Origin of the sequence: Micromonospora violae (assembly GCF_004217135.1) — a bacterium.
GTDB classification, from domain to species: Bacteria; Actinomycetota; Actinomycetes; order Mycobacteriales; family Micromonosporaceae; genus Micromonospora; species Micromonospora violae.
In genome coordinates this window covers 6,633,914-6,691,584 of the sequence record NZ_SHKK01000001.1, presented here as the reverse complement: position 1 = coordinate 6,691,584, position 57,671 = coordinate 6,633,914, and the positions used below count along the sequence as shown (strand labels likewise).

Genomic DNA, 57,671 nt, shown 5'->3' with positions numbered 1-57,671 from the left:
CCTGGAAGTGATCAACGGTTACCGCTCACCAACCCAGGTACGAGCGCTGCTCGACCCGGCCCGAGCGGGCGACCTGCTTTCCGAACTCGCCCGCGCATCCGGCCGGGCCGGGACATCTCGCCGCCGCAGCGGCCGGCCACAGGTCCGGTTGCTACGCCTGCGAGTCTGCGAACCCCGGGAGACCGCGGTGGAGGCGGCAGCCGTCCTCACCGGCGCGGGCGGCCGAAGCTGGGCAATGGCGTTACGCATTGAGCATCGCCGGGGCCGTTGGCTCTGCACCGCCCTACACGTGCTCTGACCACCCCGGTCGATCCCCAACCCCGCCCACACCGGCCGGCCCCGAGGCGAGCACCCGGGCCAGGCCAGGTTAGGGCGAGCACCCCCCGAACAAGGCCAGGGCACGCACCCCGACCCGAGCCAGACCAGGCAAACGCGAGCACCCGCCGGGCCGGGCCAGCCCGGCCGACGCCGAACCACCCAGAGCACGCCGAGCCAGGGGCGGCCCACGCCGGGCCACACCGGCCCGGCCACGCCGGGGCAACCACGCCGGGGCCAGGACCAAACCGGACCGGACCAAGGCCGGGCCGGACCGGCCGACGCCGAACTGAGCCAGACAACGACCGGGCAGGGCCACACCGGGCTGGATAGGGTGATCCACTCGGGTTTCAGGAAACCGGGTTGTCCGGCCGGCGGGGATGGCCCGCTTTCCTGAAAGGCGAGTGGATCATCGGGGTGGGCCGCGGGAAACGCGCCGAGGTGGGCGGTTTGTCCGCCGGGCAGGGCTGGAAGACAGCGACGGGCCCCGGCCTGGTCGGCCGGGACCCGTCGCTCAGAGGCTGTCGCTCAGTTGCCGCCGTTGGGGGCGCCGTGGCAGCGCTTGTACTTGCGGCCCGAGCCGCACGGGCACGGCGCGTTGCGGGACGGCCCGTTGCTCGCGTCCGCCTGGTTCGCTGCCGGTCGACGGGCGGCCGACGCGACAGCCGGGCCGCGCAGCCCGGTCGCCGGCCGCTGCGGGGCGGACGGCGCGCTCTGCCCCGGTGCCGCCGGGGCACCCGGAGCCGGGCGGCCCACACCGAGCGCTGGCGCCTGCTGCTCGGCCTGCTCCACCGCGATCGCGCCGGGGCTGGACTCTCCGTCGATGGTCGGCGCGGAGTATTGCAGGCCCTGCCGCTGCGGTGCCTGGTTGAGGCCCTTGGCCCGGATCTCCACCGGCTTGTCGAGCAGCGTGACCTCGTCGGCCCCCGCCTCCGGCTCCGGCTCGGTCACCTGGACGTCAATGTTGTAGAGGAAACCGACGGTCTCCTCCTTGATGCCGTCCATCATGGTGGCGAACATGTCGAAGCCCTCGCGCTGGTATTCCACCACCGGGTCGCGCTGGGCGTACGCCCGGAGGTTGATGCCCTCCTGGAGGTAGTCCATCTCGTAGAGGTGCTCACGCCACTTGCGGTCGATGACCTGGAGCAGCACCATCCGCTCGAGTTGGCGTACGCCCTCGGTGCCGAGTTGCTCCTCGCGCCGGTCGTACGCGGCGTTGGCGTCCTCCTTGAGCCGGGCGACCAGGAAGTCGGCGTCCATGCCGGCCCGGGAGCCGCCGGCCTCCTCCTCCAACTCCTCGATCGTCACGCCGACCGGGTAGAGCTGCTTGAGGCTGGACCAGAGCTGCTCAAGGTCCCAGTCTTCGCCGTAGCCTTCGGAGGTGGCCCCCCGCACGTACGCCTCGACGGTGTCGTCGATCATGTTGCGGACCTGGTCGGAGAGGTCTTCACCGTTGAGCACGCGGAGCCGCTCGGCGTAGATGACCTGGCGCTGCTTGTTGAGCACCTCGTCGTACTTGAGCACGTTCTTACGGATCTCGGCGTTCTGACCCTCGATCTGGGCCTGGGCGCTCTTGATCTGCCGGGTGACCATCTTCGACTCGATGGGCACGTCCTCCGGGATGTTGAAGCGCTCCATCACCGCCTCGACGGCGCCGGCCCGGAAGCGCCGCATCAGCTCGTCCTGCAGGGACAGGTAGAAACGGGACTCGCCCGGGTCACCCTGCCGGCCGGCGCGACCGCGCAGCTGGTTGTCGATCCGCCGGGACTCGTGCCGTTCGGTGCCCAGCACGTAGAGGCCACCGGCGGCGGCGACCTCGTCCGCTTCGGCGTCGCAGGCCTGCTTCCAGGTGGGCAGGACCTCCTCCATCGCCTTGGCGTACTCTTCCTCGTTCTCCAGCGGGTCGAGGCCGCGCTGGCGCAGCTCGTTCGCGGCGAGGAACTCGGCGTTGCCGCCGAGCAGGATGTCGGTGCCGCGGCCGGCCATGTTGGTCGCCACGGTGACCGCGCCCTTACGCCCGGCCTGGGCGACGATCTCGGCTTCCCGCGCGTGGAACTTGGCGTTCAGCACGTTGTGCGGGATGCCGCGGCGGCGCAGCAGCTGGGAGAGGATCTCGGAGTTTTCCACCGACACGGTGCCCACCAGCACCGGCTGGCCCATCTGGTGCCGCTCGGCGATGTCCTCGATGACGGCGTTGAACTTGGCCTTTTCCGTCTTGTAGATGACGTCCGGCCGGTCCTCGCGAACCATCGGGCGGTGGGTCGGGATCGTCACGACACCGACCTTGTAGACCTTGTTGAACTCGCTCGCCTCGGTCTGCGCCGTACCGGTCATCCCGGACAGCTTCTCGTAGAGGCGGAAGTAGTTCTGGAGGGTGATGGTGGCCAGGGTCTGGTTCTCCTGCTTGATCTCCACCCCCTCCTTGGCCTCGATCGCCTGGTGCATGCCCTCGTTGTAGCGGCGGCCGTGCAGGATGCGACCGGTGAACTCGTCGACGATCAGGACCTCGCCGTCGCTGACGATGTAGTCCTTGTCGCGCTTGTAGAGCTCCTTGGCCTTGATGGCGTTGTTGAGGTAGCCGACCAGCGGAGTGTTCACCGACTCGTAGAGGTTGTCGATGCCGAGCCGGTCCTCGACCTTGGCGACGCCCCGCTCGGTCACCGCGATGGTGCGCTTGGAGTGGTCGACCTCGTAGTCGCCCTCGCCGTCGGTGCCGGGCTGGAGCCGGGCCACCACGCCGGCGAACTCGCCGTACCAGCGGGCGGAGTGCTCGGCCGGGCCGGAGATGATCAGCGGGGTGCGGGCCTCGTCGATCAGGATGGAGTCGACCTCGTCGACCACCGCGAAGTTGTGCCCACGCTGCACCAGCTCGTCCTTCGACCACGCCATGTTGTCGCGCAGGTAGTCGAAGCCGAACTCGTTGTTGGTGCCGTAGGTGATGTCGCACTCGTAGGCGGCCTTGTGCTCGCTGGCCGGCCGGTTGGGCAGCACCACGCCGACGGTCAGCCCGAGGAACTGGTGCACCCGGCCCATCCACGCCGCGTCACGTTGGGCGAGGTAGTCGTTGACCGTGATCACGTGGACGCCCTTGCCGGAGAGCGCGTTGAGGTAGACGGCCATGACCGAGGTCAGCGTCTTGCCCTCACCGGTCTTCATCTCGGCGATGTTGCCGAAGTGCAGCGCCGCGCCGCCCATCACCTGGACGTCGTACGGGCGCTGGCCCAGCACGCGGGCCGCCGCCTCGCGGGCCACCGCGAACGCCTCCGGCAGCAGATCATCGAGGGTTTCGCCCTCGTCGAGCCGCTCCCGGAACTGTTCGGTCATGCCCGCCAGTTCCTCGTCGGTGAGGTTGACGTAGTCGTCCTCGATCGAGCTAACGGCGGCGGCGATGGCCTTGAGCCGGCGCACCATTCGGCCCTCGCCCGCGTTAAGGACCTTTTCCAGAATCGACACGGATCAACGCTCCCCTAGACAGTCTCGAACCATCGTAGGCGCTCCATCGGCGCGATGGTCACTGGTGGCGGTGCCCGACCCCGCCGAACCCGACATAATTCACGTCCTACACACGCCCCAGACGTTATCCGGTTACGCCGTAGGCGAACGCTACGGCAGGATGCACGAGTGGAGCCCGTGGAGATCATCGAGGACGGCGTCCTGCTGCGGCCCTGGCGAGAGGCGGATGCCGAGGCCGTACACCGTGCCTGCCAGGACCCCGACATTCAGCGCTGGACCACCGTACCGCGCCCATACCGGCCGGAACACGCGCACGGATTTGTCACCGGGATGAGCCGGAAGTCCTGGGCCGAGGGCACCGGCGCCCCGTTCGCGGTGTGCGACCCGGGCACCGGGGAGCTGCTGGGTTCCTGCGGGCTGATCTCGATCGACGAGGACGGCACCGGTGAGGTCGGCTACTGGACGGCTCCCTGGGCGCGTGGTCGGGGCGTGATGGTCCGGGCCACCCGGGCGGTGGCCCGCTGGTCCTTCGACAGCCTCGGGCTTCGTCGGCTCATCTGGCAGGCCGAGGTGGGCAATCACGCCTCCCGGCTGGTGGCCCTGCGGGCCGGTTTCCGGGTCGACGGCCGGTTGCGGCTGGCCAACCCGGCGTCGCCCGGCAGCGCGGACGGCTGGATCGGCTCGCTGTTGCCCGGCGAGGTGCCGCCCGCCGGGTCGACCGGTCCGGCCGGACCAGGCACCCTCGTCGCACGGCGGGCCGCCGTCTTCGGCCGCCCGCAGCCCGTCCTGTTCGCCACGACCGAGGTGGGCGAGCTGCGGCTGCGGCCCATGGAGGCGCAGGACCTGGACGCCGTGGTGCAGACCTGCCAGGACCCGGAGACCATCCGCTGGACGAACGTGCCGGACCCGTACACCCGCGCCGACGCGCAGGGCTACCAGTCGTACGGCCGGGACGCCTGGGCTCGGGGGGACGCCGCCTGCTTCGTGATCGCCGACCCCGACGACAGCTACGCGGGCACCATCGACCTGCGGCTCTCCCCGGCCGACCCGCTGCTGGCCGACGTGGGGTTCATGACCACGCCCGACACCCGTGGTCGCGGCTACATGACGGCCGCGCTGCTCGCGCTGAGCGCCTGGGGTTTCACCGCGCTGGGCCTGGCCCGGGTCGAGTGGAAGGCGAACGTCGGCAACGACGCCTCCCGTCGGGTGGCGGAGAAGGCCGGCTTCTCGTTCGAGGGAACCGCCCGCGGTGGGGTGCAGCACCGGGGCGAACGAGCCGACGCGTGGGTGGCCGCTCTGCTCGCCGGAGACCTGCGGTGAGCCTCCCGCAGGTGATCGAGGCTTACGGGGTGCGGCTGCGCCCGTTCCGCGCCGACGACACCGCGGACGTGGTCGACGGGTTGGCCGACCCGGTCAGCCAACGCTTCATGACAGGCCCGCCGACGCCGTACACCGAGAACGACGCCCGCTGGTGGATCGACGTCGGCGCCCCGGCGGCCTGGACCGGCGGCGGGGCCGCGTACGCCATCGCGGACCCAGCCACGGACCGACTGCTGGGCATGGTGGCTCTCAACAATCTGGCGCCCGCCCGAGGTCAGGCCGGAATCGGCTATTGGGTACGCCCTGCGGCGCGCGGACTTGGGGTCGCCACGGCGGGCACCCGCGCGCTGAGCGATCACGTCCTCGCGAACGGGACCGCCCGACTGGAGTTGCTGACCCACCCGGAGAACACGCCCAGCCAGCGGGTCGCGCTCGCCGCCGGCTTCCGCTACGAAGGGCTGCGCCGATCGGCCACTGCGGACCGGAAAGCGGAGCGCCATGACCTGCTGGCCTGGGTACGACTCGCCGGTGATCCGCCCGGCCCGGCCGCCCGGCTGCTGCCCGACCTGCCCGACGGCGTGCTCACCGACGAGGTGGTGACGCTGCGTCGGCGCGGCCCGGACGACGCGGAGATGATGTACGCGCTGCACAGCCGGCCGGAGACGGTGGCGAACCAGGCGCCGCCGGTACCCCCGACGCGGGAGTCCATCGCACGGCGCTGCCGGCTCGCCGAGAGCGCCTGGCTGACCGGTGACCTTGCCGGGCTCCTGATCATCGACGCGGCCACGGGCGAGCGGGCGGGTAGTTGCGGGCTGTCGTACACCGATGTGGCCGCCGGTGAGGCGTCGGTGGGCTACGCGCTGCTGCCCGAGTGGCGCGGCCGGGGGTACGCCACCCGTGCGCTGCGGCTGCTCGTCGACTGGGCGTTCGGGCCGGTCGGCGTGGCTCGGCTGACCGCCGGCACGGTGCCGGAGAACACCGCGTCGCACCGGGTGCTGGAACGGGTCGGGTTCCAGCGCGAGGGCCTGCAACGGGGCCGGCTGCCCGGGCTGGCCGGCGTCCGGCTGGACGACCTGACGTTCGCGCTGCTCCCCGCCGACCTCCGTTGACAGATCATGGAGTTGTGGTGGGCGTTCCCACCACAACTCCATGATCGATGCGAGGGCTACCGGTCAGGTGGCGAGGGAGATGATGCCGTAGTCGTAGGCGTGGCGTCGGTAGACGACGCTGGGACGGCCGGACTCCTTGTCCTGGAACAGGTAGAAGTCGTGGCCGACCAGTTCCATCTCGAACAGCGCGTCGTCGATCGTCATCGGCTCCGCCGGGTGCACCTTCTCCCGGGCGATGTGCCACGGCTGGTCGTCGTGCTCCTCTTCGACCCGTTCCGCGATGGCGGTGCCGGCGCGGGCGCCGTCGCCCGGCGCGCTCAGCGCGGGAGACACCAGGTCCGCGACGGGCAGGCCCGCGGTGGCCTCGGCGACGGAGATCGGGGCGTGCCGGCCCCGGTGTACGCGACGGCGGTCGGCCGCGCGGCGCAGCCGGGTGTCGAGCTTCGCGATGGCCGCGTCGAGCGCGCTGTAGAAGTCGTTTGTGCAGGCCTCGGCCCGGATCACCGGACCCCGGGAAACGCAGGTGATCTCCACCCGCTGGCAGTGGTCGGCCTGGCGCGGATTGCGCTCGTGAAACAGCTCGACATCGACACGAATGAGTTTGTGATCGTAGCGTTCGATCTTTGCGAGTTTCTCGGCTACGTGCACCCGGTAATGGTCCGGCACTTCGACGTTTCGGCCCTTGACCACGATGTCCACGTGACCTCCCTTTTTCGGACGGTCTTCGATCCGGTTAGCCCGGTCGCGCGCCCTGGGGAGACCCGCTGGCGTCGACCGGTTGGTACGGCTACGCCTCCTCTCACCGCCGGGGGCGGGTGGAACGAACCTCCTACCCCCGACAGCGAAACGCTAACTCCTGTTCGCCCGGCAGTCACCCCAAGTTGCCGAGACGGCCCAGAATTTTTCGCAGCTCATACACCAACGGGTGAAACGGAAACACAGTCGGTTACAACTGGCGTCTTTTCTCGGTCGCCGCGAGCACCGCGGCAACACCCGGCGCCCATCCCGCAGTGGTCAGCACCCGGCTCGCGGCGGCGAGGGTCACGCCGGTGGTGACGATGTCGTCGAGCAGCACCACGACCGGTGCCGCGCTCGCGCCACGGCCCCGGTTCGGCCCGGTCGAGCGGGGCTGGAAGGCCGCCTCGGCCGCCGCCGCCCGCCCGGCACTGTCCAGGGTGAGCGAGTCGGGCCGGGGCAGCGCCCGCAGCGGGCGGCGCACCCGTACCGACCAACCGCCCCGGTTGAGCCGGGCCGCGCAGTGCCGGGCCAGCCGGTCGAGGTGGTCCCCGTACCGGGACCGGGCCGCCGCCGCGGTGTCCGGGACCGGAACCAGCGCCAGCGGACGCGCCTCGCCGACGGCGGCCGCGACGACCTCGGCCAGCAGGGCGCCGAGCGGGCGGGCCAACCCGTGCCGGCCGTCTTCCTTGTACGCCAGCAGCGCCGCACGCAGCGGACCCGCGTACGGGCCGAGTGCGACGCAGGACGGCAGGCCCGGCGGGGCGGGACTGGGGCGGACCGCCCGGGGCCGCAATTCGTCCAGCGCCGCGACGCAGGCGGGGCAGACCCCGTGCCGTAGGCCGGGTCGGCGCTCCCGACAACCGGCGCAGTCGGCGGGCAGCACCAGGTCGGCGAGATCCGCCCAGAGCCCGCTCACCGGATCAGTAGAGGAAGAACGGCGCAGACGGGTTACTCGGGCGCACGCCGGCCGGCACCGGGGCGATGTCGCGTACCCGCTTGGGCTCGATCCGTTCGAACGGGCTGCTGCGGTAGGCCACACCGTTCGCCTCGTACATGTAGGCCCCGCTGGGCGCCCGCACGCTGCGGTTGGTCGGGTACGCGGCCAGGTGGTTGACCTTGGCGCCGAGGTCGGTCCTCAGCGGCGTCTCCAGGGCGCCGTCGACACTGATCTCGTAGATCGCCGGCTGGCCGACCGACCCCGCCACCACCAGCTGGTCCTCTCTGCCCCAGTCGACCGCCGTGGGGTGGGTCAGCGAGGTGACCAACTCCCGGGACGGGCCGATGGAGACCCCGCTGCCGTCGAGGTTGACCGCGGCGACGTAGAGACGGCCGCCGGCGATCAGCGCGACCCGCTGGCCGTCCAACGCGGCGGCCACCGCGGTGACCTCGGTGGAGGGCAGGTTGAGCGGCACCGGAAACATCCGGGCCTGCTCATCGAACCGGTAGAGCCGCCCGTCGGCCACCACGAGGCCGCGGCCGGGGCGGGAGTCGGCGGTACGCAGCCAGACCGGCCGGCTGATCGAGGAGTACTCGGTGCCGCTGCGGCTGAGCACGGAGACCGGGTCGGCACCCGCGCCCACGGCGAGTCGGTACCGGTTCTTGCTGCTGCCGGTGACCACCAACGCGGCGAGGATCCGCCGGTCCTTGGCCAGCCCGAGGCCGGCGGAGACGACGTTGCGGTTGACCTCGGGGGCCAACGGCACCGTGCCGCTGAGCTCGCCGTCGAAGTCGAGTGGGTGGATCGCGCCGTCGTACACGCCGAACCGCTGTGGGTTGGCGACATACGGGTAGAGCACCGCGGAGGCTCGCCGCTCGCTCAGGTCCACAACGGGTTGCGCGTTGTTGCGGATCTTCAACTCCAGCTTGCCGGGCAGATCACCCAGCGACCAGGCGATCTGCGTGATCAGCTGGTCGATCCCGTTCTGGTCGTCACCGGACATGTCCAGGTTGACCTCCCACCGACCGTTCCCGCCGGTGGCGTTGTTGATCAACTCGGTGCGGTCCGGCAGCCCGACGACTGCCGGGCGCAGCCACTCGGAGGGGCCGCCGACCAGCCACTTCAGCACCTCGTTGACCTGTCGCTCGACCGGCACCGCCTGCGGCCGGTACCGCTGGTCGGGCACCAGGCGGGTGCGGTCCGAACTCCAGAAGTAGACCGTCTCGTCCTGGTAGTACTGGCGAAGGGCGGTGTCAGTGAGCAGCAGCACGTTGGGTGGGTTGATGACGTACAGGCCGGCCCGATCATCGTTGACGCCGCCGTTGAACGACGCGCTGCGCAGACCGAACTCGTACTCCGTCTCGGTCGCCACGGGCGGAGCCAGGGTGCCGTTGGCCCGCAGCACACCGATCTGCTGCACGGCGATCTTCACGGTCGTGGTCGAGTCGCTGTTGAGGGTGTAGACCGCCAAGCGCAGCCGGATCACGTTCAACGCGACCTCGCTGCCCTTCTTCTCCTGTAGGCGGGTCTTGTCCTCCGGGGCGATGAACGCCTTGACCCGCTCGTACGCCCGATCCGGCTCACCGGCTGCGGCGGACAGGAAGTTGCGGACGAACGCCTCGTTGACGCTGCCGCTGGCCGTCCGCGTCGGTGGCTCGCTGCCCCGGCTGATCACGCCGGCCTCGGCCGCGGCACCGCCCTTTCCGTCCACCCGCACGTCGGATGCCGCCGGGATGCCGCAGCCGGCGCCGAGCAGCACCATCACGGCGAGGGTTCCGAGCAAGGGGGGCCGTCTCACGAGCGCACCTCCGTCCGCTGCCCGTCCCCGGCCGGGGCCGGGCCGATCGCCAATGCCCCGCCGGTGCCGGGACCGATGGCCAGTGGGCCATTGTCGCGGGGGCCGCCGAAGGGCAGCGCGGCGTCGGCCGGCACCAGCCGCAGCGGCGAGGTGGTCAGCCGATCGCCCGCCCGGGCCGGCAGGGTGAGCCGGAACTGCGCGCCCTGCCCGGGTGCGCCCCACGCCTCCAGCCAGCCGCCGTGCAACCGGGCGTCCTCCAGGCTGATCGACAGGCCCAGCCCGGTGCCCCCGGTCTGCCGGGCCCGGGACGGGTCCGCCCGCCAGAACCGGTTGAACACCAACTTCTCCTCGCCCGGCTTCAACCCCACACCGTGATCGCGGACGGTGATCGCCACGGCCGTCTCGTCGATGCCGAGGGTGATCAGCACCGGGCGGGCCTCACCGTGTTCGACGGCGTTGCCGACCAGGTTGCGCAGCACCCGCTCGACCCGGCGCGGGTCGACCTCGGCGATCACCGGCGTGCCCGGCAGGTCGAGTTCGATCGGTACGCCCACCCGCTCGGCCAGGCCAGCCAGCCGGTCGACCACCCGGTGCACCACCGGCACCAGGTCGGTCGGCTCCGAATCGAGCATGGCGAAACCCGCGTCGAACCGACTGATCTCCAGCAGGTCGGTGAGCAGCTCCTCGAATCGATCCAGCTCGGCCTGGAGCAGTTCGGCGCTGCGGGCCACCGCCGGGTCGAACTCGTCGCGCTCGGCGAAGATCAGGTCGGCGGCCATCCGGACCGTGGTCAGCGGGGTACGCAGCTCGTGGGAGACGTCGGAGGTGAAGCGGCGCTGCAAGCGGGACATCTCTTCCAGGCGCAGAATCTGCCGTTGCAGGTTGGTGGCCATCTGGTTGAACGACGCGGCGAGCAGGGCGAGGTCGTCCTCGCCGTTGACCACCATCCGCTGGTCGAGCAGGCCCGCGGAGAGCCGCTGGGCGGTCCGTGCGGCGACCCGGACCGGGTTGACCACCAGTCGGGTGACCAGCGCCGCGAGCAACCCGAGCAGGATCACCAGCGCGACCCCGGTGGCCACCACTGTGGCTCGGGCGTCGGCGGCGGTGACGTCCTGCCGGCCCAGCGGCACCAGATAGTAGAGCTCGATCTGGCCGAACCGGGTGGGCACCGGCGAGCCGTACACCAGGTATTTGGTGGTCTCGCCGGTGAGCCGCCCGGTGCGGATCTGGCTGGCCACCTTGCCGTCGGCGATCGCGGCCCGCAGCTCGGGGCTGATCAGCGGCTGGACGTTCACGGACGGGGAGGTGCGCGTCTGGATGTCGGTGGGATAGTCGTCGGCGGTGATCGCCACCACCACGCCGCTGGTCTGCTGGGGGTCGCCGCCGGCCAGGTAGTTGACCGTGCCGTCGATGGTCTCCTGAAGCTGCGCCTCCTGCGCCTGCCCGTAGAAGGAGACCTGCTTGGCCGCGTAGCTGGCACCGCTGGTCACCCGCTGCCGGACGTCGCTGCGCGCGCTGTCCAGCAGGATGGTGGTGATCTTGTCAGCGATCAGGAACGCGAATCCACCGACCAGCAGGCTGGACGCGACCAACGTGATGGTCACCACCCGGACCTGGAGCGAGCGGCGCCAGGTCTGGTGCGCCCGGCCCACCATCCGGGCGACCCGGCCGCTCACCGCACGCCAGAACTCCCCGCCGGCGCTGAGCCGGCGGGCAGTCGTACTCGGGGAGGGTGGGGGCGACGAGGTCGACACAGTGCGACCAGGCTATCCGGTCCCCGCCTTGTAGCCCACGCCCCGCACGGTGAGGATGATTTCCGGGCGCTCCGGGTCCGGCTCGATCTTGGCCCGCAGCCGCTGGACGTGCACGTTGACCAGCCGGGTGTCGGCCGCGTGCCGGTAGCCCCAGACCTGCTCGAGCAGCACCTCGCGGGTGAAGACCTGACGCGGCTTACGGGCGAGCGCGACCAGCAGGTCGAACTCCAGCGGAGTCAGCTTCACCTCCTCGTCGTTGCGGCTCACCGTGTGCGCGGGCACGTCGATGGTGATCTGGTTGTCGGGCGGCCCGATGGTGAGCATCTCGGGGGCCACGTCCTCACCTCGACGCAGCCGGGCCCGCATCCGGGCCACCAACTCCTTGGGCTTGAACGGCTTGACCACGTAGTCGTCGGCGCCCGACTCCAGGCCGAGCACGACGTCCACGGTGTCGCTCTTGGCAGTCAGCATGACGATGGGCACGCCGGACTCCGCCCGGATCGACCGGGCCACGTCGATACCACTCATGCCGGGAAGCATCAGGTCAAGCAGCACGATATCGGGACGACTGTCGCGAAAAGCGGCCAACGCCCGCTCGCCGTCCGCCACAAAAGAGGGCAGGAAACCCTCACTGCGCAGCACGATGCCGAGCATCTCGGCGAGCGCGGGGTCGTCGTCGACCACCAGTACGCGGGCTCTCATGGGATTAATATTGCATCCTCATTCAGTTCGGTGGGACCGGCGTCCGCCGGTAACGCGTCGCGCCGCCCCATGATCCCCCTTTGGCACCACCCGGCGCCACCACAGGTTGGGCCGATCCGGGTGTCGCCATCCGGACGACGGTCAACCGAACAGCCCACGCCCCCAGTGATCCCCGCCGTCGCGCACCCCGGGCGGGCAGGCGAACAGCCCGCTGGAGACGTGCCGCAGATACTCGTTCATCACGTCGTGCCGCGCCAGCTGGGTCTGGATCGGCACGAACTGACGCCGTGGATCACGCTGGTAGGCGATGAAGAAGAGGCCCGCGTCGAGCCGGCCGAGGCCGTCCGAGCCGTCGACGAAGTTGTAGCCCCGGCGCAGCAGTTGGGCACCGCCGTTGCGGCTCGGGTGAGCGAGCGCGACATGGGCGTGCTCGGCGATCACCGGCTTCCCGTCCGCGCCCCGGGCGGCGAAGTCGGGCTCGTCGAACTCGTCGCCGCGACCCAGTGGCGCACCGCTGCCCTTGGTCCGGCCGACGATCTCCTCCTGCTCGGCGAGGGAGGTCCGATCCCAGGTCTCCACCAGCATCCGGATCTTGCGGGTGACCAGGTACGACCCTCCGACCATCCATTCTGGTCCGTCCTCCGGCTGCACCCACAGCTGGTCACGCAGCAGGGCGGTGTCCTCGGCCTTGAGGTTGGCCGTGCCGTCCTTGAACCCGAAGAGGTTGCGCGCGGTGGCCTGGTCCCGCGAGGTCGACGAGGTGCGGCCGAAGCCGAGCTGCGACCAGCGGACGCTCACCACGCCCATCCCGAGCCGGGCCAGGTTGCGGATTGCGTGCACCGCCACCTGCGGGTCGTTGGCGCAGGCCTGGACGCAGAGGTCGCCGCCGGAGAGCTGCGGCTGCAACGCGTCGCCGGGGAACTTCGGCAGCTCGGCCAGGGCGGCGGGCCGCCGGTCGGCGAGGCCGAAACGGTCCCGCCCGTCGGTGTCGCGAAACAGCGTCGGCCCGAAGCCGATCGTGAGGGTGAGCTGTGAGGGGGGCAGGCCGAGCGCTTCGCCAGTGTCGTCCGGTGGCGCCTCCGGCACCCCGCCGACCGCGCCCAGCACCCCGGCGTCGCGCCCGGCGGTCATCCGGGCGGCGGCGGCCGTCCACTCTTCGAGCAGTTCGACAAGTCGGGCCCGGTCCTTCGTGATCACGTCGAAGGCCACGAAGTGCAGCCGGTCCTGCGCCGGGGTGACGATCCCGGCCTGGTGCTCACCGTGGAACGGCACCGCCCCGGCCGGGTGGTCGCTCGCCGCGGCCGGGCCACGGGCGCCGTTCAGCAGCGCCCCGGCGCCGGCCGCCACGCCGGCGACCCCGGCCACGCCGGCGCCGGCCAGGGTGATCGCCCGGCGCCGGGTCAACCTGCTCCCGCTCATCGACTCGACTCTCTCTGTCGTCCGGTCATTTCGCGACGGCCGCGGCGACCTTGCTGATCGGCTCGGCGAGCGCGTTGATCCCGTCCGAAAGCTCCTTGAGCTCGGCCTTGCTCAGCGCGGTGTGCAGCTTCCACCCGTCGCCGTCGCGGTGCTTGCCGAGCAGGGCCTCGACGTTGGCGAACTCGCTGTCCAGCTGGGTGACCAGCTCCGGCGAGCGCTGCTGCAACGCCGGTCGCAGGGCGGACACGGCAGCCTTGGAACCGTCGAGGTTGGCGGCGAAGTCCCACAGGTCGGTGTGCGAGTAGCGGTCCTCCTCGCCGGTGATCTTGCCGCTGGCGACCTCGTCGAGCAGTTCCTTGGCACCGTTGGCGAGCTGGAGCGGGGAGAGCTTCTCGGCGTTCGCCTTGGCCACGATCTCCTTGACGTCGACCAGCAGGCGATCGGCGATCGGGCCGTCCCTGCTGATGTCACCGGACTGCCAGAGGTCCTTCTCGATCCGGTGGAAGCCGGTGAACTCCATCCCCTCCTCGATGACCTCCTCGCGGCCGTCGATTTTGGGGTCGAGGTCGCCGAAGATCTCGGCAACCGGCTCGATCCGCTCCCAGTAGGTCCGGGCGACCGGGTAGAGCGCCTTGGACTTCGCGACATCGCCGGCCTTGACCGCGGCGACGAACTCCTCGGTCTTGGCCAGCAGCGCGGCGGTCTGGCTCTTGACGTAGCGCTGGTAGTTGTCGGTGGCGTCACCCAGCGCGGCGTCGGCGGTGAGCGGCTGTGCCGACCCGCTGACCTTGAGCGCACCCCGGATGCCCTTGCCACTCATCCCTGGCTTGCAGGCCGTCTGGTAGGTGCCGGCCGGCAGCTCCACATGCAACTCGCGGCTCAGTCCGGGGGCGATGTTCTCCACCTCGCCCATCACGCGGTCGCCGTCGGCGTACACGTAGAACTCGGTAACCTTGGCGCCCGAGTTGGTGATCTTGAAGGTGGCGGTTCCGGCACTCAGGTCGGTCGAGCCGACCTCACAGGCGGTTTCGCTGGCCTTGACCACGATCGGGCCACCGGCGGCGGCCTGGTCACCCTTGCCGGAGTCGGAGCAGGCGGCCAGACCGGCCGTCGCCAGCACGCCGGCGGCGGCCAGCGCGAAGAACTGGGTGGTACGCATCTGGGCTGTCTCTCCTCGTGGGTCAGGCGCGCTGCGGCGTGGACGCCGCCTCGGCCTCGGCGCCGGTGTCGGCCCCGCGCTCGGTGACGGTGGTGATGGTCGCGGTGGGTGCCGGCTTACGTCGGGCCGGTCGCAGGAAGAGCAGGAGCACCGGTACGGCGTACCCGACCCAGGCGATCGTCTCCAGCACGGTGGGCGCGGGAGTCACGTTGAACATGCCGGCGAGCAGGGCCGCGTACCACGTGCTCGGGTCGAGCGCGCTGGTGATGTCGAAGGCCAGGTCGTTCAGGCCGGGCAGGACGCCGGCCTCCTGGAAGTCGTGCACGCCGTACTTGAGGATGCCGGCGGCGACCAGGATCAGCAGCGCGCCGGTCCAGGTGAAGAACTTGCTGAGGTTGATTCGCAGGGCACTCGCGTAGAGCAGCACGCCGAGGACCACAGCGGTGACGATGCCGCCGATCAACGCGAGCAACGGCCCGCTGTCGCCGGCCGCGCCCTGGGCGGCCGAGTAGAAGATCAGCGCGGTCTCCAGGCCCTCGCGGATCACCGCGAGGAAGGCCATTCCGGCCACCGCGAGGGACCCGACAGCCAGCGCCTCGGTGAGCTTGCCCCGCAGTTCACCGGCGATGGTCCGAGCGGCTCGCCGCATCCAGAAAATCATCCAGGTCACGAAGACCACGGCGGCGACCGAGGTGATCGCCTCGAACAACTCTCGATCCTCGGAACGGGACAGCAGCGAGGTCGACGTGTACTCGATCAGCCAGCCGAAGAGCACCGAGAGCGCCACGGCCAGGCCGACGCCCGCCCAGACCTGCGGCAGTCGGTCCCGGCGCTGCGACTTCACCAGGAAGGCGACCAGGATGCTGACCACCAGGGTGGCTTCCAGCCCTTCCCGCAGGCCGATCAGGTAGGTGGCGAACATCCGAGCTCCGATGAGGTTAGGCACGCCTTGGCTAACTTAGGGCAGGCATACCTTCCTCCCTGCTCAGGGCCCTCGTCAAGTCGTTCACGGCAAGCTCACTACGCCGCGCCGAGGGCGAACGGTCTCCCGGCAGCCGGACTGTCTCCGATCGGCTGTGGAAGGATCCCCGCCGTGAGGGGATTCCTGCCGTGGTTGACGGTGCTGGCCGTGGTGCTGCTGCTCAGCGCACTCCGCCTGCGGGCGCTGGCCACCGTCGTGTCGATCGGCTGGCTGGTCTGGTGCGTCTGGACGTGGTTCCGGCCCACCCGGCGCGGCACCCGTTCCGGCTGACACCGCCGAGCCGGCGGCCGAGCCGCTCACCCCGCCGAACCGGCGGTAGAGACGACGAAACGGGCCGGCTGCGAGGCAGCCGGCCCGTTTCCACACTGTCGATCAGTAGCGGTAGTGATCCGGCTTGAACGGACCCTCCGTGGAGACGCCGAGGTAGGCGGCCTGCTCCTTGGTCAGCGTGCTCAGCTTGGCGCCGAGCGCACCGAGGTGCAGCCGGGCCACCTTCTCGTCCAGGTGCTTGGGCAGCACGTAGACGCCGATCGGGTACTCCTCGGTCTTGGTGAAGAGCTCGATCTGGGCGATGGTCTGGTTGGCGAACGAGTTCGACATCACGAAGCTCGGGTGCCCGGTCGCGTTGCCCAGGTTCAGCAGGCGGCCCTCGGAGAGCACGATGATGGCGTGCCCGTCGGCGAAGCGCCACAGGTCGACCTGCGGCTTGATGTTGACCCGCTCGACGTCGGAACGCTTGGCCAGCCCGGCCATGTCGATCTCGTTGTCGAAGTGACCGATGTTGCCGACGATGGCCTGGTGCTTCATCCGGGCCATGTGCTCGTTGGTGATGACGTCGAAGCAGCCGGTGGCGGTGATGAAGATGTCAGCCTGCTCGACCACGTCGTCCAGGGTGGCGACCTGGTAACCGTCCATGGCGGCCTGCAACGCGCAGATCGGGTCCACCTCGGTCACCACGACCCGGGCGCCCTGGCCGCGCAGCGACTCGGCGCAGCCCTTGCCCACGTCGCCGTAGCCCATGACGACCGCCATCTTGCCGCCGATCAGCACGTCGGTGGCGCGGTTGATGCCGTCGATGAGCGAGTGGCGGCAGCCGTACTTGTTGTCGAACTTGCTCTTGGTCACCGAGTCGTTCACGTTGATGGCCGGGAAGAGCAGGGTGCCCGCCCTGTGCATCTCGTAGAGCCGGTGCACGCCGGTGGTGGTCTCCTCGGTCACGCCCTTGATGCCGGCGGCGATCCGGGTCCAGCGCTGGCCGTCCTCGCCCAGCGAGCGGTGCAGCAGCTCGAGGATGACCGCGTACTCCTCGGAGTCGGCGGACTCGACCGGCGGGACCGCACCGGCCTTCTCGAACTCGGCACCCTTGTGTACGAGGAGGGTGGCGTCGCCGCCGTCGTCGAGGATCATGTTCGGGCCCTGCCCGTCCGGCCAGGCGAGCACCTGCTCGGTGCACCACCAGTACTCCGGCAGGGTCTCGCCCTTCCAGGCGTACACCGGGACGCCGGCGGGAGCCTCGGGGGTGCCGTTCGGGCCGACGACGATCGCCGCGGCAGCGTGGTCCTGGGTGGAGAAGATGTTGCAGGACGCCCAGCGCACCTGCGCGCCGAGCGCGACCAGCGTCTCGATCAGGACGGCGGTCTGGATGGTCATGTGCAGCGAGCCGGTGATCCGCGCGCCGGCGAGCGGCTGCGCCTCGGCGAACTCCCGACGGATCGCCATCAGGCCGGGCATCTCGTGCTCGGCGAGCTGAATCTCTTTACGCCCGAACTCGGCGAGCGAGAGATCCGCCACCTTGAAGTCGCCGTCGGCGAGCGTGCTCGGCCGGGCCTCGGACGGCGTGCCGCTGGCGGACGCCGGGAGGGTGCTGGTCATGAAAGCTCCTGTCGAACGATGTCTGCGCCGACCCTCCACCTTACGCGCGTCGGCGACGGGCATCGGGCACGGTCCACAGACAGCGCACGGGGCGGTCGGTAATGGACGGAATTACCCGCCCACGTCCCGCCCGCCCCGTGCATCCCCCCGGTTTGGTTCCCCCGCACGTTCTCGGACCGTCGTCGCGATAACGCTGCGTACTCATAGAGTCACACTCAGCCAAGCAGCCGTCAAGCTATTCCGGGAAAGTCGGACTTGTGTCGTTCGCTCGCGGGGGTCAGCGCAGCCCGGACGTCGCCACGTACGCCACACCCGCACCGTGCACGCGCAGCGGCGCTCCGGACGCCGTACCGATCGCCGCCTCGCCGGACACCAGCGTCAACGCGCCGGCACCGTCATCCACGGTGATCGCGCCACCAGCGCAGAGCACCACCCGGGGGCCGGGCAGCGACAGCGTCACCGAGGGCACCGCCGCATCGACCCGCACCCGGTGCAGCGCGAAATCATCCACCGGCACGGGCCACCAGTCCACGCCCGGACCGACCGGCTCCGGGGCCCGTACCGGATCGTCGAGCACCTCGAAGCGCAGCACCCGCAACAACTCGTCGACGTCCACCCGCTTCGGAGTCAGACCGCCGCGCAACACGTTGTCACTGGCCGCCATGATCTCCACCCCGCAGCCGCTCAGGTAGGCGTGCAGGTTGCCGGCGGGCATCCAGATCCCCTCCCCCGGCACCAGTCGCACGTGGTGCAGCAGCAACGCCACCAGCGCACCCGGATCCCCCGGGTACGCCGTGGCCAGCCGGCGGGTCAGCTCCGCGTCCGGGCCGTCGACCGGCGCGGCCAGCACGGCAGTCAGCAGCTCGTGACGCTTCGCGACCGGCCAGCCGAGCAGCGTCCGCACCGCCGTCCGCAGCCCCGCCGGCCCGGCCCGCAACGCGGCGACCACCGGCGTCAACGCCGGTACGCCGAACGCGGCGAGCGCCTCGGCCGACTCCGCCGGGTCCCGGAAACCGCACAGCGCCTCGAACGGGGTGAGCGCGACCAGCAACTCCGGCTTGTGGTGCGGGTCGGAATAGTTGCGCTGCTCCTCGGCACGCCCCACCTCCGCCGCGTAGCCGGCCTGCGCCTGCGCGGCGTCCGGGTGCGCCTGCAGGCTCAGCGGGGCGTCGGCCGCGAGCACCTTGAGCAGGAACGGCAACCGACTACCGAACCGCTCGGACACCCGCTGGCCGAGCCACTGCCCTGGCTCGTCCCGCACCAGGTCACAGAGGCTCACCCGCAGACCGGCGCGCTCCACGTGGGCCGGGGCGCCCGGATGGGCCCCCAACCACAGCTCCGCTTCCGGGCCGGCACTGGGCACCGAGCGCCCCTGGAGGAGGGCGATGGCCGACCGGGAGCCCCAGGCGTAGTCCCGGATCGGCCCGTACAGTGGCTCCACCCGTCAGCCCCCGGGCCGACCGGCTGCCTCGCCCGACGCGTCCTGCGGCTGCGGCACGGCGGTGTCGGCGGCGGCGCCGGTGCCGGCCTCTGCGGCGGCGACACTGTAGACGTCCGGCTCAAGATAGATCACCCGGGCGATCGGCACCGCGGCGCGGATCCGCGCCTCCACGGCGTTGATGCCGCGCGCCAGGTCGTGGGCGCTCTCCCACTCCGGAACGGCGATCTTGGCGGCCACCATCAGCTCTTCCGGGCCCAGGTAGAGCGTCTTCATGTGGATAATCCGCTCCACCTCGGGGCCGTCGGTGACGGCCCGCTCGATGGCCGCCACGTCGGATGCCTCAGCGCCCTCACCGAGCAGCAGACTCTTCGTCTCGATGGCCAGGACGACGGCGATGACGACCAGCAGGATGCCGATCATCGCGGTGCCGGCGGCGTCCCACTCGCCCTTGCCGGTGATCAGCGTCATGGTGACGCCGAACAGCGCGAACACCAGACCGACCAGCGCGCCGAAGTCCTCCAGCAGCACCACCGGCAGCTCCGGCGCCTTGGCCCGCCGGATGAAACGCACCCAGGACTGCTTGCCCCGGATGTGGTTGGACTCCTTGATGGCGGTCCGGAAGGAGATCGACTCCATGATGATCGCCGCTACCAGCACCGCCACCGGCAACCACTGCCACTCGGTGATCCCGTGCGGATCGTGCCACTTGTGGTACGCCTCGTAGAGCGCGAACAGGCCACCGATGCTGAACAGCACGATGGACACGATGAACGCGTAGATGTAACGCTCCCGGCCGTACCCGAAGGGGTGTTCCGGGGTGGCCGCGCGCTTCGCCCGCTTACCGCCGAGCAGCAGGAGCCCCTGGTTGCCGGAGTCGGCCACCGAGTGGACCGCCTCGGCCAGCATCGACGACGAGCCGGAGAGCAGGAACGCAATGAACTTGGTGACGGCGATGCCGATGTTGGCCAGCAGGGCGGCGACAATCGCCTTCGTCCCACCGTTGGCGCTCATGCCACCGCTCCGCTTCGCCGCGCGAAGCCGACCGGTCCGCGCATGACGCACCGCCCCCTACGTTGGTTCACTGGTTCGACAGCTCCTTCATCTCGGTGATGGCCGGAACGGCCATCGGATCCAGCCCGTGGGCCAGCGCAAGGTAGATCGAGGCGAAATCCGGAACGGCGATCAGCGAGGCCAGCCGCTCCAGGGCGGAGCCACCCTCGGCGGTCACCACGTCGCACCGCACGCCACGGCGCTCCGCGAGGGTCTGCACCGCGTCCGCCCGACGCTCCTCGACGGCGAGAGGCTCGTCGGTGTCGTCCTCGGCGTTGAGGCCGCCGTCACGCAGCAGCACCAGCCGCAGCCGGGTGCCCTCGCCGTCGTCGTCGGTCGGGTCGGCGAAGATGTCCCGCTCCCCCTCGGCCAGGCCGCCGAACACGCCGTCGAGCAGCCCGACGCGGCCCCGCCCGGCCTCACCCAACGCGCCGGTCACCACCGGGTAGCGGGCGTTGGCCGACAGCGTGTCACCGAACCGGCGGGCCGCCACCGTGGCCAGCGGGGACGAGCCCCAGACGATCGGGATCGAGCCGGCCAGACCCAGGGCCAGTGACTTCGCCGGGTTGACGAAGGACTCCGCGGCGGACCGGCAGCGGTCGGCGTCCGCGTCGAGGCGGGCCGCGGTTTCCGCCAGGTCGGCCTCGTTGACCTTCACGAGCCCGAGGGAACGGGCGGCGAGCAGGACCGGCACGGTGAGCGCCCAGAGGCTGGCCCGGGCCGGGGCACGCCGGGGCACCGGGATGAACGGCGCCCGGGCCTGCTCGGCGATCGACTGCAACTGCGAGTCCGGGGCGCCCACGGCGACGAGTCGGGCACCACGCCGGTGGGCCGCCTCGGCGGCGCCGAGCGCCTCCGGGCTGCGACCGGACGCGCTCACCGCGATCACCACGTCGGCCGCGCCCACCCAACCGGGGACGCCGGCACTGCGGTGCCCGATGATCGGGACCGGGCAGCGCGGCCCGGCGACCGTGGCCAGCACATCGCCGGTACGCCCCGCCGTGCCGATGCCGGCGATGACCACGGCTCGGGGCCGCCCGTCGTCGGCGAGCACGGCGAGATTCGCCTCGGCCGCCAGCGCGGCGCTCTCCCGAACCTGCGCACCGGCGGAGGCCGTGTGCCGCAGCATGCCACCCGGGTCGGCCTCGGCCAACGCCTGCGGGTCGTCGAGCAGGGTCTCGTCGGCGTCGCGACGCCCGCTGACCCCGGCCGTACCGTCGATCATGAGGACTGCCCGGGGCCACCGCGCGCTTCGTCGAGCAGCAGCACCGGCACGTCGTCGCGGACCTCGAAGATCCGGCCGCACTCCGTGCAGGTCAGCGTCTGCGCCTCGGCGTCGTAGGTGAGCGGGGCGTGGTGCGTGTCCGGACAGGCGAGGATCTCGAGCAACTGCGGATCCAGGGCCATGGCACGGCTCCTTCCACGTGTGCGGCTTGACCGACGGCGGTGCCGACCGGCGCAGGCGATCTTATCGGCGAACGCGGTCGAGCACGTCGTCCCGGAGCGAGACCATCCGATCCCGGGTGGACGCCTCGACGTTGAGCCGCAGCAGCGGCTCCGTGTTGGAGGCGCGCAGGTTGAACCAGGCGCCATCGGGGAAACGCAGGGTGAGCCCGTCCATCTCGTCGGCCACCGCGTCGGGGTACGCGGCGCGCACCTCGGCCACCGCCGCCGCCTGGTCGACCACCGTCGAGTTGATCTCACCGGAGGCGATGTAGCGCTCGTACTCACCGGCCAACACGGACAGCGGCAGCGACTGCTCACCCAGCGCCGCCAAGGTGTGCATCGCGGCGAGCATCCCGGTGTCGGCGAACCAGAAGTCCCGGAAGTAGTAGTGCGCGGAGTGCTCGCCACCGAAAACGGCGTTGGTACGGGCCATCTCCGCCTTGATGAAGGAGTGCCCGACCCGGGCGACGACCGGTTGCCCACCGTGCTCCCGGATGATCTCCGCAACCGCGCTGGAGGTGATCAGGCCGTGGATCACCGTGGAACCCGGGTGCTTGGCCAGCTCACGGGCGGCGACGAGTGCGGTGATCGCCGAGGGCGAGACCGGCTCGCCGCGCTCGTCCACCACGAAGCACCGGTCGGCGTCACCGTCGAAGGCCAACCCGATGTCAGCCCCGTGCTCGACCACCGCACGCTGGAGGTCGACCAGGTTCGCCGGGTCCAGTGGGTTGGCCTCGTGGTTGGGGAAGCTGCCGTCCAGCTCGAAGTAGAGCGGCACGATCTCCAGCGGCAACGGCGACAGGGCCGCGTCGCCCAGCACGGTCGGAACGGTGAAGCCACCCATGCCGTTGCCGGCGTCGACGACCACCTTCAACGGCCGGATGCCCGAAAGGTCGACCAGCTTGCGCAGGTAGCCGGCATAGTCGGGGAGCAGGTCGCGCCGCTCGGCCGGTCGGGTCGGCGCACCGGCGGGACGCGCGTCGCCCGAGTCCAGGAGGGCCTGGGCCCGGTCCCGGATCTCGGCCAGGCCGCTCTCCTGCCCGATCGGGCGGGCACCGGAGCGGCACATCTTGATGCCGTTGTACTGCGCGGGGTTGTGGCTCGCGGTGAACATGGCGCCGGGCAGGTCCAGCGAACCCGACGCGTAGTAGAGCAGGTCGGTGGAGGCGAGGCCGACCTCGATCACCGAGCGCCCCTCGGCGCGTACGCCGGCGGCGAACGCGGCGGCCAGGCCGGGTGAGGTGGCCCGCATGTCGTACCCGACGACGACCGCGTCGCCGGGCTCGTCGGTGGAGTTGAGCAGCTGGGTGAAGGCGGCTCCCAGTGCCTCCGCGACCCGCTCGTCCCACTGGTCCGGCACCGTCCCACGGACGTCGTACGCCTTCACAATCTGGGACAGATCAGTCACGTTTTCCACTCCTTGGCCGCAGGTTAGACACCGATCCTGAGCCTAACGGAGGGGCCCGCTCGTACTCCGCTCAGCCGGGGAGCCGGGGAATGAACACGGTGTGGCCGCCGCCGTCGGTGGGCGGGTCACCGGGCAACCGCCGACCGTCGGGCCGACCCGGCATCGGTTGCGTCGCCTCCGGCACCGGAGCACTGGTGCTCGGCCGGGCGCCGTAGACCCCACCGGCGGGCGGGCGCGGGGACGGCACCCCGCCCCAACCGGCGGCCGGCGGCTGCTGGCCGTACACCTGACCGGGGCGACCTGGCGCGGGCGGCAACCCACCCCCGGCCCGGTAGGTGGTGCCGCCGGGGTTGCCCGGCAGCGCGCCGGGCGCGTCGTCGGACGGCTGCCGGTCCTGCCGCGAGCGACGGACCAGCAGCACGATGAGCAGCAGACCGACCGCCACCAGCACAATGCCGAAGTACATCACCGGGGATCCTCCGCCGGACGACTCGGCGGCGGTCGGCGTGGTGTTCAGCCCGGTGGGCTGGGCCGCCGGGTTCACCGCCTCCTCGACGGTCGCGACCTCGGTCGGGCTCGGGGTGGGCGTCGGCTTCTTCGACGGCGTCGGCGACGTGGTGACCCGCGCTCCGGTCAGCCGTGCCGCGTCGGTGCCCCGACCCAACTCCTGACCCGCGGCGCTGACCCCCACGCCCGTGACGACCAGGCGGCCGCCCGGTGCGCCGGCGGCGAACGCCACCCGGTAGCGCACGGTCATGCCCTTGCCCTTGCACAGGTTCGGCTTCACCGGCGACGTCTGCGCGGTCGCCACACTGCCGGCACCGCCGGTGACGGCGACGGGGAACCAGCGCCCGCCAGCACTGACCTCGACCGTCACCTGGTTCGGCTGGAGACCCTCCAGGCGGAAACCCAGCGCGGTACGTAGCAGGACACACCCCTCGGTGCGCTTGCGCACCGCGACGTTCACCCCCTCGGCGGAACCACCGGCGGCGAAGCTGCTGGATGCGCCCACCCGGACCGAGTCCTCGTCGGCCAGCGCCGGCGACGCACCGAGCATCACCAGGCCGCCCGCCAGACCGCAGACCGCCGCGAGCCGTGCCACGCGTCGACGCACTGTCATGATCACCTCGCCGTTCTCCCCGGGTGGGGTCCGCCGGTCAGGCTACTACCGGCCCACCCACCCCACCGCCCATAGAGCGGCCCGGATGTGTGCGGCGTTACGGTTTACCGCCCGACCCGCCGACCTGCGGCGGACCGGTCTGAGCAGCCGATCAGCCGTGCTGCTCTGCCCGTCAACCGGGCTGCTCCGCCTCGGCGAGGGCGTCGCGGCACAGCCGGTCGGCGGTGCGGGTGGTCTCCGGCAGGCGGTAACGCGGAGTCAACGCCAGCACCTGCCCGGTCGCGTTCTCCAGGCTCATCCGATGGCCGACGCTGACGAAGACCGGCTTCACCCCGTCCCGGGTCCGCAACACCCGACCGACCACGTCCCCACCGTCACGCAACGACGACCACGAACCCCGCTCGGCGGACGGCGGATCCCACGTCCCGACCAGAGGCGTCTTCCCCACCCCGATCGTGGGCAACCCGGTGACCACCCCGAGATGGCACGCGAGCCCGAACCGGCGCGGGTGAGCCAGCCCGTGCCCGTCACAGACCAGCAGGTCCGGGACGGTGGTCAGACGCTCAAGCGCCGCGAGCAACGCGGGCACCTCACGGAACGCGAACAACCCCGGCACGTAGTCGAACGCGGGCCGCCCCACCCCGACCGCGGAGTCCACCACGGCCAACGTCCGGGCATCCAGGACCGTCACGGCCGCCGCCAGAAGGTCACCACCTTCGGCGTACGCGACATCCAGGCCGGCCACCGTCGCGGGCGCGCTCGGCCCCGGCCCGACCAGGTCCACCAGCGGCCGCAACTCCTCCTGTACGTTCACTGCCTCCGCAACACTGCCCGGCCCCACGGCCCCCACTCCCGCTCCGTGCGCGGTCCGCCATGATCCACTCGACTTCATGAAAGTCGCGCCATCCCCGGGCCGGGATGCCCCGACTTCCGCGGTGATCCACTCGACTTCATGAAAGTCGGGCCATCCCCCAGGCTGGGATGCCCCGACTTCAACAAACCCGAGTCGATCACCCTCGGCCTGCGGCGTCGGCGCCATCTCCGGCGGCCCTGCCGCCCGGGCCACCCCGGCCTTCGGCCCGGCCCCTGATCGCACCCAGGCCGAGCGCGAAGGCAATGCCAAGGGCAACCCCGAAGGCGACGCCACCCTTCGCCCCAAACACGGGAAGGCCGATCGCCAGGCCGACCAGGATGCCAACCGGCCAGGCCCAGACAGTGGACCTGATGCCCTGCTTGTCAGATCTCGCCATGCGTCGATCTTAATCGGCGCCGCCAGCGCCCCACCGACCGTCGAGTTTGACGCCTAGCGGCGACGGGCGATCGAGGCGACCTGCACGCCTGCCGCTTCAACCTCCGCCCGGACCGCAGCCAGCAGATCCTGCACGTCCGAGTCATCCGGGTCCCCAGGCAGTTCGATGTCGAGGCGCCATCCTCGGCTGTCCACGTCGCGCCAGAGCTCAACGCTCGCAGCGACCCCCGCGATCGTTCGGTAGACTTCGCCGAACAACTCGTCCCAGTCGTCGCCGAGACGCCCAACCCCATTGAGCCCGAGCGCTGCCCGCAAACGACCCAACGAGGCCCCGTCCAGGTGCCCACGTAGATCAATCACCCAACTAGCTGACATTCGCTTCCCCAACGATCCAGTCCGTATCTCGGAAGTGGGACGACACTCCAGCCTCGGCTCGATTCGGCGGACCGGAACCAGGAAAAATTGCCGGCACCACGTCTCGGCCGAGCTCACGCGCGTGCCGTTCACGACAGGCCGACCCTCCCTCAGGCAAGCCCTCACTCGTCGCGGGTCCGCGTCCAGCGCGGTGAGATCCCGCGCCGCCTCGTCCAACGACTTCGCGTCGCCACCGAAGACCGCCTGCTCGTACCGCACCCGTGCCCGAACAGCCGCCCGTCCAGTACTTCGGTCATCACTGGCTGTCCCTCCGTCTGTCTGACTGCGACGCACGCCTACGCCGCTCTCGCTATGTCGGGGTCCGCGCCAGGATCACCAGCCGCGCGGAGCTGCTCCTCGAACATGACGAACGTCCGCTGCCGAATCCCACGAATGAGCGCCTGCTCCTTCGGCGTCTCATGCCGCGCCTCGGCGTCCGCCAGGAGCTCAATCGAGCGCACCGTCTCGTAGAGCGCGAAGATTGGCCCATCGCCCCTGAGATGGTGGGCTCGGAACGCCTCCACCTCCTGAACAAAGTCCTCTGCGGAACGACGGAATATGTCGCCGCCGACGCCTAGCGTTATCTCCACAAAAATATCGTTCTTCTCGTGCCAGCCTCCTGAGTCAATGGACAGTCGCCAGACCCTGGCCCCGCCGTCCGGAGTTTGGACGATCTTCACCGGCGACTGGTAGTAGAGGTAGTAGGAGGGAAGCACTAGACCCGGCACCTCGGTCATTCAGACTTCTCCTCAAAAGTTGACTGCAGTGCGGTCCAGAACAACTGCTGCTCGCGAAGACGGATGCCGTCCGTGATTGCTCGCTCTCGAGGTGTCAAGGCTCTGCCCTCCTCCTCGGCAAGGGCCTCCACGTCACGTCGGACCTCATAAAGCACATGCTCCCAGACCGCGACAGCGTCAAGCGCGGCCAGGTGGAGGCGGAATTCGGCCAGGTGGCCGTTCCGCATCCGAAGCACCATTTGAACGTCCCGATAACCACTACTCATCGGGGACACAAACCGATCTTCACAGCTCACAACGACGATGCCCGGGCGTTCCTTGAGTCGTCCGAGTGCGGCGTACAGGTCGTCGAGGTTGCGGAACTCGACCTTCGCGGCGGCCAGGTCAAGTAGCTTGGAGACATCGCCCTGGTGTTTGGCCACCTTGTCCTCGGCACGACGACGGTCCTTGGGCTGGGGACGCCAGCCGGGCTCACCGACTCGATGACCATCAACTTGGGCGAGGGACACTGCAAGCTGATTCAGGTCTGCCTGCGCCTCTATCGCCGCCAAATAGAGATCGTCGAGGTAGCCCTTCCGGTAGGAAGCGTCGCCGCGTCGGACCTCGTCGAAACCTGCCTGTGCGACCGGCCCCCGCCGCACCTGGATACCTGCGCTAATTCTCAACTGGTCGCTGGTGAGGGGGGTCGGCTCGGGTTGGGGCACTTGCGGGCGGTCCGAATGCTGTCGCGTCGCCTCCTGTTGGGCGACGTCGTCGAGCACCTCGGCGAGGACGTCGATGGCCTGTTGATGGCTGGCCAGGTGATACAGGGTCAGTGGACGGGCAGTCAGCGACTCCGCGAGCTCAGGCGTGGACTGGATCATGCGCGCCAGGTCCGGATGCTGTACCAACTGCCGTACCAGACGCTCGGCCAGGTCCGGCTCGTTCGGGGGCGGCTCTCGCCGGGCGGTGTCGAGCATGTCCCGGACCCGGTCGTCGGCGAACAGTCGTACCAGATCCTGGGCCGACGCGTCGTCCAGATCCGGCACCAGCCGGCGAAGGGTGGGCGGGTCGACAGTCGTCGCGAACTCAACGGTAGTCACCCCGGCCGCGAAGACATCATCCACACTGCGGGCCGCCGCGACGGCGCGGGCAGGGCCGCTGGCTGGTGTGGGCTGGTCGGACTCAGCGCTCGATGCATTGTCGGCGTCGGGTGGCCAGGGGGCCGAGCCTGGGCCGTCGAGGAGCAGGTACATCCGGTTGATGTACGGGTCACCGTCGCTGCCGTTGTCGTGCGTCGGTGGGTGATCCGGCAGGTCGGGCCGTTCGCTGAACCGGCCCCGGGGCAGCCCGCCGAGCGGCATCGGTCGGCCGTCTCCACTGAGCACCAGCGCGTCGATGCCGACCACGTCGGGGTAGAGCGGACGGTCCCGGACCACACCGCTCTGCGGGTCCACGAAGAGAACCGTGCCGTTCTGGTTGAGCGCCACCCAGGCGTGCGAACCTCCGTGCGCCCACTCGGTGACCAGGAACGAGTAGCTGCCGTGGCCGCCCAGCAGCAGTTGGTCGTGCAGGTTGCGGTAGCCCCGATCGGCGGCCTGCCGTGCCTGCTCGGCGTCGCCGCGTTGGCCGGCCGCCGGGGCGAGGAGTTGCTGGAAGCGCCCGCCGGTCACGTCCTCCACCCGGCCGGGGCCGCCTGCCTCGCCACGGATGGGACGCCGGATGTCACCGTCCAGGTAGCCGTCGAAGGTGCGGGGCGCGGACACGCGGGGCCGCCCGTGCACCCAGGTTTCGAAGAGCGACAGCGTGCAGTCCAGGCAGTTGATGCCCCGGGTGGCGTCGGCCGCCGGGCCGCCGTCGTTGAGCAGCCGGAACCAGCCACCCCGGCGGGGGTCGGCGGTGCGGGTGATGCTGCCGTCCGGCTCGCGGGGCATCTGCCGTTCGACGTCGACCTGGTGCAGGGCGAGCGGCGGGCGGAGTCCGCCGGGCTGCCCGTACGGCCGGGAGTCGTCGATCGGCGGCGGATCGTCGTCGCCGGTGAGCTTGGACGGGCCGGCGGTCTCGACCGCGCCGAGCGCGAGTGCGCCCACGTCCCGGTTGGCGTGCTCGAAGGTGGCACTGATGTCCACCACCGGCGGGGCGGTGGTGCCGGCCAGCACCGCGTCTGCCAGGTCACGCCATTCGGAGTACGCGCGCGCCTCCTCGTTCGCGGCGCGCTGCCAGCCGTCGGCCCACTGCTGGTTGCCGGCGTGGTGCAGCTGTCGGGCGTAGCTGGCGTACTCGACGGCGCGGCGATCGTGCTCGACGGCACGGGTGCGCAGTCGGGCGGCCTCGGCCTGCCGGCGGTTGGTCTCCAACCCGATCCGCAGCGATTCGTAGTGGTCCTGGTAGCGCCGCCGCTCGGCGGCTTCCGCTGCGGCGGCCCACTGCGCCGCGTACGCGTCGTTCATCTCGGGCTCGCGCACCGGCGGGGCACCGAACGCGGCCACGTCGACGGGGACCGACGCTGTGCCCCGGGCCGGATGGTCATGCGCTCGCACTGATGCGGGTCGCTGCCGCGCCGGTGTTTGCGACGGCAGGGCGAATCGACCCACCGCCGGTGGCGTGGGGGCGACCGGCGGCTGCCCGTTGGGGGTGGTTGGCGCGCCGAAGGTGACCGGCGTCGCCGGACCGGGCGTGATCGTCGGTGCGGTGGGGCCAGTCGCCGAGGCCCAGGTGGTCGGTCCGGAGGTGGTGGCGTGCGGCACGCTGCCGGGGTGGGCCGGCGGTGCACCGGTAGCGGTCGACCCACTGCTCGATTCGAGGGGACCGGCCGAGGGGGCGGCCACGGCCGAGAGGTGGGGTTGAGCCGGCGCCGGGTGCGGCGCGCCCGTGCTCTCCCCGACCGGCCCCGCCACGGACCCGGTTACCGGATGGACCGTTGGATCCACATCGGACGGCGTGATGACCGGCATCGGTGCTGACGTGTGCACGTCGGCCGCCACAGCAGCCTCCAGCTCGGCTCGTGGCTGTCCGAGGCCCGGCGACGTTGGCGCGTCCAGGTGGTTCGGCGAGGACACACCACCAGCATCCGTAGCCTGCGCCGGAACGCCGCCAGAGGTGACCGGAGCGTCCGAAGCCACGCCCCCCGCCGCCGAGGTGCCGACAGCAGGCCAGTCCCCGGCTGACGAGGCCGCCGCCGAACCTTCGACCACAGGCGAGTCCCCAGCTGACGGGACCGCCGTCGACGACCCGGCCGCAGGCGATACCGTCACCGAAGCGGCCCCGAGGGAGGGCGGCGTTCCCGCAGCTGTCGGATCGCCCGCCCCAGGCAGCACCGGCGGAAGCGACGGGCCGGCGAACGATGCCCCGGCGAGGGCGTTGGCCTGCGCGTCGAGCCGGGCGCGCAGCGCATGGTCGGTCTGGGCGGTCGCCGAGCCGGTGACCCCGGACGCGGCGGCCCGCGCCAGGTCGTCCATGGAGGACAGACCCTGACCGGTGGCCAGGCTCGCCGCGTTCTCGGCGAGCACCTCGCCGGTCATCTCCCGCCCCAGGTGCTCCCCGACTTTCGCGGCTCGCCCGGTGGCGTGCCGGCCCAGGCCGGCCACCGGCGCCACCGCCCCGCCGGCGAGCCCACCGACCGCCGAGGCGCCCAGATCGGTCAGGTCCAGGCCGTGTGCCCGCCCGGTGGAGTTCTGGTACGCCTGGGTGGCCAGGGTGACTCCGGCCTCCTCGGTGGCCTCCTCCAGCCCTTCCCGAGCGGCCCGCTTGGCGAACCCGCGGGCACCGCCTCGGGCGACCTCCTTGGCGGCCCGTTCGCTGGCCTCCTTGAGCCCGTGCCGGAGGGCCTTACTGGCGAGTTGACCCATCAGCCGCTTGAAGATCTGGTGCACCAGCAGCCGAGTGGCGGTGATCGCCGCGCCGGCCGCCGGGGTGGCGGCGCCGGCGGTCAACACGGCCGCCACCGCCACAGTGAGCAGTTCGATGACCAGGATGCCCAGCTCGATCCAGACTTCCAGCTTGGCGCCCTCGATGTCGCAGCCGCACTCCTCGACCAGTCGGCCCAGGTCGGCCGTGACCGCGAGCAGCACGGGCAGCGGAGCGTCGGCACCCTCGGCGATCCCGCGCCAGGCCGCCTCGAACGCCGCGTCGACCGCCCCGACCCCGCCGTACCCGCTGTGCACCTCGGCGGCGGCCGCGGCCGCATCGGCGTGCGGCCCGGCGAGCACGGAGGCGACCGCGTACCACTGGTCGGCGACGTCCCAGACGGCCCGCTCGTTGCCCTCCGGCCACTGCACGCCGACCACCCAGTCGAGGGCCTCGTAGATCCAGCCGGGCACGTCCCACGGCGCGTAGTCCAGTGGGTGCGGGATGGGACTCGGCAGCATGCTCATCGGGGTCGGCCGTCAGCGCCGGTCGGCGGCCCGACCGACCCGGGCGGCGTTGGCCCCGTCGGTCTGCACGCTCGCATCGACCGCCTCGACCACGTCGCTGCCCAGCTCGGCGAGCCGATGCCCGACGCCGGCCCAGGCGCGCAGCACGGTCTGCTCGAACCCGCGGTAGTTGCGCTCGAAGGCGGCGCCGATGTCGTCGCGACCCCACGGCCGGGCACCGCTGGCGGCCTCGATCGCGCCCCCCTCGGCCGCCCGACGCGCCGTCACCGCCTCACCGGCGAGCGCCAGGTCGGCGCCACCCCGGCGGGCGCGGGACGGATCGAGCCAGAGCTGCCCGTCGGTCATCTCTCCGCCTCGCCTTTGCCGAGTACGGCGTCGGCCCGACCGAGCAGTGCGGCGTAGTCGCCGGTCTTGAGGAAGTCCATCGTCCCGGAGCCGGCCGGCATGCTCTCGGCGACCAGATCGCGGGTGGCCTCGGCGGCGGCGGTCGAGGCGGCCCGGATCGTTTCGGTGATTTTTCGGCCCAACGCCCCCGCGTCCCGCTCGCGGTAGATGGCCGACGTCAGCTCAACCTCGATCACCTGGCCCTGTGCGCCCACGGTCGCGATCACCTGCCCGTCGGCCGACCGCCGGGTCACCCGGAGCGCGGTAAGCCGCGTCTGAAGAGTGTCCAAACCGGATCTGAGCTGCTGGTATTGCCCGTACACGTCGTCGAATCGGGCCCGTAGCTCGCGATTGACGCTCCGGTCCGCCTGTTCGCCCACCGCCGCCCCTCCCGTCACCGTCGGTAGAGCGAAACGATACCGGCTGCCATCGATCCGTGTAGTCCGGTAGTTTCAATGCGTGATCGACCGTCAACAGGCCGAGCAGCTCGCCGCCACCTGGGCCCGCCGTGACTCCCAGCGCCTCGGCCACGAGTGCACCGCAATGGTCGACGAGTTCGACCTGGGGTACGTCATCACGTCCGTCGTGCCCACCGAGGTACGCACGGTGCCGGGCGACCTGCCGACAACCGTCATCGACAAGCAGACCGGCACGGTCACCACCTGGCCCCGGGTGCCGAGCACGATGGTGGCGGAGATGTACCGGCGCAGTCAGCCCGTGGGGCCGACCGCTCCCCGCACCGTCGATCCGTCGACTCTGCTGGTCCGGGAGATACATCGGGGCGCCACCCCGAACACGGCCGCGCATCTGACCATCGATGGGCGGATCTGGACGGCCCAGGGCACGAAGGCCGACGTGCCACTGCACCATCACCCGCTCGTCCGCGACTATCTCGACCAGCTGCCCCCCGGCGAGCTGGTGCGCGGCGGGGAGTCGCACGCGGAGCTGATCGTCGTCTCCGACGTCCTGCACGAGTACGACCACCGCCGCGCCGCCGAGGGGATCGCGCCGATGGGCCGGGCCGAGGCGGCCGCGCTGCTGGGGGGTGCCCGCTTCGAGATCTTCCGGATCCGTGAACCGGGTGATCCCGCTGGTGGGCCCGCCGAGCGGCCCTGCGACTCGTGCATCTCCTTCCTGGTGCGAGCGAACGTCCTCCCGGAGACGGCGCACGCCTACACCGAGACCTGGCGCGCGCCGGAGGCACCCGACCCCGATCCTGGGCGCTTCCCGGCCGAGGTCGCCAACGCGCTGGTCGCGGCCGGGTGGCGGCCCCATATCGGCGACCAGATCATGGCCGCCGCCGCCGTACGGGATGTCACATCAGTGCCGGGGCGGAACCATCAGCACGAGGTCTTTCCCGCCGCCGTGGAGGCGCTCACGGCGTTCCCCAGCCTGGTCGGGGCGCGGCGCGGCCGGGGTGAGCAGGTGTGGATCTCTCGGTTCGACATCCGCCCGCACATCGTCGCGCACACCGCCGACACCCTCGCGGACTTCGGCGCGGTGCTCGGCGTACGCCTCTTTCCGATCGGCACCGAGCAGCAGGACAGCATCCTGGCGGTGGACGAGCGCGGCCGGATCTTCGCGCTGGATCAGGCCGGCGAGTGGTTCCTCGGCGACACCATCGACGCCGCGCTGACCACTCTGCTGCTCGGCCGCGCCCCCGCCCGCGTTCGCGACGACGGCACCTGGCCGGCCGACCCCGGCTGACGCGCGGGGCCGGTCACCCCCCTACCCGCGGCTCGGTGTGGTCGTCGGGGCGGGGGAAGGGACCCAGCGTACGGGCCCCTTCCCCGGGGTCAGCGGAGCACCTCGACCGTGTTGCGGCGCACCACATTCTTGCCCGGCTCGCGGATCTGCTCCATGGCGGCGGAGTTGAGCAGCACGCAGCTGCCCGACGGGCCGGTCACCGTCACCGTGGTCGCCCGGTTGTTGTCCAGGTTGGTCACCCGCAGCCGGGTGCCCACCGGGAACTGCCCGCTGGTGGCCGCCGGCCCGGCCGCCTCCTCGAAGAAGGTGATCGCTCCCGCGCAGGCCGACCGGGGCGCCGGGCCGGGTACGCCGGGCGACGCGACGCCGGGGCGGACCGTGCCGGGGGCCGGAGCGCCGGCGGGCGGTGCCGCGCCGTCGACACGTTCCACCACGTTGCGGCGGATCACGTTCTTCCCCGGCTCCCGGACCAGCTCCATGGCCGCCGCGTTGAGCAGCACGCAACTGCCCGACGGGCCGGTCACCGTCACCGTGGCCGCCCGGTTGTTGTCCAGGTTCGTCACCCGCAGCCGGGTACCCACCGGGAACCGGTCGCTGGTCGCCGCCGGTGCCCCGCCCTCCGCCGAAAAGGTGACCGAGCCGGAGCAGACCGACGATCGCGCCGGGGCCGTGTCGGCGAACCCGAAGCTGGTCCCCACCGCCACACCCACTGCGGCGAGTACCGCCACGCCCGCCGCCAGCACGTGCCTGCGCTGCACCCTCATCGCCGTCGCTCCCGTCCTCGGTGGTGTCCTTCGCCCCCTGGTACGGACCGGAACGCCCTACCGTTCAGCCGCCACCGGTGTCGAACGCTTGGCGGCCAGGTCCACCGGCCCGTACCGGGTGTGCGCCGCCCCGGTCATCAGCGCCCAGTAGCGGTCGCCGTACGACCAGTGCCACCACTCGGTCGGGTAGTTCACCATCCCCGCGCCGCCGAGAGCGTCCACCATGATCTGCCGGTGCCGACGGGCGGTGCCGACGATCGCCGGCGCGTCGGTGAAGCAGGCGTCGGCGCTGTCCTCCGGGGTGGCGTCGATGACGGTGCCCAGGTCCAACTCCACACCGTCGTCGGTGCAGAGCGTCAGGTCCACCGCGCCACCCGTGCTGTGCGGGGCCACCTCGACCGGTGAGACGAACTTCGTAGTCTCCCGGTGCAGCCGCTCCGGCGACCAGTCCGGGTGCCGGCGACGCAACTCGTCCCGGTACCCGGTGAAGATGGCCAACTGTGCCCGGTACGGCCGGTAGCCCTCGACCACCAGCAGGCGCATCCCGTTCGGCAGGGCCCGCTGCGCGGCCAGCAGGCGATCCACCACACCGGAGCGCAGTTGCGCGTACGCCCCGGCCGGGTCGGCCGCCCGGTCGTCGAGCCGCAGCTCCGGCACGGCACGCAGGTCCACGAACTCGTCGCCGTCGTCGGCGCTGGGCACGGCCGCCACCCGGGGGTCGGAGAGCAGGATCATCGGACGCCTCCCAGCGTGCTCGCGGACTCGTTGTGCCGGACGCGGGCCAGCTCCACGAGTCGGTCCACCACCTCCCGATAGCTGACGCCGGCGGCGGCCCACACCTTCGGGTACATCGAATGAGCGGTGAAGCCGGGCATCGTGTTCAGCTCGTTGACGTACAGCTCACCTGCCGTCTCGTCGTAGAAGAAGTCGACCCGGGCCAGACCCCAACCGCCGATCGCGGCGAAGGCGCGCAGCGACAGCTCGCGGACCCGCGCGGTCACCTCGTCCGGCAGCACGGCGGGGACGATCATCGGGTCGGCGTCGCCGAAGTACTTCTGCTGGTAGTCGAACCAGCCGCCGGTGACCCGCACCTCGCCCACAGCTGACGCCTCGGGGCGCCAGCCGCCGAGCACCGCGCACTCCAACTCCCGGCCGGCGACCCCCTGCTCGACCATGACGAGCTGGTCGTGGCGGAACGCCTCCCGCACGGCGGCGGCCAGGTCGTCACCCTCGCCGACGCGGGAGATGCCGATCGACGAACCCATGTTGGCCGGCTTGACGAAGAGTGGCCGGGTCAGCCCGGTCACCAGCTTCTCCGGGTCGTCGACCGCGCGGTAGGTGTGCGCGTCGAACGCCACGTACGGGGTGACCGGGATGCCTTCGGCGCGCAGCGCCCGCTTCATCGCCACCTTGTTCATGCCCACCGCGGAGGCGAGGATGCCGCACCCCACATACGGGACGGTCAGCGACTCCAGCAGCCCCTGCACCACACCATCCTCACCGTACGGGCCGTGCAGCACCGGGAAGATCACGTCCAGTTCGGCGTGCACCGCGCCGGGGGCGTTGGCGGCGGACACCTGCACGACGCCCGGACGCGGACCGGCCCGCAACTCGACGGCCGGCCCGGTCACCACCAGGTGGTCGTCGATGGCCCGCTCACCGGCCGGCCGGTCCCGCAACTCCGCCAGCAGCGCGTCGGGCATCAGCCGGAACCCGCCGCTGCGGGTGACGCCGATGGCGACCGTGCGGTAGCCACCGCCGGCGAGCGCCCGGGCCACGCCGAGCGCGGAGGCGCAGGACACCTCGTGCTCCGCCGACGGCCCACCGAACAGGATTCCGATCCGCGTTGGCGCGCTCACGCCGCCACCCCTTCCCCGGTCGTCGATTCGGCGGGGCGCGGGGCCATCAACCTGGCCACCAGCGCCGCCTCCACGTTTCCGCCGGTCAGCACCACACCGATCGTCCGCTGCCGGTCCTGCTGCGGCGCGAGCCGAAGCACGCCGGCCAGGCCCGCCGCCCCGGACGGCTCGGCGAGCACCTTGAGTTCCGTCAGGATCAGCCGGAACGCGGCGGCGATCTCGTCGTCGTCGACCCGGACGACATCGCGCAGCGTGTCCCGCACGATGGCGAACGGCAGCTCACCCACGCAGGACGGCCGCAGCCCGTCCGCGATGGTGGGCGCCGGTGCGACCGGCACGCGGACACCCGCCGCCAGGCTGCGGGCGAGCGAGTCGCAGCCCACCGGCTCCACGCCGTACACCTCGATGTTGGAGCCGGCGGCGGCCAGGCAGGCGCCGGCCACCCCGCCACCACCACCGACCGGTACGACCAGCGTGTCCAACGGTGTTCCCGCCCCCTCGGCCTCCTCGATCAGCTCCAGGCTCGCGGTGCCCTGCCCGGCGATCACGTCCGGGTGGTCGTACGCGTCGATGACAGGGTGACCGCTCTCAGCGCTGAGCCCGTTGGCCACCGTTACCCGTTCCTCGACGCCGGTGCCGGCGAACACCACCCGCGCCCCCGCCACACGCGCCCGGTCGACCTTCGTGGGTGCCGCGTCGACCGGCAGCACGACGGTCGCCGCGAGCCCGTGCTGCCGGGCCGCCAACGCCACCGCCACCGCGTGGTTGCCGGTGCTCTGCGCGATCACCCCGGTGTGGCCGGCCGCGGCGAGACGGCCAACAGCGCGCAGCGCGCCCCGCATCTTGTACGAGCCGCCGTTCTGGAGGTTCTCCGCCTTGAGCAGGACCCGCGCCCCGGCGATCTCGTCGATCACCGGGGACCGCAGCACGGGGGTACGGACCACGCGGCCGGTGAGCCAGCGGCTGGCCTCCTCGACATCGGCCCGGACCTGGCCAACGGTGTGTGACATCGTTTCTCCTTCTCGGGCACACCACGGGCGGGGTCCAGCGGTACGTGGACCCCGGGAAAGGTGGGTGGAAGCGTCAGTTCAAGGTGGGTAGCTGGACGTCGACCCGCAGGCCGCCGTACTCGGCGGGCCGGGCCGCGATGATGCCGTCATGCGCCTGCGTGATCGAGCGGGCGATGGCGAGGCCCAGGCCGGCCCCGCCGCCCTGGGAGGTCCGGTCCCGGGCGAGCCGGCGGAACGGCTCGAACAGGCCGGCCACCGCCTCGGCCGGCACGGGTTGGCCGGTGTTGACCACTGACAACGCCGGCGTGCCACCCACCACGACGGTCAGTGAGCCGCCCGGCCGGTTGTACTTGATGCCGTTCTCCACCAGGTTGCTGACCAGGCGTTCCAGCAGCACCCGCTCGCCGACGACGACCCGGTGCCCGAGGTGGGTCTCGACGGTGACCCCGGCCTCCCGGGCGCGGTCCTGGTACCCGGCCAACACCGCCTCGACGATCGTGTCCAACCGCTGCGGTATCCGCGACCGTAGGCCCTGGTCACTTTCGCTGAGCGCGAGCAGGCCCTCGATCAGGCGTTCGTTGCGCTCGTTGGTCTCCAGCAGCTGACTGGTCAGCAACTCCAACTGCTCGCCGGTGAGCGCCCGGGCCATGCCGACCTCGATGAGCGTCCGCTGCACCGCGAGCGGCGTACGCAGCTCGTGCGAGGCGTTCGCAGCGAACCGCCGTTGCCCGTCGTACCCGGCGGAGATGCGTTCCATCATCTCGTCGATGGCCCGGGACAGCCGGGCCACCTCGTCGTGGCCTCGCGGCCGGATCCGGTAACCGAGATTCTGCGGGCCGAGGTGCCCCACCGGCCCGGCCAGGTCAGCGACCGGGCGCAGGCACCAGGCCGCGCCGAACCAGATCGCCACCAGGGCGACCAGGGTCACGAGCAGCACGGCCACCAGGGGCAGCGCGAACGCCGATGGGAGGCCGGCGGCGCACACCTTCGTCACCCCGGGGACGGGCAGGCCACAGACCTGCTTCACCCCGACCCAGGTCATCGCCGTCAGCCACCTGCTCACCCTGGGCAGCACCGGCCCGGCCAGCAGCGCCAGCAGACCCACCAGCAGCACCCGGCGTCGGGGCGTCCAGCTCACGCCGTACCGCCGATGCGGTAACCGGCCTTCGGAACGGTGTGGATGATCGCGGGGTCGCCAAGCTTCTTGCGCAGGGTCATCACGGTGACCCGTACAGCGTTGGTGAACGGGTCGGCGAACTCGTCCCAGGCCTGCTCCAGCAGCTCCTCGGCGCTGACCACCTGACCGCCCGCGCGCAGCAGCACGTGCAGCACCGCGAACTCCTTCGGGCTCAACGTCACCGGGCGGCCGTCCCGGGTGACCGTGTGCCGGCCCACGTCCAGCACCAGGCCATCCTGGGCGAGCACCGGGGGCAGCGCCGGCGTGGACCGCCGCCCGAGGGCCTGCACCCGGGCCACCAACTCGGCGAAGGCGAACGGCTTGGTCAGATAGTCGTCCGCGCCGAGGCCGAGACCTTCCACCCGGTCCCGAATACCGGCCGCCGCGGTGAGCAGCAGCACCCGGGTGCCGACCTGTGAACCGGCGATGCTGCGGCACACCTCGTCACCGGTACGCCCCGGCATGTCCCGGTCCAGCACCGCGACGTCGTACCGGTTCACCCCGACCCGCTCCAACGCGCCGTCACCGTCGTAGCAGACGTCCACGGCCATCGAGAGGCGGCGCAGCCCTTCGGCCACCGTGTCCGCCAACAACCGCTCGTCATCCGCCACCAGCACCCGCACGTTTGTCCGCTCCCCCGAGTTCGGCTTGGCCCGGGATACGGTCGCAGGCCCGGGTTAAGGGTTCTGTAAGCACCCGCCGCAGCCATCCTCCACGCGAGCGTCCGGCCGGCAAACCACCGCAAGCCAGACCCTGTCGGTTTCGTACCCCCAACACACCATCTGCACGATCCATCCCCGGCGGCCCCGGCAGTCACCGGTCAAGAGTGAGCTGCGCCACAACAGGGACCACCCACGGTGCCCTCGCGCCGCCGCACCCACCCTCCCCCGTCGATCATGGAGTTGTGGTGGCCGCTGAATCCCGTTTCGCGCCTTTCGTGAGGCGCCACAACTCCATGATCGACGCGGGGATAGGGGCGAGTGCGGGCCCGAGAATAGGAGCGGGGCTAGGGGCAGAGGAGGGGGATCAGGGTTCGGATGATGTAGGCGGGGCGGCGGTAGAGGTCGTGGTCCGTGAAGTGGCGCATTTGCCAGCCGTTGGCGGCGAGCCAGTTCGCTCGAGCCCGATCGCGCCGGAGGCGGGCACGGTCCAGATGGGACGACCCGTCGTACTCGACACCGACGCGGTGTCGCCGATATCCAAGATCCAGGCGGTAGAGCGGTATCCCGCTGCTGTCCCGGACCCAGACCTGCGGCTCGGGCGTTGGCAGACCGCCGTCCATCAGCACCAGGCGCAGCTGACTCTCCTGCCGGCACTCTGCCCGAGGATCGGCGCGTGGCACGAGATCGCGTGCCTGACAGACTCCACGCAGCCGGTCGTGCCGAGCGACCTCGACCCTGAGTTCCTCGGGCTGACAGGCGCCTACGCGAAGGCAAAGGTCCAGCAGCGGCATCGCTTCCATCCGATGCAACGACCGGGCCAGGTCCACTGCGCACCTGGCGGCGGGCGCACAGGGCACCCCGACCAGCAGCACCGGGTCGCGCACCGGCAGCACCGCCTCGTGGATAACCACGTCTCGTATGCGGGGGATCCTCTCCCCTGCTGGCACAATCACGTGCACTTCAGGGCTTTGCACGTCGCCGAAGCCATGCAGCTGCGCGCCGGTGTGAAAGCCGACGACGGCGCTCGCGGGCAGCCGCTGGAAGATTGCCGCGAGCCGCCTGGCCTGGTCGGCCGATGGCGCGTAGACGCTCCGCGTCAGCCGGTGCAAACGGGACAGCTCGGTCAGCCTGCGCACTTGTTCTCGGCTGAGGCCAGCCGCGAGTAACTCCGAGTATCGATACAGAGGCGCTGCCATGCCGCAGAAATCTGCAGCACCAGGCCACCAACCCCCAACCCCGACAACACGTTCTGTGGATAACCACCCACCCTGTGCACAACCCCCGCAGCCCGCCCTGACCGTGCTAAGCGACAAGCCGATCATCCGGGTCGATCATGGAGTTATGGTGGTGGACAAAAGCACCGACGTCGCATCTTTCGCCCACCACAACTCCATGATCGACCCCGGCGGGGGCGGGGGCGGGGGCGGGGGCGGGGGCGGGGGCGAGGGCGGGGGGGCGGGGGGGATTAGTCGCAGGCTATGCCGTCGCCGTCTCGGTCCAGGTCGTAGATGTCGTTGCCGATCACTCTGATCGGTCCGCTGACGTAGGCGGGGCCGTTGCCACTCCCACCCGCGCAGTCGACGTCGCTGGCGATCGGGACGCAGCCGCTGTAGTTCGGGTCGCACTTCGACGACGTCGGCTTCTTGGTGCCTACGGCGACGACCTGGGTCACCGGCTGCTTCGTCACGGCGGACTTGACCAACTTCTTGGCCGTCCGCACCCCGTCGGTGGTGGTCACCTCGTACGTCAAGGTTCGGACGCCGTTCACGCCCTTGGTCCGGACGACCCGCTTGCCTGCGGTCAATGACGAGTCCTTGACGGTCCGCTCGCTGTACCTGATCGCGGCCTGCTCCGTCACGGTCGTCACCTGCACCACGGGCGCGGCTACCGCGTCGGCCGGGCTGGGTACGGCCGACGAGGGCTCGGCGAGCGGCGACTCCTCCTGAACGGGGGCCTCCTCGGTCGGCTCGCCGGGGGCCGCCAGGATCGGCTGCTGCGGCGGCGGCTCAGCGGCGGTGCCGGGCCGCGCCTGGTCCCCCTCGCCGGTCAACGCGCTGACGATGGCGGTGCCGGCGCAGCAGAGCAGCAGGATCGACAGGGTCACCGAGCCGAGGATCACGGCGGCCCGGCGGCCGGGGCTGGCCCGGCGGAACCAGTTCGGTTGGGGCGCCTGGCCGAACGGTGGCGGGTACGGCGACCCCGGGTTCTGTGGTGGTTGCATCGTCACGGCGATGAGTGTCGTCGCAAACACAGCGCGCAATATCCACCGTCGCGCTCGTCACCTGCGCCTTTCGCTCGACGGGGACGGGCGGTGGGCGCGCTGGCGGGCGACGAGTCGACAGACACGGCGGCCCGCCAGGTCGGCGGGGTAGGGCCGATCGTGCAGGTGTCAGCACCACCAAAAGCCGCGGATCGCCCGCATCGCACCGATGCACAGTCGACACTCCACGGCGGCGACGGATCTGTCGCGATGCCGTCAGCGGGGCCGAGTCACCGCAGGCGTCTCCACCGGCCGCGTAGCGAACTGAGCCCGACGAGCAGCAGCGCCACCGCGAACATCGCGGTGCCGATCACGTTGACCTGCGGTGGGATGCCACGCTGGGCAGCGCCCCAGACGTACATCGGGAACGTGACAGTGGTGCCGGCGTTGAAGTTCGTGATGATGAAGTCGTCGAAGCTCAACGAGAAGGCCAGCAACGCGGCGGCCACGATGCCGGGGAACACCAGCGGCAGGGTGATCCGCCGGAAGGTCTGCCACTCGCTGGCGTAGAGGTCCATGGCCGCCTCCTCCAGCCGCCGATCCATCCCGGCGAGCCGCGCCTTCACGGTGACCACCACGAACGACAGGCAGAACATCACGTGCGCGATCACAATCGTCCAGAATCCCTGCGGTACGCCCGCCGACACGAACAGGGCCAGCAACGACGTGCCCATCACCACCTCGGGGGCGGCCATCGGCAGGAAGACCAGCACGTTGATCCCGGACCGGCCGCGGAAGCGGTGCCGGACCAGCGCGAACGCCATCAGGGTGCCGAGCACGGTGGCGACCACGGTGGCGAGGAAGCCGATCTGCACGCTGCGGACCACGGCGGCGCACATGTCCGAGGTGGCGCACGGCTGCCGCCAGTTGTCGAGGGTGAACTCGTTGAAGTCGTACGACAGCCGGCTCGACGGCCGGTTGAACGACAGCGCGGCCACCACCAGGACCGGTAGCGCCAGGTAGCCGAGTACCAGCAACGCCACGATCATCACCCAGCGGTCCGCCAGCCAGCGGGACAATCTCACAGCACGTCCTCCGTCCCCGCCCGACGCAGGTAACCGAAGACCACCGCGAGGATCGCCGCCATCAGCAGGAACGACAGCGCGGCACCCTGCGGGTAGTCCAGTCGCACCAGGAACGCCGAGTCGATCACGTTGCCGATCATGTATTCGTTCGGGGTGCCGAGCAGTTCCGCGTTGATGTAGTCGCCGCTGGCCGGGATGAAGAACAGCAGCGTGCCGGCGACCAGGCCGGGCCTGGACAGCGGCAGTGTCACCCGGCGGAACACCTGCACCGGGTTCGCGTACAGGTCGGCTGCCGCCTCCAGCACCCGGCGGTCCATTCGCTCCAGGCTGACGTACAGCGGCAGCACCAGGAACGGCAGGAAGTTGTACGTGAGGCCGAGCACCACCGCGAACGGCGTGGCCAGCAGCCGGCCGTCCGGGCCGAGCAGGTGCACGTCACGCAGCAGACCTACCAGCGCGCCGTGGTCCGACAGGATCGTCTTCCAGGCCAGCGTGCGGACCAGGAAGCTGGTGAACATCGGCGCGACGACGCACACCAGCAGCAGGTTCTTCCACCGGCCGGCCCGCTGCGCGATGGCGTAGGCCAGCGGGTAACCCAGCAGCAGCGCCAGCACCAGGGCCGATCCGGCATAGCCGAACGAGCGCAGAAACTGCGGCCAGTACGCCTGCACCACGTCCGGGTAGTTGCCGAACGCCCAGGTCATCGCGTACCCGGTGGAGAGCGAACCGCTGGGGTCGTACAGGCTGGCCGCCGCCAACTGCACCAGCGGCACACCGAAGAAGAGCAACAGCCAGGCCGCGCCGGGCAACAACAGGAGGTACGGCAGGAGCCGGCGCCCCCCGGACCGGGCTGCCGGTGTCGGATGCGCCGGCCCGCTCGGAGCCCGGAGGGTCACCGCGACACACCCACCGGTTCGTCGCGCCCCGCCGACGTCCGGTCACTGTCGACGGTGTCGCGGGGCAGCAGGAACGCGTGCTGCGGATCCCAGTACGCGACGGCCTCGCTGCCGACCGCCAGCCGCGTCGACGATCCGCTGTTGGCGGCGAAGACCGACACCTCGGTACCCCAGCCGGTGCGCAGCAGGTACTGCGTGCTGACCCCCACGTAGGAGGCGTCGGTGACCACACCGGCGACGTGTTGATGCCCGGCGGGCACCTGGTCGGCGGAGCCGACCAGCATCAGCTTCTCCGGGCGTACCCCCAGGTGGACCGGGCCGTGGTCGGCCCGGGACCGGCCGGCGGGCACGGAGAAGCGGGTGCCGTGCGCCGTCACCGCGACGTCGCCGCCGACGACGGCGGTGGCCTCGCCGGCGAGCAGGTTGGACTGGCCGAGGAAGGTCGCCACGAAGGCGGTGGACGGCAGTTCGTAGAGGTCGGCCGGTGGGCCGAGTTGTTCGATCCGGCCGGCGTTCATCACCGCGACGGTGTCGGCCATGGTCATGGCCTCCTCCTGGTCGTGGGTGACGTGGACGAAGGTGACGCCGACCTCGGCCTGGATGCGCTTCAGCTCGATCTGCATCTGCCGGCGCAGCGTGAGGTCGAGAGCGCCCAGCGGTTCGTCGAGCAGCAGCACCTGCGGTCGGTTGATCAGCGCGCGGGCCAGTGCGACCCGCTGCTGCTGACCGCCGGAGAGCTGGGCGGGACGGCGGTTGCCGTAGCCGTCGAGCTGCACGAGCGACAGCATCCGGGTGACCTCGTCGTCGACCGAGCGGATGCCGCGTCGGCGCAGCCCGAAGGCCACGTTCTCGAAGACGTTGAGGTGCGGGAAGAGCGCGTAGCTCTGGAAGACGGTGTTGACCGGTCGCCGGTACGGTCGCAGCCGGGTGATGTCCCGGTCGCCGAGCAGCACCTGGCCGCTGGTCGGCTCCTCCAGGCCGGCGATCATCCGCAACGTGGTGGTCTTGCCGCAGCCGGACGCGCCGAGCAGCGCGAAGAACGAACCCTGCTCGATGGTCAGGTTCAGCTCGTCGACCGCGGTGACGACGCCGAACCGTTTGGTGAGGTTGGCCAGGCGCAGGTCGCCGCCGGGTGTCTCGCGCACCATCCTCGTCACGCCCCGATGACCTGTTGGAACTTGCCCTCGTACTCTTTCTCCTGCTTCTCGTCCAGGGTCATGAACACCGTGGACTTCGCCAGCACCGCGTCGTCGGGGAAGATCAGCGGGTTGGTGGCCAGCTCGGGGTCGATCTTCTCCATCTCGGCCTGGGCGCCGTTGACGGGGCAGATGTAGTTGACGTACGCGGCGAGCTTCGCCGCGACCGCCGGCTCGTAGTAGTAGTTGATCAACGCTTCGGCGTTGCCCCGGTGGGTGGCCTTGTTGGGGACCATCATGTTGTCGCTGTAGAGCATCACGCCGGAATCCGGAGCGACGAAGCGCACCTTCTCGTCCTCGTTGGCGAGTTGGATGACGTCGCCGGACCAGCCGATGCACGCCGCGATGTCGCCCTTGGCCAGGTCGGGCGCGTAGTCGTTGCCGGTGAACCGGCGGATCTGCCCGGAGTCGACGGCCCTCTTGAGCTTGTGGAGGGCGTCGTCGAACTGGGCGGCGGTGAAGTTCGCCGGGTCGTGCCCGTTCGACCCGAGCAGCAGGCCCATGGTGTCGCGCATCTCGCTGAGCGCGGTCACCCTGCCCTTGAGGTCGGGGCGGGTGAGCAGTTCGTCGACAGTCCGCAGTTCCTTGGTGACGTTGCCGTTGTACGCCAACCCCGCGAGGCCCGCCTGCCACGGGATGGAGATCCGGTTTTCGGTGTCGAACGAACGGTCGAGCAGCGACGGGAGCAGGTTGGCCTGCACGTTCGGGATCTTCGCCGGGTCCAGCTTCTGAATCCAGCCGAGCCGGATCATCCGGGCCGCCATCCAGTCGGACAGCACGATGATGTCCCGGTCGGTGCTCTGGCAGGCGGCGAGCTGGTTCTGCACCTTGCCGAAGAACTCGTTGTTGTCGTTGATGTCCTCGGTGTAGGTCACCTGGATGCCGGTCTTCGCGATGAACTCGTCGAGGCTCGGTCGCCTGGACTCGTCCTTGTCGTCCACGTCCAGGTACTGCGGCCAGTTGGCGAAGGCGAGCTTCTTCTCGGTGGCGGAGAGGTCCTCGCTGACGCAGCCAGCTTCGGTCTGTTGGGCGCCCTTGGTGCCGCAGCCCGTGAGGCTGCCGCCCAGGGTGAGCAGGGCGGCCGAACCGAGAGTGCCGCTGAGCAGTCCACGCCGGGAGAGGGGCCGGAGGGGAGTACGCATGACGACTCCTAGGAGCTCATCGTCGGCCGGCGCGACGGGGAGGCGCGCCGGCAGGAATGTGGGGACGGTCAAGTGTCAGGGACGGCTGCTCCCGACCTGAGGTGACCCCCCAGGGGAGCGCGCGATGACAACCGGCAGCATGAGACCCGCGGTAGACGCGTGGGTGCCCCTCGCCGAGCCTTGATCAACTCGGGTGTCCGCGCCGTCCCGGGTTCCGTGACCCCGAAGGCAGGCAGGGGTCAGTGGTTGGGCGGAATTACCCGAAGGTGGCCTCGGCGGCCGGTCTGGTGCGGGTTGTCGGGGTGGTGCTGGTCCGGCTCCGGGGGGCGGGGGGCCGGGCGGGCGGCCTCACGGACCGCTTCGGCCAGCGCGACCAGGTCGTCCGTGGTCGGCGGCGGCGGCTCGAACTCGCCCTCGTGCCGGACGACGTCCCAGCCCCGCGGCGCGGTCAGGCTGCGGGCGTGCGGCTCGCACAGGTCGTACGTGTGCGGCTCGGCGAACGCCGCCAGGGGCCCCACCACCGCTGTCGACTCGTTGTAGACATAGGTCAATGTGGCGACCGCTTGCCGGGGGCAGCCGTTACGGGAGCAGCGCCGTGGTGACCTCACGTGCGGCAGGGTATCTCCATTACCGGGTCCGGCGCATCGGTTCGCGTTGCGACACGCCCGTCATGGTGATCACAGTCAGCCGTGCGGGTCGCGCCGCGCCACGGTGGCGGCGCTGCCGCTGGCCAGCCCGGCACGGGCGCTACCCTTTGGCTCATGACGAGCCCGGAACACCGCCGCCCCGGCTCCGGCCGGCGTGCGCATCGCGACCGGCACGGGCGCGGCCTGCGCGGGCGGCTGGTGCCGGCGACCGTGCCGCTGGCGCGGACCAAGGCCGAGGTCTTCGACGACCTGGTCCTGGACACCGTCGAGACGCTGGAGCGTCGGTTCGCCAAGGAGTTGGCGGGCGTCGAGTTCGCGGTCGAGGACGTGCCACCCGACCTGAACGTCTACGACTCCGACGTGCTGGAGGACGGCGAGGTCCCGCTGGCCCGCCTGCTGCCCGGCCGCCCGGGCCGGCAGGAGGTGCCGCCACGGATCGTGCTGTACCGACGGCCCCTGGAGTTCCGGGCGATGGACCGTGAGGACCTCGCCGACCTCGTACATGACGTGATCATCGAACAGGTGGCGAACCTTCTCGGGGTGGACCCGGACGAGCTCGCCTGAACCAACCGCCGCGCCGACAGCGGTGAGTCGGGCGGCCCCCACCGCCTCGACCTCACACCGCTCAGGCGGCGCGCCGCTTCAACTTGCGCCGCTCCCGCTCGGAGAGCCCACCCCAGATGCCGAACCGCTCGTCGTGACCCAGAGCGTATTCGAGGCACTCGGTCTTGACCTCGCAGCGCGAGCAGATCCGCTTCGCCTCGCGGGTCGAGCCGCCCTTCTCGGGAAAGAACGCCTCGGGGTCGGTCTGCGAGCACAACGCCCGCTCCTGCCACTCCGGCGCGTTTCCGAGCAGGTCGGCCACCTCAAGCTGGCCGTCCATCAAATGCCTCCTTGTCGCGCACCGGCGTCATCGCCGCTGCAACCCCCCACGCGAAAGGCGTGCTTGTCCGTCCGGTCCCGTTTTGTTGCGTTCCGTGCGAACAACCCCATTCAAATTACACGCGTGTAATGCGTGCGCCGTCAAGCCAAACTTGATAATGGAGTCGCCCTCCCGACACCCCCGGTCGGCCACCTGGGCTGTCCAGCCTCGCAACCTGCCCTATCGATTCAGACCCCGGCCGAGTAACGCCCTCTCCGGCGAGTTGCCCAACTTTTCTGCCGTGGCGCTTCCCCGACGAGTCGCCGACCGGAAGGCGCCAGACACCCCCACTTCTATAGCTGATCTTGGTGGGAGACAGGTTAACGCGACGCGGCGCAGACCGCCCGTCGAGCCGCAGACAGCACTCGCGCCCCGTCCATAATGTGGACAGGCGCGGCGGCAAATCACTGATCCCAGGTCAGCCAGCGGCCCCGAAACCACTGCTCGGCCAGGCGAACTGCGCTATCGCTCCACCATGGACAGAAACCGTGCCGGCGGGCGTATTTTCGTCCCACCAGACGGTATGGATCCCGCTCGGGAGATCGGGATGGACCGCACTGTGGAACGAGCCGTCGCGCACCTCGATCCGCCGTTCACTGACGAAGACGCCGATCGTTCCAGAGTCGACGTCAGGGCCGGGCGTGACCGTACGCAGTCGACCGCTTGCGCGCCGGACGACCGGCGGCCTTCGCAATGGCCCGCAACTGCTCCTCGGTACGCGCCGACCCGTTGTCGGAGCCGGCCATCCGGGAAATGGTCTCCTCCATCAGCGTGCCGCCCAGGTCGTTGCAGCCACCCTGGAGCATCGCCACCGTGCCCTCGTCACCCAGCTTCACCCAGGAGCACTGGATGTTGTCGATCCGGCCGTGCAGCAGCAGCCGGGACATGGCGTGCACCACCCGGTTCTCCCGCCAGGTCGGACCGGGTCGGGCGATACCCGCCAGATAGATCGGCGCGTTGGTGTGCACGAACGGCAGTGCCACGAACTCGGTGAACCCGCCGGTGCGGTCCTGCACCCCGGCCAGCACCCGGAAGTGCGCCAGCCACTGCCCGGGATGGTCGACGTGGCCGTACATCATCGTCGAGCTGGACCGGATGCCCAGCTCGTGCGCGGTGCTGACCACCTCGACCCAGGCGGCGGCCGGAAGTTTGCCCTTGGTCAGCACCCAGCGCACGTCGTCGTCGAGGATCTCCGCGGCGGTGCCCGGGATGGTGTCCAGCCCGGCCTCCCGCAGCTGGATCAACCACTCCCGGACCGGCACGCCGGCCTTCGCGGCGGCCGTGACGATCTCCATGGGCGAGAAGGCGTGCACGTGCATCTCGGGCACCCGGGCCTTGATGGCGCGCACGATGTCGGCGTACCCGGTGACCGGCATCTTCGGGTCGATGCCGCCCTGCAGGCACACCTCGCTGGCACCGGCCGCCCACGCCTGCTCGGCACGGTCCGCCACCTGCTCGACGGAGAGCCGGTACGCGTCGGCGTCCCGCTCACGCTGCGCGAAGGCGCAGAATCGGCAGCCCACGTAGCAGACGTTGGTGAAGTTGATGTTGCGGTTGACCACGTAGGTGACGTCGTCGCCGACCGCCGCGCGACGCACATCGTCGGCGAGGCGGCACAACTCGTCGAGCGCCGGCCCGTCCGCGCCGAACAGCGCCAGGGCAGCGTCGGTGTGCCGGGGGTCGAGCAGCGCCGCAGGGTCGTCGGCCGCGAGCCGCAATCCGGCGGCCAGGTCACCGTCCGCGCCACTTCCGGCCAGTGCCGGGGGTACGCCCACCCGCCGCGCGGTCGCCTCCGGTGCGACCTTGCCGGCAACCTCCGACCAGTCGCCGTAGACGCTGTCGAAGTCGCCGCGCCGGTCGTCGGTGCGGCCGGTGGTGTCGATGGTGGCGTGCAGGTCGACCCGCCCGCCGAACACCTCCTCCGGCTCCTGCCACGGCCGTCCCTGCGGCACCGCCGACTCGATCGCCATCCCCGTCCCCGGGTCGGCCAGGGCGCTGACGTGCGGCAGTAGCCGTGGGTCGAGCCACGGGTCGCCCGCGCGCACGTACTCGGGGTAGATCGTCAACCGCTCCCGCAGCGTGAACCCGGCCAACTCGGTGTGCCGGGCCAACTCCTCGATCTGCGGCCAGGGGCGCTCCGGGTTGACGTGGTCGGGGGTGAGCGGGGAGACGCCGCCCCAGTCGTCGATGCCGGCACGCAGCAACAGGTCGTACTCGCCGGCGATGAGATTCGGCGGGGCCTGGATCCGGGCCTTCGGGCCGAGCAGCAGCCGGGCCACCGCCACGGTGGCGGCCAGGTCGTGCAACTCCGCGTCGGGCATGCCGCGCATCGCCGTGTCCGGCTTGGCGCGGAAGTTCTGCACGATCACCTCCTGGAGGTGGCCGTACTCCCGATGGGCCCGGCGGATCGCGAAAAGCGCGTCCACCCGCTCCGCCGGGGTCTCCCCGATGCCGATCAGGATGCCCGTGGTGAACGGCACCCCGACCCGACCCGCGTCGTCGAGCACCCGCAACCGGACCGCCGGCTCCTTGTCCGGTGAACCGAAGTGCGGGCCACCCGGCTCGGACCACAGCCGGGTCGCGGTCGTCTCCAACATCATGCCCATGCTCGGCGCGACCGGCTTGAGCCGTTGCAGCTCCGACCAGGACAGCACCCCCGGGTTGAGGTGCGGCAGCAGGCCCGTCTCCTCCAACACCGCGACCGCACAGGCCCGCAGGTAGTCCAGGGTCGAGTCGTAACCGCGTTCGTCCAACCAGGTCCGGGCCGCCGGCCAGCGCTCCTCCGGCCGGTCACCCAGGGTGAACAGCGCTTCCTTGCAACCCTGCGCGGCACCCGCCCGGGCGATGGCCAACACCTCGTCACGGTCCAGGAACGGCGCCGGCAACCGGTGCGGCACGGTGGCGAAGGTGCAGTAGTGGCAGCGATCCCGACAGAGCCGGGTCAGCGGGATGAAGACCTTTTTGGAGTACGTGACCACACCCGGCCGACCCGCGTCCCGCAGGCCAGCGTCGCGGATCCCACCAGCCACCCGGAGCAACTCGTCGAGCGCGGCACCCCGGGCGGACAACAGCGCGGTCGCCTCGTCGACGTCCAGCGCTCGCCCGTTCGCGGCCCGGCCGAGGGCCCGCCGCACGCTCGCGTCGCTCGGAACCGGATGGGTGCGATCAACCATCCGCTCACCCTATGCGCTACGCATCCCCACCCCACCGCACTCCCCTCCCGGGCTCCCACCGGCTCCCACCCCTGCCACCCCCGGTTGATCATGAAGTTACTGCCCCGACACGCCGTGCAACCGGGCAATAACTTCATGATCGACGAGAGCTGAGGGTGGGGGCGGGTGGGCAGGGGGGGTTAGCGGGGTGGGTTTTCGCCTGGCTTCAACTGTTGGGTGCGGTCGGCGTCCGGGGTCTCGGGGTGGGAGATGACCTCGGTCGGGTCGGCGGAGGGGCGCGAGATGGCCTGGGTTGGTTCCGCGGAGGGGTACGAGATGGCCTGGGTGGGCTCCGCGGAGGGACGCGAGATGGCCTGGGTGGGCTCGGCGGACTGGCGCGGAATGGCCTGGGTGGGGTCGGCCGACGGGGGCTGCCCGAACGGGGGCGCAGCCGGGGCCGGCGGCGCCGACTGGGGGGCCGGGTTCACCGGGGGCGCGGACTGCGGCGCGGCCGGGAACGGCGGCGCGGACTGCGGGAACGGCGGGGCCGACTGCGGAGCCTGGAACGGCGGCGACGTCTGACCGTACTGGCCGGCCTGCGGGTAACCGCCGCCCGGCTGGCCGGGAGCGGGCCACCCACCCTGCGGCTGGCCACCGGGCTGACCCGGAGCCGGCCAGCCGCCCGGCTGCTGCGGCCAGCCGGGCTGGGGCTGGCCACCGGGCTGGGGCTGGCCGTAGACGCCCGGCTCGGGCTTGGGTCGCGGCACGTAGTAGTGGGCGCGCCAGATGGTGTAGACCACCCAGGCGGCGATCGCGAAGATCACCAGCCAGGCGAACCGGGTGAGCACACCGAGCAGGGCGTCGAGCACCTCGGCCTCGGCCAGCCGACCCACCGTCCAGATCAGCATGGTCAGCGTGCCGAACAGGGCGCTGACCGCGTACTCAATGAGAGCTACCTGCGTGATCAGCTTGGCCTTCGCCAGCACCGGCGAGATGTGCGTGGCCAGCAGCACCGCCAGCAGAGGGAGACCCACCGACTCCACCCCGATGAACGCCAAGAAAGCGCCACCCGCGCGGTCGGTGAAGGAGGTGTAGTCGTTCGGGGCGATCAGCCGAAGCAGGCCCACGAAGAGGAACACGGCGTTGGCGCCAAGCAACGCGAGCGCCGCGAGCTCCCGTAGCGGCTTGGTCAGCTGGCGGGCCTGCGACGCGTCAGCGGACGCGGGCTCGGCGGGGCTGGTCACGAGCTCCCCCTCGGGGCGTGTAGGTACGGACATGGCGCACGTGAGCCTAGTCTCGCCGGCCACCGACGGATCGGAGGCGTCACGTGCGCGAGGATGGTCGACATGCGCATCGTGGTTCTGGCCGGCGGCATCGGCGGCGCCCGGTTCCTGCTCGGCGTCCGGGCGTACGCCCGGGACGTCGGCGCGGAGGTGACCGCCGTGGTCAACGTCGGCGACGATCTGTGGCTACACGGGTTGAAGATCTGCCCCGACCTGGACAGTGTCATGTACACGCTCGGCGGGGGTGCCGACCCGGAACGGGGTTGGGGTCGGGTCGGTGAGAGCTGGACGGTCAAGCAGGAGCTGGCCGCGTACGGGGCACAGCCGACCTGGTTCGGCCTCGGCGACAAGGACATCGCCACCCACCTGGTCCGCAGCACCATGCTCAACGGCGGTTACCCGTTGAGCGCGGTCACCGAGGCGCTGGCCAGCCGCTGGGAGCCGGGCGTACGCCTGTTGCCGGCAACGGACGACCGGCTGGAGACCCATGCGGTGGTGGAGGACGACCAGGGTCAGCGGGCGATCCACTTCCAGGAGTGGTGGGTGCGGTACCGGGCCGACATCCCGACTCAGCGTTTCGTGTTTGTCGGTGCGGAGACGGCGAAGCCGGCACCGGGGGTGCTGGACGCGATCGCCTCGGCCGACCTGGTGCTGATCGCGCCCAGCAACCCGGTGGTGAGCGTCGCGCCGGTGCTGGCCGTACCGGGGCTACGCGAGGCCGTGGTGGACGGCCCGGCGCCGGTGGTGGGTGTCTCCCCGATCATCGGCGGCGCGCCGGTGCGGGGGATGGCCGACCGGTGTCTGGCGGTGCTCGGTGTCGAGTGCAGCGCGGCGGGGGTGGGTCGGCTCTACGGCGGCCGGGCGAGCGGCGGCCTGCTCGACGGTTGGCTGGTGGCCGAGGAGGACGCGGGCACGGTGGTGCCCGAGGTGACGGTCCGCGCGGTGCCGCTGCGGATGACCGACGAGGCGGCGACGGCGGCCATGGTCCGCGCCGCGGTGGAGTTGACGTGAGGTTGGAGATTCTGCCGGTGCTCGGCATCGGCCACGTGACCGAGGGCGACGACCTGGCCGCGGTGATCGCGACCGCCGCGCCGTGGCTGCGCAACGGCGACGTGTTGGTGGTGACCAGCAAAATCGTTTCCAAGGCGGAGGGGCGGCTGGTCGACGTGCCGGCGGACGGGCCGGAACGGCTGGCCGCACGGGACGAGGTGCTGGCCGGTGAGACCGCCCGGGTGGTCGCCAGCCGCGGGGCGACCCGGATCGTGCAGACCCACCACGGCTTCGTGATGGCCTCGGCGGGGATCGACGCGTCGAACGTGGACAAGACCCAACTGGTGCTGCTGCCGGTCGACCCGGACGCCTCGGCGCGGGCTCTGCGGGACGCGCTGCGGGAGCGCTTCGACCTGGACCTGGCCGTGATCATCAGCGACACGATGGGTCGGCCCTGGCGCAACGGGCTCACCGACGTGGCGCTCGGCGTGGCCGGGATGCCGGCCATCCGCGACCACCGGGGCGAGATCGACCCGTACGGCAACGAGTTGCAGTTGACCCAGATGGCCGTGGTGGACGAGCTGGCGGGTGCCGGCGAGCTGATCAAGGGCAAGTGCGATCAGGTCCCCGTCGCGGTGGTGCGGGGCTACCTGCCCGCCACCAACCCGGACGACGCCGGTGGCGCGCGGGCGCTGGTCCGTGACGCGGAACAGGATCTGTTCTCGCTCGGTACCGCCGAGGCCCGCGCCGCCGGGCTGTCCGACGCCGCCACCCTGGCCGACGGTCCCGGCCCGACGCCGGCCGACCTGACCGCGGTGCGACGGGCGATCGACGCGGTCGCCGAGGTGGTCGCCCCCGGCACGGTCTTCACCCTCGTCGACGAGGCCGAGGTACGCGCCGGTCTGGTCGCCGAGATGCCCGGGTGGCCGGACGGCGCCGCCCTCCTCCTCGGCTCCGCTCCGACGCCCATCGAACCGATGGGCCTGGTCCGCTTCGGGGCTGACCTGCACCGACTGCGCGTCGCCCTGGCCGCCGAGGGCGTCGGGTCGACCCTGCTGCCGCCACCGCCGGGCAGCCCGGCGAGCGCCGCGCTCGCCCTGTAGCCCGGCTCACGACGGCCGGGTCACGCGTCCAGCATGGCCCGGCCCAGCGGGGTCAACGTGTGCAGCACGCTGTTGCGTTCGCGGTGGCTGACCAGCAGGCCGGCGTTGCGCAGCACCGTGGCGTGCTGGCTCGCCGCCGCCGGTGAGATGTTCAGTTGGCGGGCGACCTCGCCGGTGGTGCAACCCTCGTCGCTGGCCTGCAACACCGCCGCCCTGGTGCGGCCGAGCAGCGCGGCGAGTGAGTCGCGGGCAGCCCCGGACGCGGACGCACCGTTGACCTCGGCGGACACCAACCCGCCCAGCCGGTCCACCCGGTAGACCAGCACCGGTGGCAGCGCCGGGTCGAGTAGTGCGACCGGGGTGGCCGCGCAGAAGAACGACGGCACGAGCAGCAGCCCACGGCCGTCCAGGTGCAACTCCCGGCTGTGCGGGTAGTTACGGACCTCCAGCACTCCGTTCTCCCAGCGCATCGCCGGACGGAGGCTGGTGAGCAGACCCTCGACACCGCCGTCGAGCAGCGCCCGGGCCCGACGCGCGCGGTCCGCCGCCACCGCCGCCTGGATCCGACCCCAGTACGGGCTGATCGCCAGCGACCGGTACTGCTCCATCGACTCGGCCAGGTGGTGCAGCACCGCCACCTCACCCCGGGCCAGCGCGGCCGCCGAGGAGGGCAGCTGATTCTCGGCGGCCAGCACGCTCAGGTCGCGGTGCAGCGACGCGGTGGGCGTACGGCGGAGCGCGTCCAGCCCGGCCTCGAAGCCGTCGACGCTGGCGTACGGGGTGAGGAAGTCGGGGAAGTAACCGCGCGGGGGGCTCAACGCGAAGAGCAGGCGGAGCTGCTCGGAGGAGGCGTCCTGGCGCAGGTCCCGGGCCACGCTGCGCCGCCAGTGGGCCGTCAACGGGTCGCGGGTGCGGCCACGCAGCACGTGGAGGCTGAGGACCAACTCCCAGACCGGGTCCGCCGCCGGTGCCACCCGGGTCCGGAGGATGTCCTCCCCAGAAAAGTGGATCTTCAGCATGGAGCGCTCCCGTGTCGCCGGCAGGGGGATGCCGGATGACCGTTCGACTCTACCTGGCCGGCAGTAATCTCCATCTTTAAGCCTGGACTGAAAAACCTCGACGTCCCCGGGGCCGGTTAGGCATGCTTCCAGTGCCCGAACACGGCGCCGCGCGTCCTGGACGCCCGAGCTGCCGGGGCGCCGGGACCGGGGAGGCCCCGGTGATCGGACGGCACCACGAGGGTCTGCGGCCCTTGGTCCGCGGAGGTGCCGTCCGGTCATCCCGCTTCCGGGCCGGGTCCGCCACGAATTCGACGAGTCGCAGGGTCACCAGGCCAGCGTACGGAGCACACGCTCGTACAGTGATGGGGTGCCCGACGCCGTGATCACTGACCCGACCGTGCCGACCAACGACCCCGAGACGTACGCGGCACTGCACGCCGACGCCACCGCGGTGCTCTCAAGCTGGCAGCCCACCAGCCCGGATGCCGCCGACGCACGGGACCGCACCCTCGCCCTGCTCGCCGCCGGCCCGATCGCGATGAGCCGCCAGCACCGCCCCGGGCACGTCACCGCCAGCGCGTGGCTGCTGGACGCCACCGGCTCCCGGGTGCTGCTCTGCCTGCACGGCAAGTTCGGGCGGTGGGTGCAGCTCGGCGGTCACTGCGAGCCGACCGACCAGACCCTGGTCGCCGCCGCGCTCCGGGAAGCCACCGAGGAGTCCGGGATCGCCGGCCTGCGCATCGACCCGGTGCCGATCGACGTGGACGTACACCAGGTGCAGTGTCAGGGCGGCTCGGCACACTACGACGTCCGGTTCGCCGTGCTCGCCCCGCCCGGCGCGGTGGAACAGATCAGCGACGAGTCCGAGGAGCTGGGCTGGTTCCCACCGGACCAGCTACCCGAGCCGCTGGCCGGCGGGACCGCGCAACTGGTCGCGCCGGCCCGCGCGGCCCTCAGACGTAGCCCTCTTCGCCTCGCTCCTTGAGCTCGTCGACCAACGCCTTGACGTCCTGCGCCCGATCGCGCGGGCAGACCAGCACCGCGTCCGGGGTGTCCACCACGATCAGGTCACGCAGACCGAGGACGGCCACCAACCGACCCGACTGCGGTACGACCACGAGGTTGCTGCTGTCCCGCAGCAGCACGCCCGGCTTGGCGTCCGTGCCAAGCACCACGTTGTTCGCGTCGTCGCTCGGCAGCACGTCGCCCAGGGTGTGGAAGTCGCCGACGTCGTTCCAGCCGAAGTCGCCCGGCACCGTCGCGACCCGACCCGCAGTTGCCGCGCCCTCCATCACCGCGTAGTCGACGGAGATCTTCGGCAGGGTCGGCCAGATCGCGCCCAGCACCTCGTCCTGCTCGGGGGTGCCCCAGGCGGCGGCGATCGCGGCGACGCCGGCGTGCAGCCCCGGCTGCTGGCGGGCCAGCTCGGCGAGGAAGACGTCCACCCGCCACACGAACATGCTCGCGTTCCACAGGTGACGGCCCGAACGGACGTACGCCTCGGCGACCTCGGCGGCCGGCTTCTCCTTGAACTCGGCCACCGTCCGCCATGGCACACCCTCGGTCGGGTCGCCGGTCTCCAGGTAGCCGTAGCCGGTCTCCGCACGGGTCGGGGTGATGCCGACGGTCATCAGCATCCCCTCCTCGGCCCCGCGGACCGCCTCCTGGACCGTGCAGACCCAGCTGTCCGGGTCGCGGATCAGGTGGTCGGCCGCGAAGCTGCCCATCACCGCGTTCGGGTCGCGCGCCGCGATCACCGCAGCGGCCAACGCGATAGCCGCGCAGGAATCCCGGGGTGAGGGCTCGACCAGGATGTTCTCCTCCGGCAGCACGGTCAGCTGCCGTGCCACCGCTGCGACGTGCGCGGCACCGGTGACCACAAGGGTCCGATCCGGTGTGGTCAGCGGCGCGAGCCGTTCCACGGTCGCCTGGAGCAGCGAGGCGCTGGTGCCGGTCAGCGGGTGGAGAAACTTGGGATGGCCAGCGCGGGACAACGGCCACAACCTTGTGCCGCTGCCACCTGCCGGAATGACCGCATAGAGCATCCGCACATCATGCCCGACGGACCCGCCCGAAGTGGCACGGGTCACCGGCAACGGCAGCGAGGGTCAGGAGCGGGCGCGGCTCCACGCAGCGATGTGCACCTCGGCGCTGGACTCCCAGGTGAACTCCTTGGCCCGGTCGAACCCCGCCTTCGCCAGCGACAACCGCCGCTGTTCGTCGTCGAGCAGAGCGGCCAGGTCGGTGCCGATCTGCTCCGGGTCCTCGGAGGTGTACGCGACCGCGTCGCCGCCCACCTCGGGCAGCGAGAGCCGGGGCGTGGTCAGCACCGGGGCGGCGCACGCCATCGCCTCCAGGATCGGCAGGCCGAACCCCTCGCCGTACGACGGGTACGCGGCAACCAGGGCACCACCGAGGAAACCCGGCAGGTCGCCGTAGCGCAGGTAGCCGGGACGCAGCAGACGCAGGTGCGACGGCACCTCGGCCACCGCCCGGTCGATGTCGTCGTCGTGCCCCTGCCCGCCGGCGATCACCAGGGCGGGCGGGTCGGCCCGGTCAGCCACCGCCCGCGCCCACCCACGGATCAGGTTGGGCACGTTCTTGCGGGGTTCCTTGGCACCGAGGAAGGCGACGTAGCTGCTGTTGCCCAGGCCCAGACGGGCGCGTACGCGGGCCTTCTCCTCCTCGGTGGGGGCGTGGAAGGCGGCCTGGTCGACGCCGTGATAGGCCACGTCGATCCGCGTCGGGTCGGCGTCGAGCAGCCGGATCAGCTCGTCGCGGGTGGCCTTGCTGGGCACGATCACCCGGTCGGCGCGGCGCAGCGAGGTCTTGATGGCGCTGCGGAAGAAGGTGCGGCGGGACTTGTCGTAGTGCTCCGGCTCGGTGAAGAACGTCGCGTCGTGCACGGTGACCGTGACCGGGCACCCGGCCCGCAGCGGGCAGGTGTAGAACGGCGAGTGCAGCACGTGGGCGCCCACCTGCTGGGCGAGCAGGGGCAGGCCGGTCTGCTCCCAGGCGAGCCGGGCCGGGCGGTGCGCCACGGCGGCCGGGGCGGGGATGATCTCCGCGCCGGGCAGCATGCGGGTGTAACGCTCCTGATCGGTGCGGAGACTGACCACTGCCAGCTCCACCCCCGAACCGCACACCTTGCCGAGGGCACCGAGCAGACCGTCGACGTATCGACCGACACCACCACGGTCGGCAGGGACACTCGTGGCGTCGATGAGCACGCGGGGCGGGCGACCGGCGGTCACGGGGCGACTCCTTGAAATGGCGGGTCTGTGGGGAACAACACTCCGGGGGTCAAGCCTACGCCGGGACGCGGGGCCGACGCTGACTGCGACCCGACGGTACGCCGACTTGTCATCGTCATCGAGTACGGCCCGCAGGGGCGTATCGTTCGCGCCGATGGCCGACAACATTGCCCGGGTGTTCGCCGACGCGATCGCGAACGACCCGACCAGACCGCTGCTCACCTGGTACGACGACGCCACCGGCGACCGCACCGAACTCTCCGGCGCCACCGTGGCGAACTGGGTGGCGAAGACCGCCAACCTTCTCGTCGACGAGGTCGGCCTCGCACCGGGCACCCCGGCCGGGGTGCTGCTGCCGCCACACTGGCAGACCGCGGCGGTGCTGCTGGGCTGCTGGTCGGCCAAGCTGAGCGTCGTCGACACGCCGGCCGACGTGGGGGTGCTCTTCGCCGCCGTCGACCA

General features: G+C 71.2%; 52 protein-coding genes (2 of these 52 running past the window's edge). 10 read left to right on the top strand and 42 right to left on the bottom strand.

What is annotated here, in order from left to right; all coding sequences use genetic code 11:
* On the top strand, positions 1–298 hold the final stretch of the coding sequence (locus EV382_RS30360) for an Rv3235 family protein (RefSeq protein WP_130407534.1). It extends 314 nt beyond the left edge of the window; the window shows 298 of its 612 coding nt (coding positions 315–612); its start codon lies beyond the left edge, outside the window; it ends in the stop codon at positions 296–298.
* Positions 299–843: 545 nt separating this feature from the next.
* Here the strand turns inward: EV382_RS30360 and secA are convergent.
* Entirely contained in the window at positions 844–3,768 is a 2,925-nt protein-coding gene (gene secA / locus EV382_RS30355) for a preprotein translocase subunit SecA (protein WP_130407532.1), read from the bottom strand.
* Positions 3,769–3,936: 168 nt separating this feature from the next.
* Here secA and EV382_RS30350 point away from each other — a divergent pair, with 168 nt between their 5' ends.
* On the top strand, positions 3,937–5,088 hold the full coding sequence (locus EV382_RS30350) for a GNAT family N-acetyltransferase (RefSeq protein ID WP_130407530.1): 1,152 nt from the start codon (positions 3,937–3,939) through the stop codon (positions 5,086–5,088).
* 11 nt (positions 5,089–5,099) lie between these two features.
* Entirely contained in the window at positions 5,100–6,197 is a 1,098-nt protein-coding gene (locus EV382_RS30345) for a GNAT family N-acetyltransferase (protein WP_244236861.1), read from the top strand.
* A gap of 63 nt (positions 6,198–6,260) precedes the next feature.
* Here the strand turns inward: EV382_RS30345 and hpf are convergent, their stop codons facing one another.
* The 8 genes from hpf to efeU form a co-directional block, all read right to left on the bottom strand.
* The gene (gene hpf / locus EV382_RS30340) at positions 6,261–6,896 is read right to left on the bottom strand and encodes a ribosome hibernation-promoting factor, HPF/YfiA family (RefSeq protein ID WP_130407526.1); all 636 of its coding nucleotides are present in this window, start codon (positions 6,894–6,896) and stop codon (positions 6,261–6,263) included.
* Between the two features lie 247 nt (positions 6,897–7,143).
* On the bottom strand, positions 7,144–7,851 hold the full coding sequence (locus EV382_RS30335; RefSeq protein ID WP_130407524.1) for a ComF family protein: 708 nt from the start codon (positions 7,849–7,851) through the stop codon (positions 7,144–7,146).
* A gap of 4 nt (positions 7,852–7,855) precedes the next feature.
* Positions 7,856–9,634: an LpqB family beta-propeller domain-containing protein gene (locus tag EV382_RS30330; RefSeq protein WP_130409342.1), complete on the bottom strand. Its 1,779-nt coding sequence runs from the start codon at positions 9,632–9,634 to the stop codon at positions 7,856–7,858.
* A 32-nt stretch (positions 9,635–9,666) separates the two neighbouring features.
* A complete protein-coding gene (gene mtrB, locus EV382_RS30325; protein ID WP_244237015.1) occupies positions 9,667–11,325 on the bottom strand; it encodes an MtrAB system histidine kinase MtrB in 1,659 nt (552 codons plus the stop codon).
* Between the two features lie 111 nt (positions 11,326–11,436).
* On the bottom strand, positions 11,437–12,126 hold the full coding sequence (gene mtrA / locus EV382_RS30320; protein WP_030331519.1) for an MtrAB system response regulator MtrA: 690 nt from the start codon (positions 12,124–12,126) through the stop codon (positions 11,437–11,439).
* Positions 12,127–12,267: 141 nt separating this feature from the next.
* Positions 12,268–13,545: an iron uptake transporter deferrochelatase/peroxidase subunit gene (efeB, locus tag EV382_RS30315; protein WP_130407520.1), complete on the bottom strand. Its 1,278-nt coding sequence runs from the start codon at positions 13,543–13,545 to the stop codon at positions 12,268–12,270.
* Positions 13,546–13,570: 25 nt separating this feature from the next.
* Entirely contained in the window at positions 13,571–14,704 is a 1,134-nt protein-coding gene (efeO, locus tag EV382_RS30310) for an iron uptake system protein EfeO (RefSeq protein WP_130407518.1), read from the bottom strand.
* Between the two features lie 22 nt (positions 14,705–14,726).
* Positions 14,727–15,626: an iron uptake transporter permease EfeU gene (gene efeU / locus EV382_RS30305; RefSeq protein WP_130407516.1), complete on the bottom strand. Its 900-nt coding sequence runs from the start codon at positions 15,624–15,626 to the stop codon at positions 14,727–14,729.
* 171 nt (positions 15,627–15,797) lie between these two features.
* On the opposite strand from efeU, the gene EV382_RS32975 reads away from it, so the two are divergent.
* A complete protein-coding gene (locus tag EV382_RS32975) occupies positions 15,798–15,956 on the top strand; it encodes a hypothetical protein (RefSeq protein WP_165435886.1) in 159 nt (52 codons plus the stop codon).
* Between the two features lie 102 nt (positions 15,957–16,058).
* Here EV382_RS32975 and ahcY read toward each other — a convergent pair whose 3' ends face one another.
* The 14 genes from ahcY to EV382_RS30235 form a co-directional block, all read right to left on the bottom strand.
* Positions 16,059–17,558: an adenosylhomocysteinase gene (gene ahcY / locus EV382_RS30300; protein ID WP_130407514.1), complete on the bottom strand. Its 1,500-nt coding sequence runs from the start codon at positions 17,556–17,558 to the stop codon at positions 16,059–16,061.
* Between the two features lie 277 nt (positions 17,559–17,835).
* Positions 17,836–18,999 carry a mannose-6-phosphate isomerase, class I gene (manA, locus tag EV382_RS30295; protein WP_130407512.1) on the bottom strand — a complete coding sequence of 388 codons (1,164 nt, stop codon included), beginning with the start codon at positions 18,997–18,999 and terminating at the stop codon, positions 17,836–17,838.
* 3 nt (positions 19,000–19,002) lie between these two features.
* Positions 19,003–20,010: a cation diffusion facilitator family transporter gene (locus EV382_RS30290; RefSeq protein ID WP_130407510.1), complete on the bottom strand. Its 1,008-nt coding sequence runs from the start codon at positions 20,008–20,010 to the stop codon at positions 19,003–19,005.
* Between the two features lie 67 nt (positions 20,011–20,077).
* Positions 20,078–21,274 carry an SIS domain-containing protein gene (locus EV382_RS30285; protein WP_130407508.1) on the bottom strand — a complete coding sequence of 399 codons (1,197 nt, stop codon included), beginning with the start codon at positions 21,272–21,274 and terminating at the stop codon, positions 20,078–20,080.
* Complete coding sequence (locus EV382_RS30280) at positions 21,271–21,456, bottom strand: Trm112 family protein (protein ID WP_091394023.1); 186 nt, start codon at positions 21,454–21,456, stop codon at positions 21,271–21,273. The genes EV382_RS30285 and EV382_RS30280 overlap by 4 nt, the downstream gene beginning before the upstream one ends.
* Positions 21,457–21,517: 61 nt before the next feature.
* Complete coding sequence (locus EV382_RS30275) at positions 21,518–22,903, bottom strand: phosphomannomutase/phosphoglucomutase (RefSeq protein ID WP_130407506.1); 1,386 nt, start codon at positions 22,901–22,903, stop codon at positions 21,518–21,520.
* Between the two features lie 70 nt (positions 22,904–22,973).
* Positions 22,974–24,023: a hypothetical protein gene (locus tag EV382_RS30270; protein WP_130407504.1), complete on the bottom strand. Its 1,050-nt coding sequence runs from the start codon at positions 24,021–24,023 to the stop codon at positions 22,974–22,976.
* 172 nt (positions 24,024–24,195) lie between these two features.
* Positions 24,196–24,915 (bottom strand): deoxyribonuclease V, encoded by a 720-nt coding sequence (gene nfi, locus EV382_RS30265; protein WP_425271957.1) that lies wholly within the window; start codon positions 24,913–24,915, stop codon positions 24,196–24,198.
* A gap of 118 nt (positions 24,916–25,033) precedes the next feature.
* Positions 25,034–25,273 carry a hypothetical protein gene (locus EV382_RS30260; protein ID WP_130407500.1) on the bottom strand — a complete coding sequence of 80 codons (240 nt, stop codon included), beginning with the start codon at positions 25,271–25,273 and terminating at the stop codon, positions 25,034–25,036.
* A 53-nt stretch (positions 25,274–25,326) separates the two neighbouring features.
* Positions 25,327–25,632: a hypothetical protein gene (locus tag EV382_RS32970; RefSeq protein ID WP_165435885.1), complete on the bottom strand. Its 306-nt coding sequence runs from the start codon at positions 25,630–25,632 to the stop codon at positions 25,327–25,329.
* Between the two features lie 350 nt (positions 25,633–25,982).
* Positions 25,983–26,423: a hypothetical protein gene (locus tag EV382_RS30250; protein ID WP_130407498.1), complete on the bottom strand. Its 441-nt coding sequence runs from the start codon at positions 26,421–26,423 to the stop codon at positions 25,983–25,985.
* Positions 26,420–30,769 carry a toxin glutamine deamidase domain-containing protein gene (locus EV382_RS30245; RefSeq protein ID WP_244236859.1) on the bottom strand — a complete coding sequence of 1,450 codons (4,350 nt, stop codon included), beginning with the start codon at positions 30,767–30,769 and terminating at the stop codon, positions 26,420–26,422. The genes EV382_RS30250 and EV382_RS30245 overlap by 4 nt, the downstream gene beginning before the upstream one ends.
* 18 nt (positions 30,770–30,787) lie before the next feature.
* On the bottom strand, positions 30,788–31,120 hold the full coding sequence (locus EV382_RS30240) for a hypothetical protein (RefSeq protein ID WP_130407494.1): 333 nt from the start codon (positions 31,118–31,120) through the stop codon (positions 30,788–30,790).
* Entirely contained in the window at positions 31,117–31,482 is a 366-nt protein-coding gene (locus EV382_RS30235) for a YbaB/EbfC family nucleoid-associated protein (RefSeq protein WP_279636540.1), read from the bottom strand. The genes EV382_RS30240 and EV382_RS30235 overlap by 4 nt, the downstream gene beginning before the upstream one ends.
* Positions 31,483–31,618: 136 nt before the next feature.
* Here EV382_RS30235 and EV382_RS30230 point away from each other — a divergent pair, with 136 nt between their 5' ends.
* Positions 31,619–32,866 (top strand): SUKH-3 domain-containing protein, encoded by a 1,248-nt coding sequence (locus EV382_RS30230; RefSeq protein ID WP_130407490.1) that lies wholly within the window; start codon positions 31,619–31,621, stop codon positions 32,864–32,866.
* Positions 32,867–32,955: 89 nt separating this feature from the next.
* Here EV382_RS30230 and EV382_RS30225 read toward each other — a convergent pair whose 3' ends face one another.
* The 13 genes from EV382_RS30225 to EV382_RS30165 all read right to left on the bottom strand — a co-directional run bounded on the left by EV382_RS30225 (position 32,956) and on the right by EV382_RS30165 (position 45,465).
* Positions 32,956–33,630 (bottom strand): RlpA-like double-psi beta-barrel domain-containing protein, encoded by a 675-nt coding sequence (locus tag EV382_RS30225; RefSeq protein WP_130407488.1) that lies wholly within the window; start codon positions 33,628–33,630, stop codon positions 32,956–32,958.
* 57 nt (positions 33,631–33,687) lie between these two features.
* Complete coding sequence (locus EV382_RS30220; protein WP_130407486.1) at positions 33,688–34,365, bottom strand: M15 family metallopeptidase; 678 nt, start codon at positions 34,363–34,365, stop codon at positions 33,688–33,690.
* On the bottom strand, positions 34,362–35,489 hold the full coding sequence (locus EV382_RS30215; protein WP_130407484.1) for a D-alanine--D-alanine ligase family protein: 1,128 nt from the start codon (positions 35,487–35,489) through the stop codon (positions 34,362–34,364). Before EV382_RS30215 ends, EV382_RS30220 begins: the two co-directional genes overlap by 4 nt.
* Positions 35,486–36,499, bottom strand: coding sequence for a threonine ammonia-lyase (locus EV382_RS30210; RefSeq protein WP_130407482.1), 1,014 nt, complete (start codon positions 36,497–36,499; stop codon positions 35,486–35,488). Before EV382_RS30210 ends, EV382_RS30215 begins: the two co-directional genes overlap by 4 nt.
* Positions 36,500–36,572: 73 nt before the next feature.
* Entirely contained in the window at positions 36,573–37,637 is a 1,065-nt protein-coding gene (locus tag EV382_RS30205; RefSeq protein WP_244236857.1) for a sensor histidine kinase, read from the bottom strand.
* Positions 37,634–38,299 (bottom strand): response regulator transcription factor, encoded by a 666-nt coding sequence (locus EV382_RS30200; RefSeq protein WP_130407480.1) that lies wholly within the window; start codon positions 38,297–38,299, stop codon positions 37,634–37,636. Before EV382_RS30200 ends, EV382_RS30205 begins: the two co-directional genes overlap by 4 nt.
* 383 nt (positions 38,300–38,682) lie before the next feature.
* Entirely contained in the window at positions 38,683–39,474 is a 792-nt protein-coding gene (locus EV382_RS30195) for a DUF559 domain-containing protein (RefSeq protein WP_244236856.1), read from the bottom strand.
* A 329-nt stretch (positions 39,475–39,803) separates the two neighbouring features.
* Positions 39,804–40,559, bottom strand: coding sequence for a G5 domain-containing protein (locus EV382_RS30190; RefSeq protein ID WP_208758664.1), 756 nt, complete (start codon positions 40,557–40,559; stop codon positions 39,804–39,806).
* 269 nt (positions 40,560–40,828) lie between these two features.
* On the bottom strand, positions 40,829–41,623 hold the full coding sequence (locus tag EV382_RS30185) for an ABC transporter permease (protein ID WP_244236855.1): 795 nt from the start codon (positions 41,621–41,623) through the stop codon (positions 40,829–40,831).
* Complete coding sequence (locus EV382_RS30180; protein ID WP_130407474.1) at positions 41,620–42,519, bottom strand: ABC transporter permease; 900 nt, start codon at positions 42,517–42,519, stop codon at positions 41,620–41,622. The genes EV382_RS30185 and EV382_RS30180 overlap by 4 nt, the downstream gene beginning before the upstream one ends.
* Positions 42,516–43,667, bottom strand: coding sequence for an ABC transporter ATP-binding protein (locus EV382_RS30175; RefSeq protein WP_130409335.1), 1,152 nt, complete (start codon positions 43,665–43,667; stop codon positions 42,516–42,518). Before EV382_RS30175 ends, EV382_RS30180 begins: the two co-directional genes overlap by 4 nt.
* A 5-nt stretch (positions 43,668–43,672) precedes the next feature.
* Complete coding sequence (locus EV382_RS30170; RefSeq protein ID WP_130407472.1) at positions 43,673–44,857, bottom strand: polyamine ABC transporter substrate-binding protein; 1,185 nt, start codon at positions 44,855–44,857, stop codon at positions 43,673–43,675.
* 239 nt (positions 44,858–45,096) lie between these two features.
* Positions 45,097–45,465, bottom strand: coding sequence for a DUF3499 domain-containing protein (locus EV382_RS30165; protein ID WP_130407470.1), 369 nt, complete (start codon positions 45,463–45,465; stop codon positions 45,097–45,099).
* 153 nt (positions 45,466–45,618) lie between these two features.
* Between EV382_RS30165 and EV382_RS30160 the strand changes: the two genes are divergently transcribed.
* Positions 45,619–46,068, top strand: a complete 450-nt coding sequence (locus tag EV382_RS30160; protein ID WP_074316962.1) for a metallopeptidase family protein — start codon at positions 45,619–45,621, stop codon at positions 46,066–46,068.
* A gap of 61 nt (positions 46,069–46,129) precedes the next feature.
* Here the strand turns inward: EV382_RS30160 and EV382_RS30155 are convergent, their stop codons facing one another.
* The 3 genes from EV382_RS30155 to EV382_RS30140 all read right to left on the bottom strand — a co-directional run bounded on the left by EV382_RS30155 (position 46,130) and on the right by EV382_RS30140 (position 50,822).
* A complete protein-coding gene (locus tag EV382_RS30155; RefSeq protein ID WP_007455784.1) occupies positions 46,130–46,387 on the bottom strand; it encodes a WhiB family transcriptional regulator in 258 nt (85 codons plus the stop codon).
* A gap of 668 nt (positions 46,388–47,055) precedes the next feature.
* Positions 47,056–49,599 (bottom strand): bifunctional FO biosynthesis protein CofGH, encoded by a 2,544-nt coding sequence (locus tag EV382_RS30145; protein ID WP_130407468.1) that lies wholly within the window; start codon positions 49,597–49,599, stop codon positions 47,056–47,058.
* A gap of 179 nt (positions 49,600–49,778) precedes the next feature.
* On the bottom strand, positions 49,779–50,822 hold the full coding sequence (locus tag EV382_RS30140; RefSeq protein WP_130409333.1) for a hypothetical protein: 1,044 nt from the start codon (positions 50,820–50,822) through the stop codon (positions 49,779–49,781).
* 102 nt (positions 50,823–50,924) lie between these two features.
* Here EV382_RS30140 and cofD point away from each other — a divergent pair, with 102 nt between their 5' ends.
* Complete coding sequence (gene cofD / locus EV382_RS30135; RefSeq protein ID WP_130407466.1) at positions 50,925–51,872, top strand: 2-phospho-L-lactate transferase; 948 nt, start codon at positions 50,925–50,927, stop codon at positions 51,870–51,872.
* On the top strand, positions 51,869–52,954 hold the full coding sequence (locus EV382_RS30130) for a coenzyme F420-0:L-glutamate ligase (protein WP_130407464.1): 1,086 nt from the start codon (positions 51,869–51,871) through the stop codon (positions 52,952–52,954). Before cofD ends, EV382_RS30130 begins: the two co-directional genes overlap by 4 nt.
* A gap of 20 nt (positions 52,955–52,974) precedes the next feature.
* Here the strand turns inward: EV382_RS30130 and EV382_RS30125 are convergent, their stop codons facing one another.
* Positions 52,975–53,973: an ArsR/SmtB family transcription factor gene (locus EV382_RS30125; protein ID WP_130407462.1), complete on the bottom strand. Its 999-nt coding sequence runs from the start codon at positions 53,971–53,973 to the stop codon at positions 52,975–52,977.
* Positions 53,974–54,337: 364 nt separating this feature from the next.
* On the opposite strand from EV382_RS30125, the gene EV382_RS30120 reads away from it, so the two are divergent.
* Positions 54,338–54,940 carry an NUDIX hydrolase gene (locus tag EV382_RS30120; RefSeq protein WP_425272013.1) on the top strand — a complete coding sequence of 201 codons (603 nt, stop codon included), beginning with the start codon at positions 54,338–54,340 and terminating at the stop codon, positions 54,938–54,940.
* On the opposite strand, the gene EV382_RS30115 is transcribed toward EV382_RS30120, so the two are convergent.
* Positions 54,909–56,000, bottom strand: a complete 1,092-nt coding sequence (locus EV382_RS30115) for a mannose-1-phosphate guanylyltransferase (protein ID WP_130407460.1) — start codon at positions 55,998–56,000, stop codon at positions 54,909–54,911. The two genes, EV382_RS30120 and EV382_RS30115, sit on opposite strands and share 32 nt — an antisense overlap.
* A 63-nt stretch (positions 56,001–56,063) precedes the next feature.
* The gene (locus tag EV382_RS30110; protein WP_130407458.1) at positions 56,064–57,209 is read right to left on the bottom strand and encodes a glycosyltransferase family 4 protein; all 1,146 of its coding nucleotides are present in this window, start codon (positions 57,207–57,209) and stop codon (positions 56,064–56,066) included.
* Positions 57,210–57,363: 154 nt separating this feature from the next.
* On the opposite strand from EV382_RS30110, the gene EV382_RS30105 reads away from it, so the two are divergent.
* On the top strand, positions 57,364–57,671 hold the start of the coding sequence (locus EV382_RS30105) for a TIGR03089 family protein (protein WP_130407456.1). Its footprint extends 382 nt past the window's final position; the window shows 308 of its 690 coding nt (coding positions 1–308); the start codon lies at positions 57,364–57,366; its stop codon lies off the right edge, out of view.

What these genes read in the sequence shown, in the direction of transcription:
- EV382_RS30260 (WP_130407500.1), bottom strand. Translation starts at nt 25,273, where the DNA reads ATGGCGAGATCTGACAAGCAGGGCATCAGGTCCACTGTCTGGGCCTGG.
- mtrA (WP_030331519.1), bottom strand. Translation starts at nt 12,126, where the DNA reads ATGAGAGCCCGCGTACTGGTGGTCGACGACGACCCCGCGCTCGCCGAG.
- EV382_RS30145 (WP_130407468.1), bottom strand. Translation starts at nt 49,599, where the DNA reads ATGGTTGATCGCACCCATCCGGTTCCGAGCGACGCGAGCGTGCGGCGG.
- ahcY (WP_130407514.1), bottom strand. Translation starts at nt 17,558, where the DNA reads ATGACCAGCACCCTCCCGGCGTCCGCCAGCGGCACGCCGTCCGAGGCC.
- EV382_RS30280 (WP_091394023.1), bottom strand. Translation starts at nt 21,456, where the DNA reads ATGGCCCTGGATCCGCAGTTGCTCGAGATCCTCGCCTGTCCGGACACG.
- EV382_RS30290 (WP_130407510.1), bottom strand. Translation starts at nt 20,010, where the DNA reads ATGAGCGCCAACGGTGGGACGAAGGCGATTGTCGCCGCCCTGCTGGCC.
- EV382_RS30155 (WP_007455784.1), bottom strand. Translation starts at nt 46,387, where the DNA reads ATGGACGGCCAGCTTGAGGTGGCCGACCTGCTCGGAAACGCGCCGGAG.
- EV382_RS30225 (WP_130407488.1), bottom strand. Translation starts at nt 33,630, where the DNA reads ATGAGGGTGCAGCGCAGGCACGTGCTGGCGGCGGGCGTGGCGGTACTC.
- efeB (WP_130407520.1), bottom strand. Translation starts at nt 13,545, where the DNA reads ATGAGCGGGAGCAGGTTGACCCGGCGCCGGGCGATCACCCTGGCCGGC.
- efeO (WP_130407518.1), bottom strand. Translation starts at nt 14,704, where the DNA reads ATGCGTACCACCCAGTTCTTCGCGCTGGCCGCCGCCGGCGTGCTGGCG.
- efeU (WP_130407516.1), bottom strand. Translation starts at nt 15,626, where the DNA reads ATGTTCGCCACCTACCTGATCGGCCTGCGGGAAGGGCTGGAAGCCACC.
- EV382_RS30220 (WP_130407486.1), bottom strand. Translation starts at nt 34,365, where the DNA reads ATGATCCTGCTCTCCGACCCCCGGGTGGCGGCCGTGCCCAGCGCCGAC.
- EV382_RS30115 (WP_130407460.1), bottom strand. Translation starts at nt 56,000, where the DNA reads ATGCTCTATGCGGTCATTCCGGCAGGTGGCAGCGGCACAAGGTTGTGG.
- cofD (WP_130407466.1), top strand. Translation starts at nt 50,925, where the DNA reads ATGCGCATCGTGGTTCTGGCCGGCGGCATCGGCGGCGCCCGGTTCCTG.
- mtrB (WP_244237015.1), bottom strand. Translation starts at nt 11,325, where the DNA reads ATGGTGGGCCGGGCGCACCAGACCTGGCGCCGCTCGCTCCAGGTCCGG.
- EV382_RS30330 (WP_130409342.1), bottom strand. Translation starts at nt 9,634, where the DNA reads ATGGTGCTGCTCGGCGCCGGCTGCGGCATCCCGGCGGCATCCGACGTG.
- EV382_RS30210 (WP_130407482.1), bottom strand. Translation starts at nt 36,499, where the DNA reads ATGTCACACACCGTTGGCCAGGTCCGGGCCGATGTCGAGGAGGCCAGC.
- EV382_RS30240 (WP_130407494.1), bottom strand. Translation starts at nt 31,120, where the DNA reads ATGACCGACGGGCAGCTCTGGCTCGATCCGTCCCGCGCCCGCCGGGGT.
- EV382_RS30270 (WP_130407504.1), bottom strand. Translation starts at nt 24,023, where the DNA reads ATGACAGTGCGTCGACGCGTGGCACGGCTCGCGGCGGTCTGCGGTCTG.
- nfi (WP_425271957.1), bottom strand. Translation starts at nt 24,915, where the DNA reads ATGAAGTCGAGTGGATCATGGCGGACCGCGCACGGAGCGGGAGTGGGG.
- EV382_RS30175 (WP_130409335.1), bottom strand. Translation starts at nt 43,667, where the DNA reads ATGGTGCGCGAGACACCCGGCGGCGACCTGCGCCTGGCCAACCTCACC.
- EV382_RS30125 (WP_130407462.1), bottom strand. Translation starts at nt 53,973, where the DNA reads ATGCTGAAGATCCACTTTTCTGGGGAGGACATCCTCCGGACCCGGGTG.
- EV382_RS30170 (WP_130407472.1), bottom strand. Translation starts at nt 44,857, where the DNA reads ATGCGTACTCCCCTCCGGCCCCTCTCCCGGCGTGGACTGCTCAGCGGC.
- EV382_RS30250 (WP_130407498.1), bottom strand. Translation starts at nt 26,423, where the DNA reads ATGACCGAGGTGCCGGGTCTAGTGCTTCCCTCCTACTACCTCTACTAC.
- EV382_RS30190 (WP_208758664.1), bottom strand. Translation starts at nt 40,559, where the DNA reads ATGCAACCACCACAGAACCCGGGGTCGCCGTACCCGCCACCGTTCGGC.
- EV382_RS30245 (WP_244236859.1), bottom strand. Translation starts at nt 30,769, where the DNA reads ATGCTGCCGAGTCCCATCCCGCACCCACTGGACTACGCGCCGTGGGAC.
- EV382_RS30285 (WP_130407508.1), bottom strand. Translation starts at nt 21,274, where the DNA reads ATGATCGACGGTACGGCCGGGGTCAGCGGGCGTCGCGACGCCGACGAG.
- EV382_RS30160 (WP_074316962.1), top strand. Translation starts at nt 45,619, where the DNA reads ATGACGAGCCCGGAACACCGCCGCCCCGGCTCCGGCCGGCGTGCGCAT.